Below are 57,671 nucleotides of genomic sequence, written 5' to 3' on the forward strand. Positions count from 1 at the left end.
AATATGCTTAAATATTTAACCATTCTAGCGGGCTAAATAAAGCGCTAACAGCGTTAGTAATTTTTCAAGTAGAACAACTACATGTCAAAATTTCTGCCTTGTTATCACTGTATTTACCTGTCGCTATAAGTGGTCAGTAACTTAAGACGATTGGTATCATATTAAGCGTGATATGTTAAAGCAGATATGAAGTTAAGATCTATTACATTAGTTTTTGTATTTATGTAGTAAAACTCGTGGAATATGACAGTAGTCATCGGGGAAGTGAGTTAAACGGTCTTGATGCTCTATATCGCTTGCTACGTAATTGGTTAAAGGAAGTACTTCGACCACAATTTTAGCAGCATCATCTCGCTTGTTAATATAATCACGTGCTATGGTTAGGTGTGTTGGCTGTTTACTATAAATAGCAGTACGGTACTTAGGTCCAACATCATCCCCTTGCTTGTTAATACTATAGGGATCAATAATTTCAAAGAAATAGCTGATCAACGTATGCAGCTCTACCTTATTGGTATCAAACACCACAAGCACACATTCAGCATAACCATCATAATCGCCCGCTGTCGTGTTGCTTGTCCCATTGGCACGTCCAGCTTCAGTGCTTATTACACCAGGTAAATGCTTAATAAACTCTTGTACACCCCATAAGCAACCACCAGCAAAATATACGGTTTCGAAATCAGTATTATTAACAGTATTCATAGAGTACAACCTAGCAAGTGTTTAGCAGAATTAAGAGTGAACAGCCAAAGAGATACATGATTAGCAAATGCAATTTTTTCTCAATCAGATACAATAACGCCCTATTTTAATCACGTGCTAAGAATGTACTCAATAATAAAATAACTGATGTACCTAACTGCACAACTAGAACAATAGTATAAGCGCAAAGAGATTTTAACGTGATCAAACCTGTACACCTAGCATTACCTACCTTGTTATGTAGTTTTTCAACATTAACATTAGCAGCCGAGCAAAAAAGCAATACCGATGAGATTGAACAAATCGCAGTGCACGCTTCAGCCACGGCCAATCAACTTCCCGTTGGTACATTTGATGCCCCTGTGTCTAACTTAGAATATGATCCGCGAGTTGATTTGCAATCTCGTAATATGGCCGAAGCACAAGCGGATGTGACTATCCGTGGCGGTATTTTTGAAAACACCGGCTTTCGGGTAGGCAGTGCAACTTTATTTGACCCACAATCAGGTCATTATTTTGCTGAGATCCCTATTGCACCGCAAATGCTAGATACCGCAGATATTTTTACTGGTGTCGAAAATGCCCTGTATGGTGTAAATAGTTCAGTTGGTACGGTGTCGTTTGGTTGGACGCCTATTAATACTGGTGGCAGTGTGTCATTAGGTACGGGTAATAACGACTTTAATTTACAAAGCATCAATGCTGGAGTCAATGTGCCACTTTCAGGCAAACCTGATTGGCAGTTAGGTTTTCAAGGTGACTACGCGCACTCGCAAAGTGACGGCACAATAGACAATGGCGATCATGACTTTACCCGTGCATCTGGCCGAGTGCAATTAACTGGCCCGCAATCACAAACAGACTTATTTTATGGCTCGCAGCAAAAGTTTTTTGGCTGGCCAAACTTATATACGCCATTTGGGGTAAACGAAACCGAAGATCTGGATACGCAATTATTTATCCTTAACCATAAGCAAGGCTATGCTAAACAGAGTACGTTTGAAATATCCGCTTATTATCGCAAAAATGATGACCATTATATTTACTCACGTGAAAACCCCAGCGCATTTGAAGCATTTCATCAAACACAGGTAAAATCTCTCGCGCTATCAGGCCGCCATAACAATACTGAGTCATTTGCAATAAATTACTCCGCGCAATATATGGAGGATTCGATTGAATCAACCACGCTTGAAAATAACTTTACCTCGCGTAATTATTATAAACTCAGTGTGTTACCAGAATATCAAACCGCCATTGCAGCTAACCAATTAGTGACTATTCGCTTAGGAGCAGCTTTTGACGACACGAATAGAGATGACTCACAATTTTCACTGCTTGGGGATCTTAATTGGCGTACTCAAAATAATGATGGCACAGAGCGCACAGTGTACTTATCGTTTGCTCAGGCAAGTCAAGTAGCCGGATACACAGCTATTGGTGGCAGTGAATCAGGTGGGTTATTTAGAAGTAATTATAATCTTGAGCGCGAAACCACTCAAAACCTAGAGCTTGGTTTATTACTTGAACAGCAATCTTGGCGCTTAGATTCAGCTATTTTTTACCGCCAAGATGAAAATCTTACTGATTGGACCTACAGCTACAGCTCTACTTCTGCCCGCGCCGCTAACCCAGTTGATATATACACCGCGGGCATTGAGTTTTTAGCAACTAAACAGTTTGATACTATTGAGCTTATTAGCAGTTACACGTATCTGCATAAATCAGAAAATTATGGCGCAGCAGATATCGATGCCAGTTTTTATGCCTTGAATTTTCCTGATCACCGTATCACACTCGGTGCTGTTTGGCAGCCTATGGATGTGCTTGAATTTAGAATTGATAACGAATGGCGTAAACAACATGAAAATGTATTAAGAAACGGTGATGATGAAGCGTTATTTACACATCTCACATTAAAAATAACCCCGCCAACACTTGATAACTTATTTATCACACTATCAGCTGATAACCTATGGGGCGAAGCATTTGAAGAGATCCCCGGCACACCAGGGCGTGGTGAACAATACACGCTGAGCGCAACTTATAGCTGGTAATCAACTAATTGATATTAGTAACAAAATAAGTCGCATTTAAAGTCTATGCTAGCAAACGCTTTTTTAGTTCGTTTTTATTCAACACTGCCTATCCTAAATTTTTTATATAGATTAATTATAGGCAGTTACACAGATTTAATATCAGCCTCAAGCAAAACAGAAAAACTCAACGTGGTAACACTTACCATGAAAAGATATTGAGTCTATAGCTTTTTCGTAGTCTTGCATTGCTCCATATTCACATCATTTATGATAGTTATAACTTGCGATTTTTTTGTTCACTTTTTCATGAAATGAATTTGACAATTCTTGAAGCTTTTTTTCTTCTATATAAAAAACATCTAAGTAGTATATTTTATCAGTAACTTTAAAGCTGGCTTTTTGCGGACCTTCGAACTCTATATTTAAACCTAAACGCTTCAAAGTTAAAGTATCATAACTAAACAGAACAGCGTTTCTTTTAAACTCAGGCATCATATCTAATACCGTTATAACCAAATCAACATCTGTCACAGTGCGAAAATATTCGTATTCTGCTAATTGCCATTCTTTAATTATTTTAGCTAAAGCTTCATTTTCATCAATCCCAAAAATGAAAAACAAAACTTTTATAAAAAAGCTATGGGACTTAGGTTGATAATAAAAATGCTGAAAACCTGAACCATGCCAACCTATAATTGAGTTTTTGGTAACTAAAACATAATGCGATGCTGTTGCTATATAATTAGCGCATGAAGAAGCACACTGCCCTTTTACGACGACCTTTAAATGATATTCCTTAACAAGTTTTCCAATTTCCATACCTGCAAAAACATCACCACCGCCACTGTTGATTTCTAGCGTTTTATAATCCTTAGGGTGTTTTTCTAATAACTCTTTTAACTTTTCTAAGTTGACTTCATTTGTCGAGCCAATGAACTCAATTGTTGAGTCATTAATCGCAACAACAGAAGAACTAATATCATCCTCTAAATTCGCTGTTGAGCCACAACCAAAGATTAACAATATAAAAATTAAGAACGAATATTTCAGATTAAACACCATCGTTTATAGCTGCACCCACACTCATCAGCTACAAAATATACAATTTATATTTACAACTTACAACTTACAACAACTTTAATGGACAAAAAAACATACAAAAACCTCAAAGTTAATGCCTAAATTCGTCTACTTGTCGAAGTAAAAATATATCATGTCATCTGTTCAAGTTCAGTGATCAACTGCAATGCTTGCGCGTTGCTGGTACCACATACATCAATTGTTGCAGTAAAATCACTACACACTTTCGGCCGACTTTCATCACCAAACAACTTACATAAATTATTGTTATCTAACTGAATACAGCGTTCTCCCGCTTTTTTACCCTGTGGCATTCCTGGGATTGGCGAGCTGATACTCGGCGCTATACAACATGCGCCACAACCCAACCGACAAGCCATTGTTGATGTGTTCATAATTCGCCCCTTTTGTGATTTATTTCATCAATATGTTAATTGTGTAATGACTTGTTACATCTTCATACGCCTTGTAAACACTTTCTTCATTATACTCACAACGTCACCAAATTATGAGGAAAGCCCTGTGGCTACTAAAAAACAAATCATGTTACCTATTGCCGTGTTAATCGCGGGTGTAGGTCTCGCGGTTGCGTTTTCAGCAATGAAACAACCGCCTGAAGAAAAACCAGCACAAGATACACGCCCATTGGTCTCTGTTAATCCTGTTCACCTTGATGCAATTTCCTTAGACGTTAAATCGTATGGGGTTGTAAAAGCAAAAGATCACACCCCATTGGTTGCACAAGTGAGTGGCCAAGTAGTGTTTGTCTCTGAACAATTCGTCCAAGGTGGTTTTGTTAAGCAAGGGGATATTCTAGCACGAATAGATCCAAATGATTATGAAGCGGCGTTAATTGAAGCGCAAGCTGGGTTGGCGCAAGCAAGCTCGGACTTAGAGATTGAACGCGCACAAGCACATGTAGCACAGGCTGAATGGGACCGTATAAAAGACGATTCAAACCAAATGATCCCATCACAATTATATTTACGCAAACCGCAGTTAGCAGAAAAACTTGCTCGCTATCGCGCAGCGCAAGCATCCGAAAAACGTGCCAAGCGAAATTTAGAGCGCACTTATATTAAGGCACCGTATGATGCGATTATTTCTGAACGGGCAATTAGTTTAGGTAGTGTTGTTAACCCCGGTAGCCAGTTTGGCGCCTTAAGTTCAACTTTAGTTGCTGAAATTCGTCTGCCAGTGGCTGATAAAGAACTGCAATATTTAACTAACAGCGGTATCGGCGCAAACGTTACGCTCAATGCTGACTACGCTGGCAAGCCAACAACCTGGCAAGCTAAAATTGTGCGCAGTGAAGGCGTTATCGATCAAAAAAGTCGAATGAGTTATTTAGTAGCACAAGTGAATACCCCTTATGCCAGTGAACAGCCACTGCGCTTTGGCTCTTATATCAATGCCACTATTTCAGGGCGTGAACTAGATAATGCGATTATCGTTCCTCATCACTTAGTGAAAAACGGCAAAATCGCAGTAATGAATGATGATTTAACACTTTCGTTTAAACCTCTTAATATTATTAGAGAACAAAATGGCATGGTTATCGCGTCACAAGGTTTAAATGATGGTGAGCAATTGATCACATCTGCTTTAGATTTCCCAACCGAAGGCATGCAAGTCAAACTAAATAATGCTGATAAGCCTGCTGGTGCAACGCAACTTGCGTTGAAAGAGGAATAAGTCATGGGCATTCATAGCGAAAAAGGCTTAATTGCTTGGTTTGCACGTAACCCTGTTGCGGCAAACCTATTGATGATTTTTATTTTAGTTGGCGGCATTTTAACGGCGTTTTCTATTCGTAAACAGATGTTCCCGCAGTTTGAAAATAATTGGATCAGCGTACAAGCGGTCTACCCAGGCGCTGCCCCGCAAGAAGTTGAAGAAGGTATCACCATTAAAGTCGAAGAAGCCCTCGAAGGCTTAGAAGGCATTAAACGGAAAATTACCTACTCCAACCGTGGCTATTCTCAAGCTTGGATCGAAATCGAAGAAAAATACGATACTAAAGAAGTACTCGATGAAATAAAAATGCAAGTTGATGCAATCAATACCTTCCCTGCTGACATGGAACGCCCAATTGTACGCCATGATAAGTTTGAGCAAGAAGTAATGATCCTCGCCCTTTATGGCGACATGAGCAATTATCAACTCAAAGAGCTTGGCAACAATATTAAAGACGAGCTGCAAGCCTTACCGCAAATCAACCTCGTTGAATTTAATGGTGGCCTTGATTACGAAATTAGTATTGAAGTCAGTCCAGATAAACTTCGCGAATACGGTTTAACCTTTAGAGATATTGCCAGCACCGTACGTGCTTTTTCAGCCAACATGTCGGCAGGACAAATTCGTTCTGAAAACGGCTATATTTCGATGCGTGTTGAAAAACAAGCCTATCGCGGTAATGAGTTTGAAAAACTACCACTGATTTTATTACCTGATGGCGCGCAAGTGTATTTAGGTGATGTAGCAACCATTAACGATGGCTTTGCAGAAGGCCTGCAATACTCAAAATATAATGGTAAAAATTCGCTGTCGTTTGAAGTAAATGCCTCAAAAGATCAAGATATTACCAAAGTTGCCAAAGTGCTAAAGCAATACTTAGCTGATAAAGCAGGCCAGCTTCCAGCGGGTGTTAAGCTTGCCCCCATAGTTGACTTAACTTATTACCTTGAAGGTCGTTTAGACATGATGATCGACAACATGGTATGGGGCGGTCTGTTAGTAATGGTGGTGCTTGCGCTATTTTTACCACTGCGCTTAGCGTTTTGGGTGATGATGGGTTTACCTGTGTCATTCCTAGGCGCCTTCTTAATGATGCCAATGGGCTTTTTAGATGTCACCATCAACTTGGCGTCTTTGTTTGCCTTTATCCTCGTACTCGGTATTGTGGTTGACGATGCCATCGTGGTGGGTGAGTCAGCCAGTGCCGAAATTGAAAAACACGGTCACTCACTTGATAACGTTGTACGCGGGGTGAAACGCGTTGCTATGCCTGCCACCTTCGGCGTATTAACGACCATTGCTGCATTTTTGCCGCAAACTTTAGCCAGTGGCCCAGGTGCTGCGTTTTCCAAAGCGATTGGCGGAGTTATTATTCTGTGTTTGATTTTCTCACTAATTGAATCAAAACTTATTTTACCGGCTCACTTAGCGGCAATGAAACACCGTGAACCGAATCCTAAAAACCCCTTACATCGCCTTCGTAAAGTAATGGATAGTGGTTTAAAACGCTTTGTAGATAACTATTACACGCCATTTATTGGTCATTGTATTCACTACCGATATACCGTCATTGTGGGCTTTATTTGCGTACTAATTGTCAGCGGCGGTATGTTTGCTGGTGGTTTAGTTAAATTTGTCGCAAACCCTAAAATTCCTCATGATTTTCCGCGTATTTCTGTTGAAATGAACTTAGCCTCATCAGAGCAAGCCACCTTAGAAACAGCGCAGAAAATCGAGCAAGTTATTTTAAATGTTGATCAACAACTAAAAGAGCAATATGGCACAGCCATGGTACGTGATCTATCAGTTAGTTTACGTGGTCGTACTGAGGCCAGCATTATGGCGGTATTAATTGATCCACAGTTACGCCCTATTGATACCTTTGCTTTGAGCGCCCTGTGGCGCGAACAAATGCCAGCGTTGCCGGGCGTTAAAACCTTAACGATTCAAGACAGTATCATGAATGGTGGTCGAGACGACGGTGATATTAGCTTTCGCCTTGAAGGAAAAGATGCCAAACAGCTAAAAGAAGTAGCGGCAAAGTTAAAAGAGAAACTCAACACCATGGAAGGTGTGGGTGATGTAAATGACTCAATGCAAAGCGCCACCGATGAAGTACAACTTGATTTAAAACCATTGGCGTACAGCATGGGCCTCACCCTTGCTGATGTGGCTTCACAAGTCAGTTTTAGTTACTACGGTATTGAAGCACAACGTATTTTACGTGACGGTGAAGAAGTGAAAGTCATGATCCGCTACCCACAAGAAGCACGTAATTCAATCAGCGATATCGCCAGTGCTCGTATAATCAGCCCCAGTGGTGCAGAAGTACCTTTAGCAGAAATTGCTGATGTAAAACTGGTTGATGGTGTAAACCGTATACGTCGTGAAAACTCAAAACGTACCGTTAACGTATGGGCAGCCGTTGATACCGACCAAGTTGAACCATTTGCAATTGCCAAAGAAATTCGTGATGAATACTTACCTGCACTATTGAAAAGCTACCCTGGTGTACAAAGTAGTGTTGCTGGGCGTATTCAAGAGGAAATGGACAGTGTGGCTGAGCAAGTGCGTGATTTTGCACTATCAATGATGATCATTTTCGCGTTATTAGCGATACCGCTGCGTTCATATTCGCAGCCCTTAATCATTATGTCGGTGATCCCATTTGGTGTGATTGGCGCCATGTTTGGGCACATGATTTTAGGCATGACGATGAGCGGGTTATCGATCTTCGGGATCATTGCTGTAGCCGGTGTTGTTGTGAACGATTCGCTCGTGATGGTTGATTTTGTTAATAAAGGACGCGCTGAAGGTGTCGCAATTAAAGACGCCGTTATGCAAGCTGGTGCTCGTCGCTTTAGAGCAATTATGCTCACTTCGGTCACCACGTTTATTGGTGTTTTACCGATTATAATGGAAACCAGCTTACAAGCTAAAATCGTTATCCCAATGGCTGTATCACTGGCGTTTGGTGTGTTATTTGCCACCGTAATTACGCTGGTCCTGATCCCTTGCCAATATGTCGCACTTGAAGATACCAAACGTTTAATTCGCAAATTGCGCGGCAAAGAAGCGTTACAAGATGGTAAACCGTTTGATGATAACGCGATAGATAAAAAGGTAAGCCCTACTCACTCGTAAAAATTTGATATCCCAACCAACTAGCCCGAGCTGTTAACATCTCGGGCTTTTTTATTACGGCTCTTTAGCTAAGACGCTTGTTGGTGACTTAATTGAATATATTGCACTAAATCTTCAATTGAAACCACCACCATGCTCTGCTTTAAAGCAAATTCACTCACTTGTGGTAAACGTGCCATAGAGCCATCCACATTATTTAACTCACAAATAACACCAAAAGGTTTTAAGCCCGCTAATTGCATCAAATCAATTGATGCTTCGGTGTGGCCACGACGAACAAGTACACCACCGGTTTGCGCGCGCAAGCCAAAGACATGACCAGGTCGAGATAAATCCTCCGGTTTGGCGTTATCTGCGGTTGCCGCTTTGATCGTTGTAACTCTATCCGCGGCCGATACGCCGGTTGTGACACCTACTTTAGCTTCGATGGTAACCGTATAAGCGGTTTGATTTTGGCTGGTATTGTTAACAACCATTTGCGGTAAATCGAGTTGTTTAACGCGATCATCACCCATGCATAAACACACAATACCGCTACCTTCACGGATCATCATCGCCATTTGCTCGGTGGTGAGGTGCTGTGCTGAAAACACAAAGTCACCTTCATTTTCACGGTTTTCATCATCCACTACAAGCACACCTTCACCTCGTTGCAATGCAACAATAGCACGTTCAACACGCTCGAGTGGTTCGCCAAATTGGCTAAGTAAAGAAGACTGAATCATCATTTTTAATACCTATTTAAATATGAAAAGATTCAGGACATTGAAAGGCACAGCAAAAAGACCACCAGCAGGCAGTCAATACTGTTTTATAGATTAACTATATTCTCTTTCATCCGGACTATGACCGTCGGCTCTGGTCTCGCACCAGATCTGCTGACCTTTATAACTAAGTATAGAAATAAAGCGCTCGCGGGCTCATTCTGTCGTGATAAATCACTTAAAATATACCGCCGGTGGGGAATTTCGCCCCGCCCTGAGAATGCACTAATACAGTTTGGTTGTAATAGCGGGGTTATTTTATACTTAAATACTCATTAAGTGCGAGGACTAATTAGTTATCAAGCACGTTGTGTTCAAGTACACCTTTATCAATTAGCTGGCTAAGTGTCTCGCGCGCTTTTTCTCTGCATATATCTCGTAATAAACGCACTGCAGGCGTTATTGATTGGCGACTTGGGCAAATGAGCCACAACTCACCACAGGTATGCTGGTAATCATTCATCACTGTGACAACTCGATCGTTAAGTAAATCATCAGCAATATCCAATGCCGACTTTACTGCAAGCCCTTTGCCTGATACACACCAGCGCCTAACTAGATCACCATCATTAGAGGCACGCTTGCCCTGCATTTTTACTTTGAATTTATTTTTCCCATCGGTGAATTCCCATACGTTATTGATAATATCTTGCAGTTGATAGAATAACCCTTGATGCTGGGCTAAATCATCTGGGTGCTCGGGTTCACCATAGGATTTTATGTATTGTGGTGTGGCACATAGCAATCGCGGAATATTACAAATTTTAAATCCGTAGACATTCGCATCATTTGGCGAACCATAGCGCAGCGCTATATCCACCGAATCGCGATAAAAATCCACGTTACTGTCACTTATATGTGTGCGTAGGCTCACTTTAGGGTAATTATCCATAATTTCATCAATCCACGGGATCACTAAATTACGGCCCAGATCTGACGATAATGCTACCCGCAGCTCGCCTTCAATCTCATCCTGTTCACCTTTGAGGTTTTGCCGAGCTTGCTCAAGTATGGTTATTGCTTGTTCGCACTGTGGAATATAACGCTCTCCTGCAGCCGAAAGCCTTAAGTGACGCGTAGTTCGCACAAATAAATCGACACCTAATGTTGCCTCAACTCGTTTAATAGCAGCACTGGCCGTTGCTGTACGCATGTCAAGTTTTGCTGCTGCAAGGGTGATACTTTTAAACTCTGCGACTTTCAAAATAAGTTTTAAATCGTCAATCTGCATATTATCTAAATATATTTGATAATGATTCAATAATTATGCTGTTTATCAAAAGTAATGCAAGGGCTATCATCTATCTCATTAATCTGCTTTGTTTAAATAAAGCTATTCGCTACAGGAACCACTTATGACACACCCGATTATTACTGACTTAGAAACTCGTTACACAACCAAGAAATATGATGCAACTAAACGTGTATCTGCAGACAATTTAGCTGTTATCTGCCAAGCTATGCGTTTATCTGCGTCATCGATTAACTCGCAGCCATGGAAGTTCATTGTTATTGAGTCTGATCAAGCAAAACAACGCATGCATGATACGTTTGCAAACAAGTTTCAATTTAATCAGCCGCATATTAAAACAGCATCACACATTATTTTGTTTGCTTACAACCCAAAATATAGCCGTGCAGATTATGCAAAAGTGATTGATGCTGATATTGCAAATGGCCGTACGCCTGCAGAAAACCGTGAGCAAGCCTTTGGGGCCTATGCATTTGTTGACTTGAATACTGATGATACTGGTAATAATGGTACATGGAGCAAAGCACAAACCTATTTAGCACTGGGTAATACTATGCATGCTGTTGCGCGCTTAGGTATTGATTCAACACCAATGGAAGGCGTTGATAGCGAGCTAATTAGTGAACTTTTTGCTGATGAGCTAGATGGCTATATTTGTGAAGTAGCACTTGTTATCGGTTATCACGAAACACAAACTGACTATAATGCCAAACTGCCAAAATCACGCTTAAACCAAGAGCAAATTATTCAGGTGATTTAAGTGGCAAATAAATCTATCTCCAGCAGGAGCTAGACAAAATACATTTGTCCTTTAATATCAGTGCCTACAAGTTATATTATTGGCTTAAATTGGCTCACAAAATTTAACTTTATTTGTATAAAGAAAAAGCGAACACGTATCAACCTGTTCGCTTTTAATTTTGCTGTTTAGGTGTGCTCTTTAATTAGAAAAGATCAGCGTTTAACCATAAATGCAGCATGATACTGGCACCATAACCAAGTGCTATGACTGGCATCCACTTTAAATGGCCAAAGAATGTATAGTAGCCTCGAGCTTGCCCCATAAGCGCCACTCCAGCCGCAGAGCCGATTGACAGTAAACTCCCGCCAACCCCTGCTGTTAAGGTGATCAATAACCATTGCCCGTGTGACATATCTGGTTGCATTGATAGCACCGCAAACATCACAGGTATGTTGTCGATAACTGCGGAGATAACCCCTAAGAATATGTTAGCCGTTGTCGCCGACCAATTACCGTAGAGCATCTCTGACATTAAGTTTAAATAACCTAAAAAGCCTAAGCCGCCTACACACATTACAATTCCGTAGAAGAACAATAAGGTATCCCACTCTGCACGCGACACTTTACTAAATACATCAAAAGGCACAACACTACCAAGCTTCGCTAAACGATCATTGTCACCAAGTTGCTCTGCATGCGCTCTTTTTCGAGCAAGTGAGCCTGGCAAAGTCATTCTTAAAAAATAACCGAAAAATTGTAAATAACCTAAGCCCATCATCATGCCAAGTACAGGCGGCAGGTGTAAAAAGCTATGGCTTGCTACGGCGGTGCCTATCGTTAGTAAAAACAATACTAAAATTCGTACAGCCCCACGCTTTAACTCTACATCTTCATAGTGTGCGGTGGGTTGTTTATCAGCGACGTAAAAACTCATTATTGCCGCAGGAACAAGGTAATTTACTAATGATGGTAAAAATAAAACCATAAACTCATTAAAATGAACTAAACCAGCCTGCCAGACCATTAAGGTGGTAATATCACCAAATGGACTAAATGCCCCTCCTGCATTTGCTGCAATCACAATATTAATACAACTAAGATTAATAAACGGTTTATCACCTTCAGCCACCTTCATTACAACTGCGCACATTAATAATGCAGTGGTTAAGTTATCGGCAATCGGGGAAATAAAGAACGCTAAAAAGCCGGTGATCCAAAATAAGTTTTTATAATTAAAGCCTTTGCGGATCATCCAAGCACGCAGCGCATCAAATACCCTGCGCTCTTCTAATGCATTGATATAGGTCATCGCCACTAGTAAGAACAGCATTAGCTCGGCAAATTCGAGTAAGTTATGCCTAAATGCAGCTTCGGTAATGTCAGGCATATCATTGTTTACATAGTAGGCACCAATTAAAATCCAAATTAAGCCTGCTGCAACCAACACTGGTTTGGATTTTCGTAAATGCAGTTTTTCTTCGAGCATAACCACAGCATAGGCAATGCAAAAAATACCAATACAGATCAAGCCAACAGTTGAGTTAGTTAGATTTAATTGGCCTTCAACTGCCCATGTTGGGGAGCTAAAGCACAAAAGCACTAGGGTAAATAGATTGAAACCTCGTAGTAAGTTTTTCACACGGTACGTCCTGTTTTAATTTTAAATTTTGTATTTTTGATGGCTATTTAACATTATTTTTGGTTTTAATTATCTCTGTTAACAAAATGCTATCAAAAAGTTGGCGTAAAGTACCACAATAAGCTCCATACGCTATTATACAGAAGTCTAAATTTTCATAATTAAGTGTTATATCTAATGACAATAGAGCGAATATAAACGGCGTTTCATTGTTTCCTATATGTCTGATCGGCATAGCCAGCTTAGCACCCAACACACTTAATTTTTATTGTGCTTTTAACACTATTAATTAACTTGTATGCTGTAAGCCATTGATATATTGAATCACGCCGAGTGACTGTATACAGTTACGTGTATTAAATAAATTTTTAAGGTTACTTATGCGATTAGGACCAGGCCTACTTGTTACAGCTGCTTTTATCGGACCAGGGACCATCACCAGCGCCAGTATAGCCGGTGCCAACTTTGGCTTTGCGCTGCTCTGGACATTACTATTTTCAGTGATAGCCACGATATTATTGCAATCCATGGCCGCTCGCCTTGGTGTGGTTACAGGTCAAGATCTTGCCCAAGCATTGCGTACTCACATACAGCACCCGTTATTTAAACCCCTAGCCGCCTTTTTAGTGATCAGTGCCATAGGCATTGGCAGTGCCGCCTATGAGGCTGGCAACTTAAGTGGCGCCACAATGGGATTAATTGAAATTTTCCCTCAAGTAGCCACGCAAGTTTGGACGCCATTAATTGCAGTCTTCAGCGCCTTATTGCTATATAGCGGCAAACATAAAGTGGTAGAAAGCGCTCTGATCTTTTTAGTCATTTTGATGAGCTTAGTGTTTATATCTACTTTGCTCATGGCAGCCCCACCCATCACTCAACTACTAGCAGGCTTTATACCAAGTATACCCGAAGGCTCAGCGACAACGGTATTAGCCTTAGTAGGTACTACTATTGTGCCTTACAACCTATTTTTACACTCAGGTATACTCGCTGCAAAACATGACAAACACACAGATCAACGTAAAGTCATTAAGCAAACAAATCTAGATACTGGCATATCAATCACTTTGGGTGGCGTCATCACACTGGCGATTTTATCAACCGCATCAGTTGCTTTTTACGGCTCTGAGGTCGGAAAAATCAGCGCTGCAAATATGGCGATGCAATTAGAACCCTTACTGGGTAATGCCGCCCATTATTTTTTTGCAATTGGCTTATTTGCTGCGGGCTTAACCAGCGCGATCACCGCTCCCCTTGCTGGCGCATACGCCGTATGCGGTATGCTTGGTTGGTCTAATGATATGAACAATAGTCGCTTCAAACTTGTTGCTACAGCTATCTTAGTATTTGGTACTGCGGTGGCGTCACTTGGTTTAGACCCTATTAATGTCATCATCTTTGCTCAAGCCGCCAATGGGTTATTACTGCCGATAGTCACCACATACCTTGTATGGCTGGTCAATCAAAAATCAGTTATGGGGGATTTCACCAATTCAATTAAGGTGAATATGCTCATTTTACCTGTGTTATTGCTGATATTTGGCCTAAGTAGCTACAAACTAATTAGCTTAATTTTGTAGCTTCGCTCATTGGAAATGCAAAAGCAGTTGTTAATTACAAGCAGCTGCTTTTAATTTCGAGAAACAGGAGATTTTTAACGCGTTGCTCTTATCGCTGAATAAACTGCAACTTAGCTGTGCTATTGGTTATATGACTTTAATGCTGCTTGTATCTCATGCGATTAAGTATAATCTAGATAACCGTGTAAAATTTTAGCAACTGAAAATGCTCCTTTGTATTGCTTTACAAACTTAGTGCAAAGGCTTTGCACAAGCTCTCTAGCGTTTTAGTTGCTGTCCTTATAGGAATTTAAAACTTAGCGCCACTTTTGTTGCGCCTGTAAATCAGACGCTTTAAATTCAACCCACTGCGATGTATGACTAAAGTGTTCTTTTTTCCAAAAAGTAGCCTGTGTTTTTAAATAATCCATAATAAATTGCGCCCCATCAAAGGCATTTTGGCGATGCTTCGCAGTCACACCAACAAATACAATTTGCTCGCCCAAAGGTAAATAACCGATTCGATGGTAAATACTAATACGGCCTAATTGCCAACGCTGTTGAGCTTGCTGTGCAATAGTTAGCAGCAGCTGCTCTGTCATTTGTGGATAGTGTTCAAGTTCCAATGCCACCACATTATCGCCGTGGCTAAATTCTCTTACTAAACCAGTAAAGGTAACCACAGCTCCTTGCTGTACGTTACCTATTTGTAGTGCATGATGCAATGCGCCAATATCAAAATCATCATGGCTAATGGTAATTTCAATTGTCATTACATTAGCCCCCTGTTACTGGTGGAAAGAACGCCACTTCATCACCACCTTTCACAATCGCGTGCTGTTGGGCTATTTGCTGATTAACCGCCGCAATCAATAAGTTGTCATTTAATGCCACTTGCCATGTAGGCTCTAAGCTCACTAAATATGCCTTTAGTTGCTCTATAGAAAGCGGGTGTTGAATTTCTATATTATAATTTTCGCACTGTAAGCGCTCTTTAAGTTGCCCAAAAAACAAGAGGTTAACTTGGTTGGTCATTGTGTTCGCTGATTGCTTAATCGCGTTGCCAATCGCCATGTTTGCCTCCAGTTTTTTTGATCACCCGAATTGAATGGATTTCCATCATTGGATCAGCAGCTTTACACATATCAAATAATGTCAGGGCAGCTACTGATACTGCAGTAAGTGCTTCCATTTCAACCCCAGTTTTACCTGCAAGTTTGCATAAGCTGGTTATTTTTATAGTGCTGTTTGGTTCATCTAACTCAAAATCAACAGCCACTTTAGTCAACGCCAGAGGATGACATAGGGGGATCAGATCCGCGCATTTTTTTGCAGCTTGAATTCCTGCAATACGTGCGACCCCGATGACATCACCTTTTTTATTTTCATTGGCAATGACTTCTGAAAATGCCTGCTTAGACATCGAGATCATCCCTTGCGCCATTGCTTCACGAGAACTAACTTGTTTCAGTGAAACATCAACCATGTTTGCTTGGCCGTGCTCATCTATATGACTTAACATGCTTACCCCCTAGTTGCACAGCCTCTGCCACGACTGATATGTGGCACAAAATTACACGGCTTAAAGCTTGAATTTAATTGCTGCGCGATGATACCTGTCCATGCTGTTTTACACGCTCCAGTTGAGCCAGGCATGCAGAAAATAACTGTATTATTTGCAAGCCCCGCAAGCGCTCTAGATTGAATAGTCGAGCTGCCAATTTCACTGTAAGAAATGTGCCTAAATAATTCACCAAAACCATCAACCGTTTTATCAAATAACGGTTGCATCGCCTCCGGTGTTGAATCTCGCTCTGTAAAACCGGTACCACCGGTAACTAAAATTGCGTGAACATTTTCGTCTGCGATCCATTGCGATGCAATTGCGCGCATTTGATAAACATCGTCTTTCACAATTTTTTTATCAATCAATTGATGGCCTGCACCTTGTAATGCCTGGACTAAATACTGCCCTGAGGTATCGCTATCTTCATCACGGGTATCACTGACTGTTAGCACTGCGATATTAACCACACTGTTATCTGCTGTCGTTGTCATAATTTATTTCTTCTTGTTACATTGATTAATTAAATTACTTGATACTGTGTGCTTTACATAATTCATTGTATTGCACAGGAGTATTAATATTACTAAATGCGTTGACTTGCGGGTGTTCCAGCGACGCTCCTTGACATGATTTTATAAATTGCTTAATTGAACAGTTACTATCATTTGTTGTGAGTGTGGCGTGTAAATAACCTTGTGTCACTGGATTGTTTTCAATATAAATTGGTAATGGGGAATGACTGAAATGTGCTACATACATCTTTTTATTGAACACTTTTTGTTGATCATAAAAATTCAGTAAACGTATAACTAGATCGCGATTAAGTAATGGCATATCAATCGCTACCACAAATAGGTCATTTGGTGTTTGTTTAAGCGCGCTGTATATGCCTCCCAGTGGACCTTTATTTGGGTATATATCCACTAGATAATCTGTATTTTCATGGTTTTCGTTACGGCTTATCAACACCTCGCTAAGACCTGCGCTGCGCAATAAATCAACACTTCGTTGTTGCAGAGTTTGCTCACCAAATAGCAGGTCGGCTTTATTCGCTTTCATGCGTGAAGACTTGCCACCCGCTAACACTAATCCTGTCACAGCCATTACGCTACCCCCCTAACATCGCTAAATGCTTAGTTGCTCCGGTAAAACGCTTATCAAGCTCGTGACTAATGGTTTTATTACTCATTGCGCTGCGCAGCAGTTTAACCGTTTGCTCTACGGCTTGCTCTGGCGTGCCACAATTTAATGCACTACGTAAGTCGATGCCTTGATCAGCAAATAAGCACAAATGTAATTTCCCCAGTGCTGAAACGCGTAAACGATTACAGCTTTGACAGAAGTTTTTGCTGTAAGGCATGATCAAACCTATCCGGCCTTGATAATCTGGATGCCAAAATTCTTGCGCAGGGCCATTCAGCGTCCCCTTCACAACTTGTAACCAACCCGCTGCCAGCAAACTCTCTTTCACGCCTTGACCACTTAAATGGTTTTGCTCAAAAAATTGCGTGCCATTACCGGTTTCCATCAACTCAATAAACCGCACCGTAACTGCTTGATGTTTTATCCAAGCTAGGTAATCTTTAAGCTGATTATGATTAAATGCTTTGGCTAATACAGCATTGACTTTGATACGCTTAATGCCTATCTGTTGTGCCCGTGCAATTCCTTTTAATATGTGTTGTAGCTTGTCATGCCCTGTGATCAGTTTAAACATATTCGGATCTAAACTATCAATACTGACATTAATAGCATCAAGCCCCGCAGCCTTATATTCATCGATATTGTCAAATAGGTTAAAGCCATTTGTGGTGAGTGCTACTTCAGTAATTCCGCTCGTCGCCTTACAGCGCTCGATAATTGCAGGCAGGTCTTTACGCAGGCATGGCTCACCGCCCGTTATACGAATTTTTTTAGTACCAAGTTTGGCAAAAGCACTCACTACATTCGTAATTTCTGTTTGTGTTAAAAATGTCCGTGGCGTATCACATTGGTAGCCGTTAGGTAAACAATAGCTACAGCTAAAATTACATACATCAGTGATAGAAAGTCTTAAATAATTAAAACGTCGGCCAAATTTATCTACAAGTTCATGTTTGTCTTCAAGCATAAAGTCGTCTACTTATTGTTTTTATATACATCAGCTGTGACATAACAACTACACCGTGATCAGCACATCAATTTGCTGTCCTTTAGCCAGTGCATGACGTTTAATAAGCTGACTTAACTCTGTTTTACACGAGCCACAATTGGTCCCACACTTTAATTGTTGGCCTAATTCATCAACTCGGTGAGTTCCCGCTTTAATTGCATCGATAATTGGCTTCTCTCTGACTTTGAAGCAACTGCAAATTTGCCGCCCCTGGCTAAATTCTTCATCAGGTGTCGCGGTTAATAATGATTGTAGTTGTGTAAAGTTCAATGCTGGTTCACTAAATAAGTGATTAATCCACTCAATCGATGTGGTAACTTGTGTATCGCTGATCATTGCAACAAACACTAAGCGTCCATTGGCAATACATTGAATACGCTGAGTCGTACCTTCATAAAAACCAGACCACTGCCCTTTTATGCCACTTATCTGTTGGCACCAATGCAGTATATCTGGCACAGCGTCATTAAAAGCAAGTTGATATTGACTGCAATTACTGGCATTGACTTTTAGCCAATAGTCACTGTGCGAGGTGACGTTTGCATGGCAGCTACATTGCTTGGCAACAAATACATTCATATATTGGCTGAATGTTACAGGGAGCAGCTTTATGGCTGTAAATTTAGTCTCTGGCTGACCAGAAATAGGATCTGCTATCGTTGCATACAATTTACCGACATTAGCAGATGATGCAAATTGCTGATTCCAATGGATCGGCATAAAGCATTCACCCGCTCTTAATGAGTCAGTCACTTTGGCATTCGCTATTACGTCACCCACCTTAGAGATGGCTTGTACTAAGTCATCATTGTTGATCCCAAGTTGACTTGCATCTTGAGGGTGAATTTCAATGTAGGGGCGGGTAATATGGCTTGAAAGTGTGGCCGACTTTCCTGTACGAGTCATAGTGTGCCATTGATCGCGAATACGCCCAGAGTTCATTACCAATGGGTATTCTGTTGAAGTAACTTGCTTCGGTAGCTGTGGCGTGATGGGGATAAACCGCGCTTTTTTATTTGCTGTGCTAAATTGGTTTTGGCTAAACACTTGCCCATACTGGTAGCTATCGTTGGCAATACACGGCCATTGAATTGGCCTTAATGCATTATATTCTCGTGTGCTCATACCCACAAGGGCAGACAAATTAAGTTGCCGTGTACCGTTATTTTCAAAGCTTGTTAAACGCGCCCACTCATCAAAAATTTCACTGGGCTGAGTGAAGTCAAAGCCATTGAAACCCATTTTTTTAGCGACATCACAAAGTATTTGCCAATCGTTTTTTGCCTCAGCGAACGGCGCTATAATCGCCCTTTGACGAGAAATACGGCGCTCTGAATTTGTTACTGTGCCTTCTTTTTCTCCCCAGCCGGTGCTAGGTAATTTAACGTGGGCATACTCAAGTGTATCGTTACTAGCCACACAATCTGATACCACAACTAACTCACACGCCGTAAGTGCTTTTGCGATCTCATGAGTATTCGGTAGGCTAACCATCGGGTTGGTTCCCATGATCCACACTGCTTTTATTTTGCCATCGCGGATCGCATCAAACATATCAAGTGCTTTAGCCCCTTCTTGCGTAGCGATTGTCGGAGATTGCCAAAAGCGCTTTACTAACGATTGATGTTGTACATTATTTATTTCTAAATGCGCTGCAAGTTGATTTGCCAACCCACCGACTTCACGTCCGCCCATGGCATTAGGTTGCCCGGTAATAGAAAATGGTCCTGAGCCTTTTTTTAGTAATTTCCCTGACGCTAAATGAGCATTAATGATCGCATTGCATTTATCAACCCCTGAGGTTGATTGGTTAATGCCCATTGAGTAAAAGCTTATTGCTGAGGCACTGTTAGCAAACTCGCTATAGAATTGACTAAGCAAGTGTGTATCCAGCTCACAATAGCGAGCTACTGCAGCTATTGTCCAAGGCTGTACTGCAGCTAATGCGGATGCAAAGTCATCACAATGTTGTTCAATAAAATCATTATCAAGCTGTTGATTATCCGCTAAATAACGCAACAAACCGTTATACAATGCGGCGTCTGTGCCTGGCTTTATTTGTAAAAATCTATCAGCCAGCTCTGCGCTATCTGTGCGTCTAGGATCAATAACCACCACTTTCATATTCGGATTCATGCGCTTGGCTCGCGCAATGCGCTGGTATAAAACTGGATGCGTCCACGCCGCATTAGAGCCAATTAAAATAAGCAGTTCGGTGTGCTCTAAGTCTTCATAATCACAAGGGACTACATCTTCACCAAAAGCACGTTTGTAACCTGCCACCGCAGAAGACATACATAATCGTGAGTTCGTATCTATATTGGCCGAACCGATATAACCTTTCATGAGTTTATTGGCAATATAATAGTCTTCGGTTAACAACTGTCCAGAAACATAAAAAGCCACCGCATCAGGGCCGTGCTCAGCAATTATTTTACCAAATTCACTCGCCACGTAGTGACTCGCCTCAGACCAGCTTACTTGTTTGTTATTGATCTCAGGTGCTGTAAGGCGATTATCATTACTTATTGTATCTAGTAAATGGGTGCCCTTTACGCATAATCGCCCATAGTTTGCAGGATGCTCTGGCATCCCCTCAAGCAGGCTGGGTTGGTTATCTGTTAAGGCAACGTCCACTCCACAGCCGACTCCACAATACGCGCATGTTGTTTGAATTAAGCTCTCTTTTAACGTGGTCATGGCGCTCTCTTTATGCAAGTTCAGTTACAGGGATTAATACTTCATCACTAAGCTGCTGCGGCTGTGCTTTAGTAATGGCTAAGCTATGCTCAATAATGCAATTCACGCGGTTTTCACAGCTACCACAACCGGTACAGGCTTTAGTTATTGCTTGCACGTCAACCAAATCATTAGCGCCGCTCAATACTGCTTGTTCAATAGTGTGTTTGGTAACTTGGTGACAGCTACAAATAACAGCATCCGCCGGTAAATCAGTTATTGAAACTGTATCTGGCGGTGGGGCAAGCGGAAAAATAAGGGACTCTGGGGCGGCATTCAGCGCTAAGTCGTTTAAGTGATATTGCAATAAGTTATCATAGTCACTGGTATCACCAACCAGTACAGCACCAATTAAACGAGTACCAGCTTGGTTGGTCACTACTTTTTTGTAGACTCCGGCAAGTTGATCATCAAACACATAACTACGCGCTCCCGGTGCCCGTGCATGAGCGTCACCGATAGAGCCAACTTCAACCCCCATCAGTTTTAATTTAGTGCTCATATCTGCACCAAAAAATGCATCGTCACTGTTGTTAAATAAAATGTGTTTCGCGGCAATTTTAGCCATGGCGTAACCCGGTGCAACTAAGCCAAATATAAAGTTATTCCACAGCGCACATTCGCCAATAGCGTAAATATTTTGATCTGACGTTTGGCAATGATTATTGATCACTATGCCGCCACGCTCACCAACGGCTAAATCAAACTCACGCGCTAAATTATCATAAGGGCGGATCCCTGCTGAAAATAAAATGAGGTCCGTTTCCAGTGTTTTACCACCTTTAAAACACATTTTATAACGACAGCGATCTCCATCGACAATTTCTTCAGTCGCCATCGAGGTATGGACCTGTACTCCTAATGCCGTTATTTTATCTTTCAGTAATCGCCCCCCGCCATTATCGACTTGCACCCCCATAAGTTGCGGCGCAAACTCAACCACATGAGTTTCCAAACCTAACTGTTTTAAAGCATTAGCAGCCTCTAAACCAAGTAACCCTCCGCCAATCACAACTCCTACTTTACTGCTGCTGGCGGAATGCTTGATTGCATCCAAATCAGTTATGGTACGATACACGAGGCAATGCTCGCGATCTTTCCCCGGAATGGGTGGTACAAAAGGAAATGAGCCGGTAGCGAGTACCAGTTTGTCGTAATCAAAAGTCACGCCCCCACTCGTAGTGACTTGCTGCTTTACTCGGTTTATGTCAGTGACTTTTGCATTGGTGAAAAAGCGTACTTGCCAATCTGTATATATTTGCTCATTAGTGAGTGCAAGATCATTGGCTGTTTTGCCAGTAAAAAACTCAGATAAGTGTACTCTATCGTATGCTAAGCGCTCCTCACCGCTGAGTACCGTTACTTCAACACCTATATTAGGTTTTATAAGGCTGGTAATTTGCTCTACGAAATGATGCCCAACCATTCCATTACCGACGACGACAACTCGTTGTTTGCGGCTCATCAGTTCACCCTACTTGCAATTGTATTTATTGTTGTTATTAATTAAAGCAAAGGCCATACCAAACATTTAAATCAAACAAATACAATAACTTATATTTTCTTTACTTATTAAAGTCTAGGTACAGCACCACGACGATCCATCATTTGCACCACTGTGATACTAGGCAGTGTTACGCAGTTAAGGTTTATACTTATTCAAGTTAGGGTTTTTTCATCGAAGTGCAGACAATCTGATTTCATGCATTAACTAACAATGAGCAAATCCCTCGCCATTAGCACCGCTTATATAGCTGTGGTGTATGATCGACTAATAAGTAACCGCACGACGAAGGGCTGTCTATTTGGGGAGGTTAAATTTACTGTTGTATGTTTGGCTTTTAAACTCGGCTATGCCGACTTCAAAAGTCAAACACACGGGTAAGCTTAACGAGGCAGAATAAGCACTGTAAGTAGGCACAGGAATAAACCGATAGCGATCACTTGCCACACCATTACGGGGTTACGCTGATAAAACGACGGCTTATCAATCACTGTCATATTAAGCTGCGAGTTAGGTGTATTAAGGTCATTGATGAACTCAGAAAATGAGCTATAGCGATGCTCAGGCTTTACTGCGGTAGCTTTCATTAATGTTTGGTCAAACCAAAATGGGATATCATTACGGTAGTCGCGAATACTACGATAATGCCAAAAAGTGCTGCTTGACGATGTCGATTGGTTAGAAGATAACGACTTATACGGTAAGTGTCCAGATAGTAGTTCGTAAACGATGACAGCGAGTGAAAATAAATCACTCTTAAAGTCGGCGTTCAAGGTCTGTAATGTTTCTGGGGCTGTGTAACCTAGTGTGCCTTGCGGACATTCATCGGTTATTTGATGAATGTCATCATGTATAGAAGCAATTTTCACGGTGCCGTAATCAATCAAAGTTACTTTGCCGTGCGCATCTATCATAACATTATCTGGCTTCAAATCACGATGGACCATGTCAAGACGCTGAAAAGCTCGCAGTGCTTGAACTATTTGCAACGCAATGTTTCGCACTTGGCTTATTTGTGGCTTAGGGTTGTCTGCCTGCCATTGCCTTAAGGTTTGACCATCCATGTATTCACAAATATGATACAAAAATGCACTGTCGTCGGCGGTGCTAAGTACTTTCATCACATTAGGGTGGTCAATACGCTGGCCAACCCAACCTTCACGCATAAACCCTTGCAAGTAATGCAGATCCTCCGCAAAGTTTACTGAAGGTGTTTTTAATACCACAGGGGCCGTATACTCATCACTTTGCACTAAATAAATGTGTGAACGAGTACTTGCGTATATCTGCCTTAGCACTTTGTATTGATCAAGCTGCTGGCCGACTTGCAATACGCTGGGAATTTTGCGTTTAGTGAGATCCCGATAACGTTCATCTAAGCACTTTTTGGGGAGCTGTTGTACTTTTACAAGTAAACAACTGACATTGTCGTCACTGCCCTGTGCAATCGCAAGTTGTGTTATCGCTTTCGCTGCCGCTTCCAAATCTTGTTCACTATTAATGCACTCAATAATCTGTGTTTTACTCAGAAAATCGTGTACACCATCACAGCTCAAGACATAAATATCATGTTGTTTTAGTTCAAACTGATAGACATCAACTTCTTGGTGTAGCTCTGCGCCTAATGCCTTAGTTAAATGCTGATTAACTTTATGGTCACGAGTTAGTTGAGTCAGTTCACCATCACGAAATTGCGCAACACGGGTATCACCCAAATGAAAAATAAAGCCGCTGGTTGATTTTAATATCAACGCACTAAATGTTGTCATCCAATGCGCTTGACGGTGAGTCTGTTGGCTATTAGTAGGGGTTTGCGAATAAAGCCATAAGTTTAAACTAGCCAGCACTTTTGAGACTGATTTTTTTACCGACCAACTTGGCTCAGTCGCTAAGTATTCATTAATAAAATGACTAACTGATAAATTAGCCGCTTCTTTGGCGAATTTTGCACTTGAGCAACCATCTGCAATACAGGCCACAATGCCTTTGTGATCACGCTCATGACCTTGCGTATTCAGTGCGGCAAAGGCATCTTGGTTATCTGCTTTGATGCCTGATGCTGAGTGACCGCCAAATGACACTCGTAGCTCATTGACAACATGCGCTGCAGCGATGCGTTTATTCACATTACGATTCGCTTTGACGGTTTCAGCTATCATCTAATTTCTCCTTATGTAACAGAGATTAATTCAACAGAGCCGTCTTCATTTACTTCAGTAATGTGGCCTTTTGGTTCTTGCATAAACATTAACGCTACCAGTCCCACTAATGCACTGCCTGCGATGACAAAAAAGAAAGTTTGATACTCAACAATTGATAATACTGTTAAATATACTACCGCCCCTACATTGCCATAAGCACCTGTCATACCAGCAATTTGCCCTGTTAAACGACGCTTAATCAGTGGTACTGCCGCGAACACAGCGCCTTCACCAGCTTGCACAAAGAACGAACATGCCATTGCGGCTATAACAGCTAACCACAGCGGCCAGCTTGCATCAACCAAGCCCATAACAAAATAACCAACAGCTAAACCCATCGTCAGCACAATCAAGGTTATTCTGCGTCCAAGTTTATCTGAGATCCACCCACCGCCAGGGCGCGATGCAAGGTTCATAAACGCGTAGGCAGAGGCAAGCAACCCAGCATAAACCATATCGAGACCAAACACTTCACTAAAGAATAACGGCAACATTGAAATAACTGCAAGCTCTGAACCAAAGGTTGTAAAGTATAAAATATTTAACACCGCAACTTGTTTAAACTCATAGCGTTGTGACTCAGGAACTGGTTGTTTAAAAATGCCTTTATTAATGTCATACGTTTTATATACCTCATAAATATAAAGTAAAATTAGAACACTATAGACACCTAATACAAAATTCGCGGAAATAAGATTGGCACCACTTGGTGACAGTTTCCAACTTAAAAGTGCCAGTGCCGCATACATTGGGATTTTCATGATCAACAGTAATACAAAGTCACCTTTACTGGTTACTTCCATTGCGCCTATTTTTTTAGGTTTAAAATAGGTTGCCCCTTTTGGCGTATCGGTAACATTAAAAAACCAAATCAAGCCAAATAAAATACTGATAACCCCAGTCACAGCAATTGCATAACGCCAGCCATCTTCCCCACCAAATAGCAATGCAATTACAGGTAACGACATCGCTGCAGCTGCGGAGCCAAAGTTGCCCCATCCGCCATAAATCCCTTCTGCTATACCAAGCTCATTCGCAGGAAACCACTCACTCACCATACGAATACCAACCACAAAACCTGCCCCAATAAATCCCAGCGCAAAGCGGGCAATGGCTGCTTGCTCAAACGTTGTGGCTGCAGCAAACATAAAACATGGAATACTACAGACTATAAGTAACGCAGAATAAACAATCCGTGGGCCGTATTTATCAGTAAGCATACCCACCACTACCCGCGCAGGTATGGTTAATGCAACATTTAAAATCAGTAACGTTTTTACTTCAGCCATACTGATCCCAAGTGAGGTGGCTATAGCTCCTAGCATGGGTGCATGATTAAACCAGACAAAAAATGATACGAAAAAAACCATCCAACTAAGATGAAGCACTTTCATCTTGCCCCGAAATGAGAATAAATTGAATCCTGTACTTTGCTGCATACGGCACGCTCCTGACGCTATTTTTTATTAGAATAAAATCTTAAAATACTTTTAATACTCTTTTTTTGTTCTAAGTAAGTTAAAAGCGAGTAGGAACGAGCAAATTATGAGCCATAAAATTATTTTCTATAATTTCAAAGCGTTATATTTTTAAAGTTATATAAAGTGCTGTGGTTGCACTATTTGAGGAATATAAATGTGCTGTATCGGTGCAAAATAGTAAACTAAATAGCGTGCAGGTGCGCATAAAGCGTCTGCCCTGTCGTAACACCCAACTGCTGCCATGCCAATGGGTTTAAACTGCATAGCAAGCTTTGCCCATCGACATCCAGAAACAGCAGTACTTCGTATTGCTGTCGTTGAAAACTAACCAAAATGCATTGTAATGTATTTATGCAGCTGCTATTTCGTTCAAGCTTTAGACTGACACTGATATCGTTTGCATTTACACAAATTTTATAACTACTTTTTTCATCAAATTGATTGATATACAGTACTTGCTGACTATCAATAAGTGATACTTTAGTTAAGTTATGCTCAGATAATCGGCGCGGTTGCTGAAAGTTAAGAAAGCTAAAATGTGTGGTGCCCTGTTCATTATTAATTTGCTGACTGATGATCTCTGTATCGCCAAATCGAGTCATTTTACCTTGCTTTAATTGCAACATTTTATCAGCACAATAACTGAGCTCTTTAAGTGAGTGACTCACCATAATAAAGGTAATATTTTTATTCTTTGCTAAATATTTTATTGCCCAAAGCAGGCGCTGTTTCTTCACCCAGTCGAGAGCTGAAAAAGGTTCATCTAACAAAATAATATTTTGTCCAAGTAGTAAAGTTCTTGCAAAAACAATTCGCTGCTGCTCCCCTCCAGATAAACTGCTAACCTCACGATTTAATAAATCTGAAATCCCTAATAAAGAAACCGTCTCATTAAGAGCGAGTTGATTGTTGTTCTTAGGCCGATGCTTACAGGCAAAACTTAAATTTCCAAGTACATCTAAGTGAGGAAATAATGGACAGGCTTGTAATTGTAAACTCATCCCACGTTTATCCGGTGCGAGGTTTGCTATATTTTGCTGGCGATTCGTAACAGACTGACCAGCACTGACACCACTGATCGCAGCTAATAAACTTGACTTACCTGCGCCTGAAGGACCAAAAACCCCGACAATTATACCCTGTTCAACTGCAAACTGGACGTCCAAAACAAAGTGTTTAAGCGCAAGGTTAATATTAATTTGAAGCATTCTTCCCTCTAAAACCTAGGTTTGATCGATTAAACTTAAACAGTAAAACTAAGCAGATAAATGAAATTGCAAATAAAATCAGTGAAAGCTCATGTGCCGCCTGATAGTTAAGCGCTTCAACATGATCGTATAAAGCGATTGACACTACCTGGGTTTCACCTGGAATGTTGCCACCGATCATTAACACTAATCCAAACTCACCAAGCGTATGAGCGAAACCGAGTGAAAAAGCACTTAAAATTGTACTTTTAAGTAATGGAATTAATAAAAAGAAAAATCGCTTCGACGTACTAAAACCCAGCGCGATTGCAGCATTATTATATTGGCTATTTACTTGGTTAAACCCCACCAGTAAAGGTTGCATCACAAATGGCAATGAGTAAATCAGCGAACCTAGAATAATCCCAGAAAAACTGAAGGCAAGCTGGTGTCCCGTCAAATTGTGCCAAACCTCACCTAGTAGCGTATTAGGAGAAAAAGCCACTAATAAATAAAAACCAAGTAAGGTTGGCGGTAAAACCAGGGGAAGTGCAATAATCGCTTCAAAATATGGCTTAAACCGACCTTTATAGTTTGCTAATAGCCACGCGATTGGAAAACAAATAATGACTAGGAGTACTGAGGTGATAATCGCAAGTTTTACTGTTAACAATAATGCCGTAAAGTCTGTTTCTAGCATTGGCTACACACCTTTAGATAGCCTAATTCTGCGATCTCACTTTGTACTGAAGGAGAGAGTATATAGCTCAGTACTTTATTAGCACTTGCTAAATTGTTAGTAGATTTTAACACCACGACTTGTTGCGTAATCGCTGGGTGTTGATCCGCAGGGATCACTTTATAAGCTAAGTATTTAGCATCAGCTTGTTGCTGGTACGCTGCTTTTAAACTAGCTAACGCGACAATACCTTGTCCCGCATTTGCGCTGTCTACAAACTGAAATGCCTGCGTAATATTATGCGCTAACACAAATGATAAATCGGTTTTAAGGGTGTGCTCATTGTAATATTTAGCCGCTTCACCATAGGGTGAAGAACGAGGGTTAGCAATGGCAATATAATTATTTTTCGAGTCTAATTCTGGTTGCCAAAACGCTAAGACTCCCGTTGCATAAGTATGAATACTCCCCTTAATAATTAATTCTTTTTGTTTTAATAATGCGGGTCTTTTAGCATCCGCTGAGAAAAACATATCAAAAGGCGCACCATGAATTATTTGCGAGTACAATACCCCACTTGCACCAGCTGATAAGGTTATTTCAATATCATCAACAAAAGGGGCTTCACTTAAGAGTTGCTCTAAAGGCGCTTTAAAGTTACTGGCAACAGCAATATGCAGATTTTCTTTTGCCGATACACTACTAATAGTGAGTAAAAGAACAAACCAAAAATAGTAACTGACTCTATTGTAAAGCATTGACATTATGAGTATTGTTTTAATTATCGAATGAATATGATGAATCAATATATATGAATGACTGCTTTAATGCATCCGGTTTATTATCGGTTGAATCCGCGATTGAAAATATCTTATCGACAATAAAACCTGTTGAGCAACATGAACAGATCAGCCTTTTCGATTCTTTAGATAGGGTTTTAGCCAAGGAGCTGATCTCTGACATAAACGTGCCTATTCATGATAACTCCGCAATGGATGGCTACGCAATTTGTTACCAATCATCATCTAACACCTATAAACAAGTTGGAAGTGTGCTTGCTGGAGAATATTTTGAGCCAGAATTAAACCCAGGTGAGTGCGTAAGGATCATGACAGGAGCCCTAGTACCTAAAGGCTGTGATGCGGTTATAATGCAAGAAAATGCAACTAAAACCGGCAACTCTGTCACTATAAATCAAAAAATAAAAATGGCTGACAACATACGCCGGGCTGGTGAGGACATACCTAAAGGAGCAACGGTTTTAACTCAAGGCCATAAGCTAACCCCAGTTGATCTTGGCTTACTGGCCTCGCTGGGCATCAATCAACTAACTGTCTACAAAAAGTTAACAGTTGCAGTATTTTCAACCGGCGATGAATTAACCCTCCCGGGGCAACCATTAAAAACCGGTGCAATATATGAAAGTAATCGCGCGGTACTTATTGCATCACTACAAAAACTTGCTTTTGATGTGATTGATTTAGGGATAGTTAAAGATACTAAAACCGCCATAAAAGACGCATTTTTAACAGCTGATTTAGCTGCAGATGTTGTGATAAGTTCTGGCGGTGTGTCTGTTGGTGATGCCGATTATACTAAAGAGGTACTCAATGAGATTGGTGAAATCGGTTTTTGGAAAATTGCGATGAAACCAGGGAAGCCTTTTGCATTTGGTAAACTACCAAACAGTTACTTTTTTGGTTTACCTGGCAACCCGGTGTCTGCAATAGTGACATTTATGCAACTAGTGTGTCCTGCTCTTAATTACCTTTCAGCCCAAGCAAAAATAAAGAAAACAAATAAGCTTAGTGCTATTACCACAACTGCAATAAAAAAACGCCCAGGGCGCACCGATTTTCAGCGAGCAATTGCCACGATTGATAATAACGGCTTTTACACTGTAAGTGCCTTACCTTATCAAGGCTCTGGCGTGCTAACATCGATGAGTAAAGCCAACTGTTTTATTATCCTCCCAGCAGACTGTGCTGGCGTTGCTAAGGGTGCTCAAGTGGATATAGAAATGTTTAAATAAATCATACAGTAGCCTATTAAGCTGCGTTAATAGGCTACTTTTACACTAAAACAATGACTCAAAAGTACCGTCAGGAAATAAAATACCAGGTACACCTCTAACCGCAGTTACATCTGCAATTTGTGTATCACCAAAGTAGAGTCCACCACTGTAATTACGACCTTTTTGCTTAACATCTAGCCAACGTCCTTGGGCACCTTTTATCACTGCGTTGATATTATTTCCTACAGTGCGCAGGTTTATTTCAAGCGCCCTATTTTTTAATCGTAACGCAATATTTGCATTGGTAATTTCAGTTAAACGAGCCAAGCTACCGACATATGCAAACTGCAAATCATTTGCTCCATTTAATGGCAGTTCTAATTGTACTGCAAACACGATGTTCGTTGATGCTTCATCAATAAATGGTGTTGCTTCTATAGCTTGTAAACTAAACGGAGTTATCTGATTTTCGCTAACCAGTTGGCCTTTAAAATCAAAGCCCGACAGTACTGTCACAAGCTCTTCAAAAGGGGTAACAAAGCGATTGGCAGCTAGACTTATATCACCATTTAATGTGCTAATTTCATTTTTCAATGTGACGTTTGTGGCAATGGTAAGCTGCCCCGTAGTTTCACTTTGATCATTTGCAAATGGATCGTCAGTGCCATCAAAAGACAATACTAAGTCACTCACATCGACACTTAATTGTGTATCTGTCCCAATCACTTTGGCATTCATTACACCACTTACTTGATTACCTAATAAGCCACTGATACGCCATTGTGGAATATTTAAATCCAGTTGCACCTCATGGTTATCATACTGGCCACTGATCACCCACGAGTATGGTGATTCTTGGTAATTTATCGTTAAGCCTTGTAAGGTATAAATACCCGCTTCGGTATCATTTAGCGGTGAAAAATTATAGATCACGTCATAAAGTACATTAGCCAAAACGATAAGCGTCTGTTGCGACTCGTTATCAGCTATATCAACGAATTCAGTTAGCTTTTGGCTGAGTTCATCACTGTATTTTTGTTCTTGTAACCGCGCGACACCTAATATATTACGTACATCTTCTAGTAATTCTTTAGAATGTAATTGCTGCTCTGTGAGGGTACGTTGTTTTATGTTTTGTGCCTCACCAATACTTGCAAGTTTTTGTTTAACTTCACCAACAACTGATTGTAATAACTGATTACCTTTCACGTTTAGTAGGTTTTCCGATACATAACGATCGGCATAAGTACGGTAAAGTTGCAGGCTTTCTAACTTTGCTTGTTGTTCAACGACTGCACTGCTGCTTGTTGTTAGACTTAACTCAATATCAGCAGCTCTTTTTAAAATAACGCCAAAGGTCAATGCATTAGTAAGCAGTTCTGCTTCAAGATTATCGTTTAACTGGCTATGCGTCAGATGATAAAAAGGGGTTGCGCTTACACTCTGTAGAGTAATATCTAAATTATCATCACTAATTAACGAACTGACTGGCGATAAATACAGTTTATTCTCACCTGGCGCCGCCAAAAAGTCAGCTCGATAACTCAGTGTCATATCCATCTGCTCTTGATAATCAATACGACGGTTACTGTTCTCATCATACGGGTTATCTCTAAATGTTCGACCACAACCTGCAAAGCTGGGGCACGGGAGTGTTGCTCCATCTGAGACAAATTCAACACGATGGAAGTTTAATGTCCCTGCCGGTAACGTCACACTATTAATATTTGCAACATCAATATTTTCAATGTTGCCTGTATTATCATTAACCAGTGTTAAAGTGCCTGATTGAGCTTGCCAAGGGGCAATATAAAAGCTCACTGATGAAGTGGTCTCTTCAACCGTTACTGACGTTGAGCTGGTTTGTTTATCATCTGATGTGCCACCACAACCGACAAGTGACACAAGTAAACTAACTGATATAAGTTTTTTAAACATCACAAGTCCTTAAAACGCTAACTTCACATACCAATTCACATTGGCATAATAGGCTTTATCGATATCAATATTATCGGTTTGTATATTTAAGCCAAAATAATCATTTTCGATACCAAGCAAAAAGGCTTCGCTATTTGTTTCATAACCACCGATCATCGCCCAATGGTCCCAAAAATGCATGCGTCCTTTTAATTGTGAAAAGGTATCTTGATCAAACCGCTTCACCATCAGCTCTGTTGAGAATAAATCATTGATACGATAATCCGCATAGACTTTAATTCGTACTGGCATGTCGAACTTATGCGTGACTTCATTGCCATATTCGGAGGTTGCTAAACGAATTGTAGGCTCTGTGACGATATCCCCTGCGTCATTTTCGGTAAACGGTACTTCAGTGGTGTAACCTGTCACGAAACCACTTTGCTCATACTCTGCTTCGTAAAATAAATCTTGTGCGAGTACACCGAAAATTAGATCTTGATTTACTTTCCATTGTGCTGCGAGATCAAAGCTGTAGCCTAACCCCGATGGGTTTTCATCTGGGGTAAATCGTTTAAATAAGATGTCTTTTGAGAAGTAATAATCAACCGTTAATGCTCCTTGGATTTCATCACTGAATACTTGCCCTTTCACATTAGCGTCCTGATAGTGTGTACTGGCAAAAACACTTAATTTCGGTGTTATGGTCAACGCATCTGATTGTAAAAACTTAAAATCATAAGAGAAAAACACCCCATTACTGGTTGCTTGCTTACCATCTAAATCATAGGTGTAATGCCTATCTTCAAAAGGCAAATCATTTTTTTCAGTATGCAGATATAAAGCAGTATCAGGATCAAAATTTAAAACATAGTCAAAGCGACTTTGAAACCCGAGCTTAAAATTACCGTAACCAACGCCTAGCTCAAATATATTATAAGTAAATGCGCTATCCCCTGATGTAAGTGGCGCATCAAAGTCATCAATAAATGCAGTTACAGGCTGTGCTTCAGTATAAACTTCGGAGTCAAACGTGGTAAAGATCTGAAATTGGTCTTGTGCGTGAATAGCTGGGGTTATTAATAATGTGGACAATCCTACCGTGAGAATTTTTTTTTTCATACTTTTTTCACTTGTTATTATTTAAGAGGGAGAGTGATCCTCTCCCTCTTATTTTTACGTTACTTAGATGAATCTAAGAAAGTAATATCTGTATATTCGATAACTTCACCATCGATATATTCAACAGAAATACCATTGGTAATTTCTGTAACAGTACCAAATTTCATCATAGCACCTGCAAAATTAGCATCTACGCTACCCATGAAGTCTTCGCCTTCTTCAGCCATTAATGACAACTTGTAACCAGTGCCGTTATGCAGCTCTACATCGACAGCATAAATGTCGTCTTCGTTAGCCCAATTTAGTGATAAATTAGCTGTAAAGTCAACTTCGCTGGTAACCCCTTTTGCTGTAATTGTCGCAAGCTCAGTAATATCTGCACCCGTGATGCTCAATGTACCAATAAAACCAGAATCACCGTCAACAATTTCTACACGACTCCAACCGTCTACCGATAGCACTTTACCGTCAATTGCAGTGTCCGCTGTGATTTTATCTTCAAAGTTAATGACTAAACATGAGTCAGACGCATCTTTGTTTATTTGGCCATTATTAGCTTCAACACAGTTATCTAATGCAAGCTCCATATCAGCTAAAGTTTCAATGTGAACTTTCGCACCATCAACAGTTTCAATCATGCCACCAAACGCAAATACAAGCGCTTTATTGTTAGCCGAGCCACTGACAGTGATCATTTCATTTGTTTGGGTATTAACAAGATCCAATACTAATTCGTTTTTATCAAAACTGTATGTCCAATCTGGGTAACGAGTAGAAACAACATCTGTACCTTCCTCGCCTAGATCCCAAGCTTCTGTCAGTACATCATAAATAATTTCTGCTGTATCAAATAATGCTTGACCACCAGTCTTCGTTACTAATGTTGCATTTTCAACCGTTGAAGTGCCAGCTTTAACCTCAACTAATAGCTCATATTTTTCAATCGTTGATTGCGCGCTTGCTTTTAGAGTAGCAGCTGTATTTAAAGCGCTTGCTGCTTCTGTGGTTACAGTTTCAGCAAAGTTGGTATTATCTGTTGCAGAAGTCAGTAAGTTATTTGCTAAGTCTTTATCTGCTTGTTCAGAAGCGATAGCTAGCAACGCGTTTGCAGCTAATGTTGCTTGATTGGCAGCAAGTGTTAACGTTTCTGCACTTGCAACAGCCATATTTGCAGCTGTGATGGCCTCTTCTGCAGAGTTTAATGCAAGCTCAGCATTTTCTTTCGTGTCTACCATAGCAGCTTCAACTGCAATTAAAGCGACTTCTAAGCTAGACTGCGTTACAGACACTGCATCTTTTGCAGAAACTAACTCCTCTGTCGCGGTAGTTACATTATTCTTCGCCACTTCAATAGCTAAACCTAAAGCAGCAACCGCCTCATCTGAGCGAGTTTCTTCAGCTTCAATACCTGTAATAAGTGTATTTACTGCATCAACTTGTGTTTGAATAGCTGTTTGTAACGCTGCAGCATCGCTCTTAAGTTGACTGTAATCTTCATCATTTAGCGCAGCGGCAGAAGCAACAATTGCTTGTGCAGTTACTGTCGCAGTAGCTAGTTCAGTTTTTAATGTGGTTAAGGCCGCCTTTGTACCCGCAAGAGCAAATACATTTTCACTATAAGTAAGTACTTGATCAGTGGTGTCTAGACCTAAGTCACCTAACGCTTTAACCCTAGCCACTTTATCTACACCGATAGATATCGTTTCATTATTTTGTACAAGTGCATTATTAAAAGTAACTATTTGTGCATTTAGCTCTGCCGCTAATTTAGCTTCAAGATCCTCGCCGTCACCGTCACCGTCACCGTCACAATCTGTCTCACATGGAACTAAAGTGTCAACTACCTCTTTTGCAACTTCGCCTAAATCTTCGTCAATACCTGCATCTTCAGCTTGCTTTTTAAGTTCTTCAACAGCCTTAGTTGCTTTTTCTTTTAATTTAGCTATTGCTTCAGGATCATCAGCAATACCAAGGTTCTCTGCAACTTGTGCAAATGCTTCATCAATGCCTTCGCCGGTAATAATCGCAGCAAAAATAAGGCTTGTATTCTCTACAGCTTTAGTAAGTTCAGTTGCAATATTTTTAATTATTTCATCATCACTGTCAGTGAGTGTACCGTCCTGAACTGCTGCTGATAGATTACTGATAATTTCAGCTAAAGAGCCATTAGTGCCAGAACCTGAAATGAACTGTAATGAAACCGCCGTTTGCACTAACAACATTGTTGCAGTATCCAGGGAGTCGCCTTCACCTAAATCGCTAAAATCGACTGCACCACCAAGTGAAATATCACCCGTTAACGCCGCTACTTTTATCGCAGCATCCTCACCTAATATTTGTACAAGTGTTTTTAAGCTTGCTGCGGCAATTGCTTCATCTGAGACTGCTGAGCCATCTTTAGCTCCATCTAACAGCATTTTTGCAGCAATACTGGTGTAAAGAGTCACATTGGCAAAGTAGTGCTTAACACCTGTGCCATCTCCATCAGCAAAACTTGGCCCACGCAAATTGCTAGCAGCCGCTGTTGTTGGTGCTTTGATAAACTTAACAACTTGTAACTCAAGATCGTCTTTATACCACTCGCCGAAATCAATGCTACTATCGCCATTGTTAACCATACCAGCCACATCAGACATTTCAGGGGCGCTATCATAATCACCACACCCTGTGAATGAATCGCACTTCACCATACTGTCATCACCTTCTTTAGAAGTGCTAACCGTAATATAAAGTGGTCCTGTAAAATCGTCTTCAAGATAAATGCTATACCCGCCTGAGGCTGAGGTCATAGCATCTGCTGGATTCTCAGCAGTTAGCATTGCGAGTGCTTTAGCATCTGCATCTGCTTGTGAAGTCGTCGACTCAGCAGAATAATTGGCATCGGTTGTGGCTTCTAAACGAAATGCAACCGGTACAGATTCACCAGCATCATTTAACGTTGACACTGACACGACTGCATTTTTCAACGAACCTTTAACGGCTTTGCCTGATATTTGAGTATTGAAGTCAGTACTTACCTCTCCTTTATAGACAGTAACTGGATCAGGTGTGTATTTATTATTATCATTATCTGAACCACAACCAGTTAAGCCGAGTGTCAATGCAACCGAAGCCGCAATTGGGGTAAACTTTATTATTCTTTTCGCCATGAAAATCTCCTTGGGTGCTTGTTAGCAAGTATCATTACTAAAACGTAGCCTACATTATTATCAACAGTCATTTAAGTTAAAATTATGTATCAGTCTGTATCAAAACCACCTAGTAAACTACATTTGTTATTACATGTTATCAACTTACCACCAATATATGACAATAAATGGAAAAATGTAATTTTAATTATCCGCAGGTAAGTTTAACGAGATAAATGCATCACATCGTCACGAATAAAAACAAAATACTTAACAAACAAATGGTTAGGAATTAATTTTGAATTATTCTGGTGTAGAGTGAGCAGACAGATCAGTGAATTGTTAACCGATTGATACAAATACATACAATACCGTTTACATTTTTTCACACAAAGATAGGGACAAAAGTGGCTTGACAGCCACTTTCTAATTTATTTATCGCTTAATTAACCGCTGGCACCCGAACAACCCCTTCCATAAGTACCCGTGCGCTTCGGCTCATGCTGGCTTTTGTTACTTGCCAATTACCTTCAATTAACTCAGCTTTAGCGCCAACTTTTAAAGTGCCTGAAGGGTGACCAAAGTTCACTTCATTGATTTGACCACCACCAGCGGCCGCATTCACTAACGTGCCATTTATTGCAGCCGCCGCACCAATTGCCACGGCTGCAGTCCCCATCATGGCATGATGCAGCTTGCCCATTGACATTGCGCGCACGACTAAATCAATAGTATCGTGGTGAATTTCTTTCCCACTTGAGGCAACATAAGTCTTGGCTTTGTTCACAAATGCCACCTTAGGTGTATGCTGACGAGCAGCGGCTTCACTAATATGCTTGATCAACCCCATTTTCACCGCCCCATGGGCACGGATAGATTCAAGTTTAGCCAAAGCCTGCGGATCATTGTTTATATCATCTTGCAACTCTGTCCCGGTATAGCCAATATCTTGTGCATTAACAAATATGGTCGGAATACCTGCATTGATCATGGTCGCCTTTAGTACGCCAAATTCAGGGACTTCAAGTTCATCAACCAGATTACCGGTAGGAAATAACGCACCATCACCATCGGCAGGATCCATAAACTCAAGTTTTACTTCTGCGGCGGGAAATGTCACACCATCAAGTTCAAAATCACCCGTTTCTTGCACTTCGCCATTGCTTATAGGCACATGCACTAAAATTGATTTTTTAATATTCGCTTGCCACACTCTTACGACAGCAATACCATTTTTTGGAATGCGCGCACTATCAACAAGGCCATTGCTAATTGCAAAAGCTCCCACTGCTGAGGTTAAATTACCGCAGTTACCGCTGAAATCTACAAAAGGTTTATCAATGGCCACTTGGCCGAATAAGTAATCTACATCGTGCTCAGGCTGCTCACTTTTACTTAAAATGACCGTTTTGCTGGTGCTTGATGTGGCGCCGCCCATACCGTCCGTTTGTTTACCATACGGATCTGGACTGCCAATTACCCGAAGTAACAAGTTATCCCGCGCTGAGCCTGCCACTTGGGCGGCCTCTGGCAAATCAGTTAAATTAAAAAACACCCCTTTACTGGTGCCGCCGCGCATATAGGTTGCCGGCACTTTAATTTGTGGTTTAAATGTCATAACTGTTCCTTATGCGCTTTGCGTGGCTTCTAAAAAATCTTGTGCAAAGCGTTGTAAAACACCGCCTGCAGCATAAATAGATAGCTCTTCTTGAGTATCTATACGGCATTTTGTTGGCACTGTAAGTACTTCACCATCTACGCGAGTGATAATTAAATTAACACTTCCACCTGGGGTGAGTTCCCCTGCTACGTCATAGCTTTCACTGCCATCGAGTTTTAATGTTTTACGTGTTGTGCCCGCTTTAAACTCAAGGGGTAAAACTCCCATGCCAATTAAATTCGTACGGTGGATACGTTCAAACCCTTCCGCAGCAATGACTTCAACACCTGCTAAACGTACGCCTTTGGCCGCCCAGTCTCGAGATGAACCTTGACCGTAATCTGCACCAGCAATAATAATTAACGGTTGTTTACGCTGCATATAGGTTTCAATTGCTTCCCACATTCGCGTAACTGTACCTTCAGGTTCAATACGTGCATAAGAGCCTTGTTTAACTTCACCGTTTTCCATAACCATTTCATTGAGTAATTTCGGATTAGCAAAGGTTGCCCGTTGTGCGGTTAAATGATCGCCGCGGTGGGTTGCATATGAGTTAAAGTCTTCTTCTGGCACACCCATGTGGGTTAAGTATTCACCCGCAGCGCTACTTGCCATAATCGCGTTTGATGGAGATAAATGATCCGTGGTTATGTTATCGCCAAGTACTGCAAGTGCGCGCATGCCTTTCATGGTGCGCTCACCAGCAAGCGCCCCTTCCCAATAAGGAGGGCGACGAATATACGTACTTTGCGGGCGCCAATCGTAAAGTGGATCGTTATCTTCCCCGTAATCTACAGTTAGATTAAACATCGGCTCGTACACTTTTTTAAACTGCTCGGGTTTTACGCTTTGCTTAATAACCGCATCAATTTCTTCATCCGACGGCCAAATGTCTTTTAAGGTTACATCGTTGCCTTGCTGATCTTTACCCAGTATGTCTTTTTCTATATCAAAACGGATCGTGCCCGCTATGGCATAGGCAACAACCAAAGGGGGCGATGCTAAAAACGCTTGTTTAGCATAAGGGTGAATGCGGCCATCAAAATTACGATTACCAGATAAAACCGCTGTTGCGTATAAATCACGGCTGATGACCTCTTGTTGAATAACAGGGTCAAGTGAGCCGCTCATGCCATTACAAGTGGTGCATGCAAAGCCGACAATCCCAAAACCAAGCTGTTCCAGCTCAGGTAATAACTTGGCATCTTCAAGATACGATTGCACAGCCTTTGAACCTGGCGCTAAAGAGGTTTTAACCCATGGCTTGCGCGTTAATCCCTTAGCGTTTGCATTGCGGGCGATAAGACCTGCGGCGATCACATTACGCGGGTTACTGGTATTAGTACAACTGGTAATGGCTGCAATAATACACGCGCCATCAGGCATTAGGCCCTGTTCGTTCTCAACCACACCAGAAATCCCCGTCTTGGCTAAATCAGCGGTTGCCACACGACGATGGGGATTAGAAGGCCCCGCGATATTGCGCCCAACACTTGATAAGTCAAATTTTAATACACGATCATACTGAGCTGTTTTTAAGCTATCGCTCCACAGGCCGGTGGTTTTTGCGTAGTTTTCAACAAGGGCTATTTGCTCTTCATCACGCCCTGTCAGGCGTAAATAGTCAATGGTCATTTGGTCGATATAAAACATCGCAGCCGTGGCACCAAATTCTGGCGTCATATTTGAGATAGTTGCGCGATCGCCTAATGTAAGCGCATCAGCGCCTTCGCCGTAAAACTCTAAATAGGTCGAAACAACACGTTGCTCACGTAAAAACTCAGTGATCGCAAGCACGATATCTGTGGCGGTAATACCTGGTTGACGTTTGCCGGTGAGTTCAACACCCACAATATCAGGTAAGCGCATATATGATGCGCGCCCCAGCATGACACTTTCTGCTTCCAAACCGCCAACACCAACAGCAATCACCCCTAGTGCATCAACATGGGGCGTGTGACTGTCAGTACCCACTAAAGTATCTGGGAAGGCAATGCCATCGCGGTTTTGGATCACCGGCGACATTTTTTCAAGGTTGATTTGATGCATAATGCCATTACCCGGCGGGATCACATCTATATTTTTAAAGGCGGTTTTAGTCCAATTAATAAAATGGAAACGGTCGTCGTTACGTCTGTCTTCAATGGCACGGTTTTTTGCAAAGGCATCAGGATCAAAACCGGCGTGCTCTACGGCTAATGAATGATCAACAATTAGTTGGGTTGGCACTACTGGATTTACTTTGGCCGGATCGCCGCCTTTTGCGGCAATGGCATCGCGCAGGCCAGCTAAATCAACTAACGCAGTTTGGCCCAAAATATCATGGCAGACGACCCTTGCTGGGTACCATGGAAAATCTAAGTCCTGCTTGCGCTCTATAATCTGTTTCAGTGCATCATCTAACATAGATGGCTCGCAGCGACGCACTAAGTTCTCTGCTAAAACACGGGATGTATAAGGCAATGTTGCGTATGCGCCCGGTTTAATAGCATCCACTGCGGCTTGCGTGTCAAAGTAATCAACATTGCTATTTGGTAACGGTTTTCGATATTGAGTGTTATTAATAATGGTCATGGTAAGACTCGCTAAATTGGGTGACGGTGGCTGCACACAGGTAGCGTGTTTAAGGAAAGTTCGAGAAAAACTGTCAGCTCAAGGCTATGTGCAAAAAAGGTGGGCTCATATCATATGCGCCCACCCGATGTCTTAACGTGATTCAATCGGCGTATAGCTACGTGCTTCTGGCCCTGTATAATCTGCACTTGGACGAATAATACGATTATTAGCACGTTGCTCTTTTACATGTGCTGTCCAACCGGTAACACGGCTCATTACAAAAATTGGCGTAAATAATTTCGTTGGGATCCCCATAAAGTGATAAGCAGAGGCATGGAAAAAATCAGCATTACAAAATAACTTTTTCTCACGCCACATTACCTCTTCACAGCGCACGGACACAGGGTAAAGTACATCGTCACCCACTTCTGCAGCTAACTTTTCAGACCATTTTTTAATGATCACATTACGTGGATCCGACTCACGGTAAATAGCATGACCAAAGCCCATAATTTTGTCTTTACGCTCAAGCATGCCCATAATTTCTTGCTCGGCGTGATCAGCATCTTTAAAACCTTCTATCATATCCATGGCGGCTTCATTGGCGCCGCCATGTAATGGCCCACGTAAAGTACCAATTGCACCGGTTACACAGGAGTGGATATCAGACAAGGTTGACGCACACACACGACCAGTAAAGGTAGAGGCATTAAACTCATGCTCTGCATATAAAATCAGTGACACATTCATCACTTGCGCAAATAATTCAGACGGCGCTTTATCATGTAGCAAAGTTAAAAAGTGCGCGCCCACTGAATCATCATCAGTTTGCGTTTCAATGCGCACGCCATCATGAGTGAAGCGATACCAATAACAAATAATACTAGGGAATAGCGCAATCATACGATCAATGGCATCATTTGCTTGGCTAAAATCATGTTCCATTTCAAGGTTACCCAACATAGAGCAACCGGTACGCATCACATCCATTGGATGTGCATCTTTTGGAATATTCTCAAGCACAGTTTTAAGTGCTGTAGGCAAACCACGTAAACTTTTTAATTTAGCTTTGTACTCGGCAAGCTCTGTTGCGGTTGGTAATTCACCCCGAGAGAGTAAAAATGACACTTCTTCAAACTGCGCTTTTTCTGCAAGCTCGCTAATATCATAACCACAATAAGTTAAACCAGAACCTGTTTGCCCTACTGTACATAATGCTGTTTGACCTGCTACTTGACCACGTAAACCTGCGCCACCTAATGCTTTATCGACCATGTGTGTTCTCCTAAATGTTGTTCTTCTAATTGGAATTATTTATTTGCTGAAAAAAGACTATCAAGGGTGTTTTCATACGTGTGGTAGTCTAAAAAGTCGTACAGTTCAGCACGTGTTTGCATGTTGTCAATTTGGCTTTGTTGTGAGCCTTCATTCAAAATAGCGCTGTACACGTTTAGTGCCGCTTTATTCATCGCTCTAAATGCACTTAATGGGTATAACACCATTTGCACACCAACATCACTTAACTGCTCTTTTGTATAGATTGGCGTTTGACCAAACTCAGTGATATTAGCCAAAATAGGCACATTCAGCGCATTAGTAAAGGCTTGATAATCCGCAAGGTCGTGAACAGCCTCAGCAAAAATTGCATCAGCGCCAGCTTCAACACAGGCCGCAGCACGGTCAATTGCTGCATTCAAGCCTTCTTTTTGAAACGCATCAGTACGGGCCATAATGTAAAAGTCACTGTCAGTTTTGGCATCAACCGCCGCTTTAATGCGGTCAACCATTTCCGCTTGTGAGACGATCTCTTTATTTGGGCGATGACCACAACGCTTTTGCGCCACTTGATCTTCAATATGAAAACCAGCCGCTCCTGCTTTGGTCATCTCTTTTACGGTACGAGCGATATTAAACGCCCCACCCCAACCAGTATCAGCATCAACTAATAACGGAAGGTCGCTGGCACCGGTAATGCGGCGAATATCTTCAAGTACATTATCAAGACTGGTCATACCTAAATCTGGCATACCGTATGAGGCATTGGCCACACCTGCTCCAGATAAGTAAATTGCTTGATGACCCATTTTTTCGGCCATCATCGCAGTATATGCGTTGATAGTCCCCACCACTTGCAATGGCTGGTTATTGGCAATCGCCTGTTTGAACTTTGATCCTGCTGACATTGCTGTCTCCTTTGAACGGTAGCTGCTCGAGGCAGACTCTATTTTTAAATTTTAACTATGACACTTTTACTGTCTTTAATTACTGCGCAACCTTCTTTTGCGTAACTAGCAAATTGAATTTTGCTTGAATATTAGCTTGTGAGGCACTGATATGCCGCTTCATTAGCAGCTCGGCTAGTTCACCATCATGATTTTCAATTGCATTAATAATCGCTAAATGCTCATCAAACGCTTTTGATACCCGAGGGCCGACCATGCCCATTTGCACCCGATACATGCGAATTAGCTGGTACAAACCATTACTTAATAAATGAATGAGGTGCTCGTTCTTACTGGCTTTGATAATGCGATAGTGAAAATCTAAATCCCCAGCCTCTTGATAGTAAGATTCACCTTCTTTTACTCGTTGCGTTTGTAAATGTTGGTTAAGCAATTGCTTTAAGCTTTGCACTTCATCAGGTGCCATATTGTCGGCAGCTAAGCGACACGCTAAGCCTTCAAGGGCGCTGCGTACTTGATAAACTTCTATTAACCGCTCAGCAGTCAGGGCAACAACCCGACACCCTACATTGGCTTTACGCTCAACTAAATAACAACTCTCAAGCCGATTTAACGCTTCGCGCAATGTCGCACGACTTACTCCATAACGTTTTGCAAGCTCTGGCTCTGATATTTTACTGCCTTGTTCAATGCTGCCTTCTACTATCTCACGGCGCATATCTACAAACACTTGATCTGAAGCTGTGGTAATAAGTGTTTCGCTAAAAGCATCTTGGGTCATTGAGCCCTTCTTTAAGATTGTCGACAATTTATATTGACACTATGGGAGTTCATTAGAACAGAGTCAAGTCTAAATCAGTATAAAAAACATAAAAACCCCATTATTGTCGACATAAGTATAGATTATAATGGTCTAACTGCTCATTTAAGCATCAAGCAAGGTAAAGTGTCGACACGCCAAGTTTTGTAAAATCTCTATTAAGGCGCTGCTCTTGAGGTATAAAAATGCTAATATACGGTTTTATTTCTTCACTGTGAGCCTAGTCTTGGACGCCAATACATATATTCCCCAGCACTTTATTGATGACGTAAAGACCTATTTACCTGAACATTTAAAGCTTGATGATTTTCTCAGTGCTTGTCGAAGGCCCTTGCGTAAATCAATTCGCGTTAATACCTTGAAGATGTCTGTTGCCCAATTTAGACGTATTGCGGAACAAAAAGGTTGGCTGTTAACACCTGTGCCTTGGTGTGAAGAAGGTTTTTGGCTAGAGCGACCTATAGATGAAGAACACGCGCTGGCACTGGGTAATACCGATCTCCACCTAAGTGGCGCTATATATGTGCAAGAAGCCAGCTCCATGTTGCCACCTATGGCACTGAAAGAATCACTCTCAGAAGCACAGCATGTACTCGATATGGCCTCAGCGCCAGGCTCTAAAACCTCACAGCTTGCGGCATTAATGGATAACCAAGGCGTATTAGTGGCGAATGAATTATCGTCATCTCGTTTAAAAGTACTCAGCGCTACTTTAAAACGCATGGGGGTGGGTAATTGCGCCCTGTCACATTTTGATGGGGTGATTTTTGGTGATTATATGTTTGAGTGCTTTGACAGTATTTTACTCGACGCGCCATGCTCTGGTGAAGGCACTGTGCGCAAAGACGCAGATGCGTTAAAAAATTGGTCGATTGAGTCGAATATTGATATTGCCAAAGTACAAAAAGATTTAATCAAAAGTGCCTTCTACGCTTTAAAGCCCGGGGGGACATTAGTCTATTCAACTTGCACCCTCACACCGCTTGAAAACCAACATGTGTGTGAATTTCTGTTAAATGAGTTTCCTAACCAGCTAACTATCGAACCCTTAGATACTTTATTTTCAGGTGCTGAATGCGCGACAACAGCTGAGGGCTATTTGCATGTTTGGCCACAAACATTTGACAGCGAAGGTTTTTTTATTGCTAAGTTTAAAAAGCTTGCCAGCACTGACAACCCGAATCAAAAAGTAAAAAAAGGCGCATTTCCATTTCAATCGTTTGACAAAAAACCCAGCCAAGCTTTTTACGCTGAATTAAAAAAGCAATTTGGCATTACAACACTAAGCGGTTCATTAATGCAACGGGATAAAGAGCTGTGGTTGTTTCCAGAGGAATTTTCTGCCATTGAAAATAAAATAAAGTATGCACGCCTAGGTATTCACCTTGGTATGATCCATAAAAATGGCGTACGTCTAAATCATGAATTTGCCACTGTATTTGGCACTCAATGTAAAAGTAATACCTTCGCGTTAAGCGATCAGCAAGCAAGTGATTATTTTCAAGGCAAAGATATTCGCTTAGATAAGCCCACTAATACCCTAGGTGAAGTCGTTTTAACCTTGTGTGGTTGCCCTATCGGGCTTGGGAAATGGCAAAAAAATAAAATTAAGAACTCACTGCCACGTGATCTGGTACAAAACAATCAATTAATAAGCTGGTGAGAATAAGCTGTGCATAAGCTGACAACAAGTAATGGATAAATTTCATACTCAACGGTTGTTTTTTATGCAAATAGTTGTTTTATAAGTAGTATAAAATTTCATCATTTATTGGGGTTTTTTACGTATGTTAACTACACTTAATAATACTTTCTACTTCTCCCTTAACGAAATTTAGAAGGTGTTTTTAAAGTTAGCGCAGGCTCACTAGAGCCATCCCCTAAGCCCAGAACAATGCGGATTCGTTCTGGGCATTTTTTTGCTCCGCGTTATTATCTATACCCAAATCATAGCAACCGTGTTAATTTTTTGATAATCGATTGCTTTTACTGTAATTTGTTGTTTCTATAATGAATAAAAAATAACGATGATCGACCATGTTAAAACGACTATCAATAATAACAATGGCTGCACTATTAACCAGCCAATCAAGCTTTGCAGTAGAATCTGATCTCTACCTCGGTTTCCAGTATCCAGGTAAAGCACAAAATGCCATTAGCATTACGTTTGATGATGCCCGCCACAGTCAAGTTGATATCGGCACGGCAATATTAAACAAACACCAAGCCAAAGCCACTTTTTATGTATCTCCTTTCAACGCCAAAGAGCGCCTAACTAAATGGCAAGATGCGGTAAAATCAGGCCATGAAATTGGGAACCATACTAGTAGTCATGTCTGTACTGGGAATTTTGAATGGTTACGAAAGCAAAATTTGTCACTGGAAGAAACCACTCTAGCTTGGCTTGAAAATGATATTCTCAGCGCGCAAGCATACATAAAAGAGCAACTCGGCGTTACGCCACGCGCTTTCGCCTATCCTTGCGGTAACACCTTTGTTGGCCGTGGCGTTAATACCAAAAGTTATGTGCCAATTATTGCAAAACATTTTGATAGTGGCCGTACTTGGTTAGATGAGTCAGCTAACAATCCAAATTTTACCGATTTTGCACAGCTTACGGGGCTTCGCATTGACGGGTTGAGTTTTGCTGAAATCATCACTATGTTGGAACAACTTCGCGAAAATAACGCATGGCTTATTTTGGCTGGCCATGAAATTGGCAAAGGCGATCAATACACCACAGATGCTAAAGTGCTCGAGCAGTTGCTTGTGTATTTACAAGACCCTGACAATGGCTACTGGCTTGATACGGTCAGTAACGTGGGTGATTACGTTAAAACCCAACGTGAAAAGTAGATGAGATTAAGCCGCTTAATTATCGTTTAAATCAAATTCGGTGGTGCGGCTATCAGCATGGATCAGTTGATAGCGCGCCAGCTTACCTTGTTTGAGCTCTATCAAACTGATCGCTGCATCGCTCACTAAATATTTTTGGCCATCCCCCTTGGTTTGATGTTTATCAACTTCCATGTGCCAACGCTTAGTAAAAAAGTTAAGCGGGCTTTTCGGGGCGTATAAAATCGAGTCGAGCTTATCGAGTATATTGATTAATTTTCGGGGAAACTCATTTTTAATACCACTGGCAGTGAGTTGCCAAATGCGGTTTGGGTGCTTGCCAAAGCGCTTTTGCACGGAAAAGCAAAACGAGTAATGTACATCTCCTGATAAAATCAGTGTTTCTTTGGGGGTATCATCGCGACGGAAAGTATCGAGTAATTTTTTTGCTGAGCCTTCATGGGCCATCCAGTTCTCTACATCAACCAATAAAGGCTGTCCACACATATTAAATAACGCTTGAATAGCTTCTATTGATTTCACCCCAAACACTGGCGCAGGCGAGACTATAATTACTTGCTCATGCGTTAATAAACTATTTTCAAGTTCTGTAAGGCGCTCCCAATCAAGTAATCCGGAGGGCTCATTAAAGTTTTGCTCATTACGCCAGCGGTGAGTACGAGTATCAAGCACCACCACTTTTGGTACCGTATTAAGTTCATAATGCCAATGGTTAAACTCTAATATTGTTTTATCGAACGCCTTGAATTGCCATTGCTTTTGCTTGCTTAAACTGGTTTTAAACTCATCGATTAATGCCCCTGTTTTCATTCCAGCATCATTGCCAAAACCTTGCATTAGCCAATAACTGATCAAACCATTATTAACAATACGGCGGCTCACTGGGTGCTGATAAATCACTTGCTCCCAACCTGCAGTTAAATTCCAATCATCGGTGACATCATGATCATCAAACATCATAAGGGTTGAAACATTAGCAAATAATCGCTGTACCTCGTGTAGTCCTTGACTAAACTCAGCTAACGCCTGTTTTTCATTATCGAAAAGTTGTTGGCACTTAGCTGTTTTAGCTTGATAACTAATTGACTCAAAATCAAGTAACGACCACACAACAGGACTAAAATTAAGCAAGTACAACGCAATAAATTCTTCAAAAGAAACTAAATGATTAGCGGCTTTTAAACTAGAAAAGTGCGGCTCATCTTTTTTTAACCAATAACCCACGCCAATTTTACTACGTTGTTGCCACGGCACTTTAGGCAAAAATAGATGACGTTGATACAGCTGCTCTGAAAGTTGCGCTGGCAATGCAATATCCAATGGTTGCTCTTTATAAATACCCAATAACTCAATTAACCGGTAGATTGCGATTAACATGGCGCCGGCAACATCATCGGCATACACCTGATCACCCGATAGCAATAAAATATCAGCACCGGCTTTACCTTGTGTGCGCTGCTGAGCTTGCCATCGTTGTGCGGCAACGAGGCTATCTTGGGCTGGGTGATGCGGGTTACGGCACGAGCCATGAAATATTTGCTCAAGTGTTAGCGGGATCACAAACTCTGGAGTGGCTTTGCCATCATAACAAAAATCACTGAGATCTATTTGTTGCTCGTCGTTAAAAAGGCGATAACCAAGTAATACGTCGGCAGGTAAGTCTGCATTAATTGATTTTAATACGATGAAATGCAAAAACAGTTGCTTGCCCAGCGCAATACTGTGATGTTCACTGTACGTGTCAACATTATCCAGTTCAATACGGTATTGTGAAGGGGTGCTAGTGGCAAATTGAAAACACACCCCTTTAGCATCAGCACGGCGCACCATAGGCCCCATTAATAACTCAGGGAGTGATGCTGTGCTCATCAACGAATTAACCTTTATCTGCTAAATTAAATAATGAATAAAAGTTAGCAGTGGTTGCCTCGGCCAGCTCTTTGTAACTAACACCTTTTAAATCTGCAATGTAATATGCCACATCCTGGACATAGGCTGGCTGATTGGTTTTACCACGATAAGGCACCGGTGCTAAATACGGAGAATCGGTTTCAATTAACAAGCGATCAAGAGGGATTTGCTTAACGACGTCTTTAAGTTCCACGGCATTTTTAAATGTCACGATACCTGAAATCGAAATATAAAACCCTAAATCGATGGCTTTTTTCGCCATATCCCAATTTTCTGTAAAACAGTGTAATACCCCACCACAGTTTTCAGCGTTATGTTCACGCATTAAATTAATGGTATCTTCGCGGGCATCACGGGTATGAATGATCAGCGGTTTTTGTAATTCATTCGCCACTTCAATATGACCGACAAAACTGGCTTGTTGCACGGCATGTGTGTCTTTTGCGTAATAGTAATCAAGGCCAGTTTCACCAATGGCCACCACTTTATCGTGGCTCGCTAAATCGATTAAACGCTGCTTATCTAATGCGTCTTTTTGATCAAGGGGATGAACACCGCACGACGCAGATACATCATGGTAACCTTGAATTTTTTCCAGCATGCTAGGAAATTGATCAAGCGTTACGCTTACACATAAAAAGTGCTCTACTTGTTTTGCTCTTGCGTTATCAAGTACTTGGTCTAAGTTTAAATCGAGTTTATCAAAATCGAGGCGGTCTAAATGGCAATGAGAATCTACAATCACGGTACTGCTTACTACATGGTATAAGTTGGATTACCAGAGTTTAACATAGTCCCTAGTAGTTTTTCGATCTTCGCATTCAGGTTTGTTTTATCATCGATAAAACTAATCCCAATTCCCGGTGGATTTGAGCTTTGTGCACCTTGCGGTGTGATCCATGCAACTTTGCCAGTGATCACATCATCCTCTAGTGCATCAGGTAAGGTAACTTTAAGTGCTAAAGAATGGCCCATTTCATAACGCATATTAGTGCGCACAAATAAACCACCGGTTTTTAAATACGGCATATAACAGCGGTATAACTCGTCTAAATCATCTATATCGACTAATAATTCTTGCACAATCAATCCTATTTATGGCTGTTACGTAAACGATACGCTAAACGCGAAACTGCTAATGGCAAATTCAATCCGAGTATCTGGGTACTGTTTTGCACAAACTCCGCCAAGGCGTTTTGTGCATTTTGGTACGAGTCAAAGTCCATTCCAGTGATCAGTTGTTGTTTTAATTGCTCGCTTAAAAATAAACTAAATACACGAATACGTTCGTTATCTTTACTAATAATATCAACTAACGCACTGAAATTATGGCCTTGTTTTAACTCAGTTGCAAATTTATAAAGTTGATCAATCACTTCAAGCTGTTCATCCTGCTGCCAGCGCGCGACCAGCAATGGTTGCTGAGTAAACAATTTTAACCATGGATACGCAGGGACGTTTAATTGTGCGATCCACTGCATTGCCACTTCAGTATTATGAACTTTAACTTCACTGAGCGCACAACGGCTTAAAATTGTCGCAGGCAATTGTGCTGTCGCATTGGTGGTTAGCAATAAAAATCGCTGAGGACTTGGCTCTTCTAAGGTTTTTAACAGTGCATTTGCAGCAGCTGTGGTCATTTTGTGGCAATCATTGATCACCACCACTTTATTGGCATTTTGCGCTGCTGATTGCTGCATAAAATCACTCACGCTGCGTATATCGTCAACACCAATACTTTGCCCATCGGTTTGCACTGTATATTTATCTGGATGAGTCACTGCTTGGTTTAAGTGACAGCTTTTACAATGTCCACACGCGACTAGATTTTGCGGCGCGCTACACAATAAAGCATTGGCTAATTCCTCAACTAAGGCGTGCTTACCAACACCTTGCTGGCCATTAAACAACTGCCCATGATGAAAACGCCCAGCATTAAAACTGGCGGTGAGCTGCTGATGAACATCGTTAAGCCAAGGATAAATCATGTTATGGATTACTTTTTACAAATTGCTCAAGCACCGTAACGATATCTTGATGAACTAGCTCCATACTCTGCGCGGCATTAACTGTTTTAATGCGTTCATCACTATTGGCAAGTTCTAAATAGCGCGCTCGGGTACGTTCAAAAAAGCTCAGAGCTTGCTGCTCAATTCTATCTAGCTCACCACGGCCTTTGGCACGGGTAAGCCCCACGGCAGGGTCGATGTCTAAATAAATAGTAAGATCTGGCTTTAAGCCTTGTAGCACAATATCGCCAAGCGAAGCTAAAGTGCTTGTTGCAATTTCTCGACCGCCACCTTGATAAGCTTGTGACGAAAGGTCGTGACGATCCCCTAACACCCATTGGCCTTTTGCAAGCGCTGGGCGAATAACATTATGTAATAACTGTGATCGAGCTGCATACATTAGCAATAACTCAGTTTCACTGGCAATCTCTTCATCGTGATTGTCTTTCACTATAGTGCGCAGCGCCTCAGCAATCGGGGTGCCGCCAGGCTCTCGCACATTAACAAAGTCAATATTGTGTTGAGCTAAAAACTGTTGGCAAATAGCAATTGCCGTTGATTTTCCAGCACCTTCAAGGCCTTCAATCACAATAAATTTTGCTGCTGTCATGATCTCTCTTTTTTGTTGTAAATTTTAAAGCTAGTTCGCTAACTGTTTTTGATAACGTAAATAATCTTGCACGGCTTTATTGTGCTCTTTTAACGTTTTAGAAAACTGATGACTGCCATCTCCCTTTGCTACAAAGTACACATACTCAGATTCTGGTGGGTTAACGGCCGCTAAAATTGCCGCTTTTGATGGCATGGCAATGGGTGTTGGCGGTAAGCCATTTATTTTGTATGTGTTATACGGCGTATAAGTGGTTAAATCTTTACGCTTAATATCACCATCAAAATCCACACCTAAACCATAAATTACCGTAGGATCGGTTTGCAAACGCATTTTGGAGTTTAAACGATTATTAAACACTGACGCAATCAATGGCCGCTCACTAGCAAGACCAGTTTCTTTTTCAATAATTGACGCTAAGATCAACGCTTGGTATTGGTTTTCATAAGGTAGGCTATCCGCTCTTTGTAACCACGCAGTATCAAGTACCGTCTGCATTTTTAAATAAGCACGCCTTAACACGCTACTGGCCGTGTCATTTGCATGATAATGGTAGGTTTCCGGAAACAACCACCCTTCTAGATGCTGTTCATTGCCAGTGATTTGCAAACCCAGTTCGTTTGCTTTTAAATCTTGCTGTAGGTGAGGAGCTACTGCAATCTTTGCCAATACATCCCGCAGCATTTGCCCTTCAATAATTGTAAAACTAAAGCTTACTTGCTGACCTTGATTTATTCGACGAATATTATCCAGTACGGTGCTTTCATCAAGTTGGTATAGGCCTGCTTTTAAATCGGTAAGTGTTGGATCCAGCTTGGCGAGTATTTGATAACGAAGACAACTCTCAAGCCATTTTTTAGCTTGCCACTGTTGGCATAGCTGATTAAACCCGGTGCCTTTTTTAACTTCAAATAAGGTATTAGCAGGCACAGTTAATGTACTATTGATAGTGCTTTGTAATTGCTGATAGCCAATACCCGTGACCAACAATGCCAACAACACAATAGAGATAATCACTCTTAACACGCAGACTCCTTGGCTAACAAACCATGCAGTAGTTTTAAACTAGTCGTTAAATCAAAGCCAGTATCCGCAATAGCAATAACAGGAACGATGGCCATTAAACTGTTACACAAGTACACCGCATCCATTTGCAGTAACTCAGGCAATGTAATATCAATAAATTCAATCTCTAACTTATCACACAGTGATTGCAGATAAACCCCTTTGATACCACAGTTTTGTAATTGTGGGCTAACAACGCGGCCATTGTGAATAGCAAATATATTCGCAGCAGAAGCTTCAATCACATTGTTGTGATAATCACAGACTAAAACATCATCACATACTTGTGCATCCATCGCGCGTTTGATCATCACTTGCTCTAATCGGTTTAAGGTTTTTAAACCCGCAAGTAATGGTTGTGAAGCAAGCTTTATAGGGCTTACTGCAAGTTTAATACCCTGCTGCGCTTGTTGTTCATAATGTACAGGAAACGCTAATTGCGACAACAAAATAGTGGTTTGTGGCTGCTCAGGTAATGCATACCCTCGCCCACCTTCACCTCGAGTAACAACTATTTTTAATACACCTAGCGGCACACTTTGAATATAACTGTTAACAGCCTGCGTTAGCGCGGCGATATCAAGCGCATCGAAACCCAATCGTGCAGCACACTCTTCAAGGCGCGCACAATGCAATGGCCAATGTTCAACTTCACAATTATGCACTTTTGCGGTAGTAAAAAACCCATCGCCATAATTTAGGCCGCGGTCTTTATTACTCACTGTGCTTGTTGCATCTGTAAATATTATTTTTTGCATTGGTTGTTATTTTTTTGCATATAAAAAAGCCCAGTTACAACTGGGCTCTTATTTTGTCTCGTTGTTAAAAATGATTATACCTTTTTAAATAGCAACGAGCCATTAGTACCGCCAAAACCAAACGAGTTACATAATGCGTAGTCTAGTTTTGCATCACGAGCTGTATGCGGAACATAATCTAGATCACAGCCTTCGTCAGGGTTATCAAGGTTAATTGTTGGTGTTACTTTTTGCTCTTGTAATGACAAAATAGTAATAATGGATTCAACCGAGCCTGCAGCACCGAGTAAATGGCCCATCATAGATTTAGATGAGCTCACCATCACATCTTTTGCTGCACTGCCAAAGATTGATTTAACCGCGGAGGTCTCAGCTTTATCACCTGCGTTAGTCGACGTGCCGTGCGCGTTGATATAGCCCACTTGATCTGCATTTACACCAGCATCATTTAATGCATTTTCCATCGCAAGGGCTGCACCTGCACCGTCTTCTGGAGGTGATGTCATGTGATATGCATCGCCACTCATACCAAAGCCTACTAGCTCAGCGTAGATTTTAGCACCGCGGGCTTTTGCGTGTTCATATTCTTCAAGTACGATAACACCCGCACCATCTGCAAGTACAAAACCGTCACGGTCTTTATCCCATGGACGAGAAGCCGCTTGTGGGTCATCATTACGAGTAGACAGCGCACGCGCAGCATTAAAACCACCCATACCAATCGGAGTCGATGCTTTCTCTGCACCACCCGCTACCATAGCATCGGCATCACCATAGGCAATCATACGCGCCGCATGGCCGATATTATGTAAGCCAGTAGTACACGCTGTCACAATTGAAATATTTGGACCACGAAGACCGTGCATAATCGATAAATGACCTGAGATCATATTGATAATGGTCGACGGCACGTAAAAAGGAGAAAGCTTACGTGGGCCACTGTTTAATAATTTGATGTGGTTTTCTTCAATTAGTGTTAAACCACCAATGCCTGACCCTACAGCAACACCCACACGTTGTGCGTTTTGCTCTGTGATCTCAAGGCCAGAATCTTGTAGTGCCTGCACACCCGCTGCTATGCCATATTGGATAAACAAATCCATTTTTTTAGCATCTTTAGGTGACATATAGTTAGATGCATCAAAATCATTCAGCAAGCCTGCGAATTTGGTGCCAAAACTTGAAGTATCGAAATGTGTGATAGTTTGAATACCACTTTTGCCATTTAACAAGCCTTGCCAGGTTGATTCAACATCGTTACCTAGCGGTGTCAACATTCCTAAGCCAGTTACGACGACTCGACGTTTAGCCACGGGTTGCCTCCAATAAGGGAATTATTATTTTAGGTGGGTGTGTACTAAATTAATTAGTATCATATTATGGATAGATTAAGGGCAGCGAATGCTGCCCTTAATTTGCGATTGATTACTCAGCGTGAGCTGTTACGTAATCGATTGCAGCTTGTACTGTAGTGATCTTTTCAGCTTCTTCATCTGGGATCTCAGTGTCAAACTCTTCTTCAAGAGCCATTACTAATTCAACAGTATCAAGTGAATCTGCGCCTAAGTCATCAACGAAAGAAGCTTCATGCTTTACTTCTTCTTCTTTAACACCTAGTTGCTCAATGATGATTTTCTTTACGCGTTCTTGGATGTCGCTCATTCTTCTTTCCTTTATTAAAAACGCCAATGCGTTATTTTCAGATTGCGGCGTAGTTTACGGCGCATAATTCTGTGATTCAAGGATTTGCTGATAAATATTTATCTGGTCAAACCTCTTGAGGGTTATTTGTGTCTTTTATCGCTTATTTTCAATGCGAATTCAAGTATGTTTAAAGCAAGATCACAAAAAATTCAACATTTTTCGATAAACTTACTGAAATCAAAAAAGGAACAAAGTTCCTATACCATATACATAGCACCGTTTACATGCAGGGTTTCACCTGATACATACGCTGCTGCATCTGATGCTAAATAGCACACCGCTGCGGCAATTTCATCTGGTTGACCTAATCGACCAGCTGGTACATTAGCAAGGGTAGCTGCTTTTTGCTCATCTGTAAGCTCATCAGTCATATCCGTTTGAATAAAACCTGGTGCAATTACATTGACTGTAATACCACGCGAGGCAACTTCACGAGCAAGTGACTTAGAAAAACCAATAACGCCCGCTTTCGCTGCAGCATAATTAGCTTGACCCGCATTACCCATAGTGCCTACAACCGAACCAATATTGATGATTCGACCATTTTTCTTTTTCATCATCGGGCGTAAAACAGCCTTAGATAAACGGAAAATAGAGCTTAAGTTCGTATCAATGATATCGTCCCACTCAGCGTCTTTCATGCGCATAAGAAGATTATCGCGGGTGATACCGGCATTATTTACTAATACATCAATATCACCTAAATCTGCTTTTATTGCCGCAAGTGTCGACTCAATCGAAGCAGGATCAGTTACGTTAAGTGCATAACCTTTACCATTCTCACCTAGGTACTCACTAATATTGGCAGCACCTGATTCACTGGTTGCTGTACCCGCTACTTTGGCACCTTGTGCAACTAAGGTTGTCGCGATTGCTTTACCAATACCACGGCTAGCGCCTGTGATTAGGACAACTTTGCCCTCTAACGAAAATAAATTTGCCATTGTTTCCTACTCTTATTTTGCTGCATCAATGCTGGCTTGATCGTTTATCGAGCCACACACCATTGCTTTATCAATACGTTTAGCAAGGCCTGTCAGGACTTTACCTGGGCCAAACTCATAGCTTTGTGTAATACCTTGCGCCACGAGTGCTTGCACTGTTTCAGTCCAACGTACTGGGCTATATAGTTGACGTACTAAGGCATCTTTAATTGCATCTGCCGAGTTTTCAGCACTTACATCAACATTATTAATTACATCACACTTAGGTGTATTAAATGTTAAAGCAGCTAAATCAGCAGCTAATTTTTCAGCCGCAGGCTTCATTAACTCACAATGTGAAGGCACACTCACTGATAAAGGCAGTGCACGTTTTGCGCCCGCTTCTTTACATGCTTCTGAAGCACGCTCTACAGCAGCTTTATGCCCTGCAATCACCACTTGACCTGGAGAGTTATAATTCACAGGTGCAACAACTTCATTTTGTGCTGAAGCTTCACACGCTGTTTTGATTTCATCATCACCCAAACCAATAATAGCAGCCATAGAACCCACGCCTGCAGGCACCGCTTCTTGCATATATAAACCACGGTTTTCGACTAGTTTAACCGCTTCAGCCAAGCTTAGTACATCGGCACATACTAGCGCTGAATACTCACCTAAACTATGACCGGCCATAGTAACCTCTGCGTCTGGGTTTGCAGCTAACCATTGACGGTAAATCGCCACTGATGCTGTTAATAGTGCCGGTTGGGTACGATGGGTTTGATTGAGTTCTTGTTCTGGACCATTGAGTACTAACGCCGCCAAATCATAACCAAGTGCTTGTGATGCTTCAGCAAATGTTGCTTGAACTACGTCAGATTGCGCTAAAAGCTCACTTAACATACCCACAGATTGTGAGCCTTGACCTGGAAAAACAAGTGCAATTTTTTGTGCCATACTTTGCTCTTTTAATTAAACAAATAAATAAGTGTCTAAGTACACATCTGACAAATAATTAATCGTCAGTTGCGACTTTTTTAGTTGCATGTGTTTGCTCGAAAATAGCTGCTATTTTCTCAGGAAGTTGACGCTCAACCTCTCTGACAGCTTCATCGATAGCAGCATGAAATGCTTTATCTGAGGCATTCCCATGGCTTTTTACGACAATACCGCGCAATCCTACCAGAGAAGCACCGTTATACTGGTCGGGGTTCACTCGTTTATAGAGTTTTTTTATTACCGGCTGTAACATAAACGCCAAGCATTTATAGAAAAAATGCTTTTGCAAGGCTTTAGTCAACTTAAACATAATGAGTTTTGCAATGCCTTCACAGGTCTTTAGCGCTACGTTACCGACAAACCCTTCACAAACGATTACATCTGACTTACCAGTGAAAATATCGCTCCCCTCACTGTAACCTATGTAGTTAAGGTAGTCACACTGCTGCATTAATTGCGCAGCTTGTTTGATGTCTTCATGGCCCTTGATGTCTTCAGAGCCTATATTTAACAAACTTACTTTTGGATTGTCGCAACCAAGTGCCTGCCCAGCAACCACAGAACCCATAATACCAAACTGGTACAAGGTTTGTGCATCACAATGTACGTTTGCTCCTAAATCGAGTAAGTAAACAGGGTTTTTCCGCTCGGTGGGCACCGCAGAGATTAATGCTGGACGCTTTACGCCGGGCAACATTTTTAACACATAGTGGGCCATGAATAACAGCGCGCCAGTATTGCCAGAGCTAACACACGCTTGCGCTTCGCCTGATTTAACTAAATCGAGGGCAACACGCATTGAAGAATCTTTTTTTGATCGCACCGCAGAAGATGGTTCACAGCTATTGGTGACAACTTCACTACAGTGGCGAATAATTAGGCGAGGATGAGAAAGAGAATCGAGGGATTCGAGTTCTTTAGATATTACTTTTTCGTTACCACATAAGATTAATCTTAAGTTGGCATTGGCATTTACCGCGTTAACGGCTGCGGGGATAGATGAACGGGGGCCATAATCGCCCCCCATCATATCTAACGCAATGGTTAGATTGGTCAGCATAAAAGCAATCTCTTATTTAGAAATTACTTGAACGCCTTTGTAGTAACCATCTGCAGTCACGTGGTGACGACGGTGAGTCTCACCAGATGTTTGGTCTACAGTTAAAGTTGGACCACTGATCGCATCGTGTGAACGGCGCATGCCGCGTCTTGCACGAGACTTCTTGCTCTTTTGTACAGCCATAGTCTTCTCCTAAGAATCT

Annotated in this window: 49 protein-coding genes and 1 riboswitch (1 of these 50 running past the window's edge); of the genes, 8 read left to right on the forward strand and 41 right to left on the reverse strand. The window is 41.4% G+C overall.

The genetic code is table 11. From position 1 onward, the window contains the following. Nucleotides 1-207: 207 nt before the first annotated feature. Entirely contained in the window at nt 208-705 is a 498-nt protein-coding gene (locus CWB85_RS16235) for a peptide-methionine (S)-S-oxide reductase (protein ID WP_138555444.1), read from the reverse strand. A 200-nt stretch (nt 706-905) separates the two neighbouring features. On the opposite strand from CWB85_RS16235, the gene CWB85_RS16240 reads away from it, so the two are divergent. Continuing rightward, nucleotides 906-2,762: a TonB-dependent receptor plug domain-containing protein gene (locus CWB85_RS16240; protein ID WP_138555445.1), complete on the forward strand. Its 1,857-nt coding sequence runs from the start codon at nt 906-908 to the stop codon at nt 2,760-2,762. A gap of 243 nt (nt 2,763-3,005) precedes the next feature. On the opposite strand, the gene CWB85_RS16245 is transcribed toward CWB85_RS16240, so the two are convergent. Both CWB85_RS16245 and CWB85_RS16250 read right to left on the reverse strand, forming a co-directional pair. Next, nucleotides 3,006-3,767, reverse strand: a complete 762-nt coding sequence (locus tag CWB85_RS16245; protein ID WP_138555446.1) for a Clp protease/crotonase-like domain-containing protein — start codon at nt 3,765-3,767, stop codon at nt 3,006-3,008. 188 nt (nt 3,768-3,955) lie between these two features. Continuing rightward, nucleotides 3,956-4,219: a YkgJ family cysteine cluster protein gene (locus tag CWB85_RS16250; RefSeq protein WP_016707400.1), complete on the reverse strand. Its 264-nt coding sequence runs from the start codon at nt 4,217-4,219 to the stop codon at nt 3,956-3,958. A gap of 127 nt (nt 4,220-4,346) precedes the next feature. Between CWB85_RS16250 and CWB85_RS16255 the strand changes: the two genes are divergently transcribed. Further along, a complete protein-coding gene (locus CWB85_RS16255) occupies nt 4,347-5,519 on the forward strand; it encodes an efflux RND transporter periplasmic adaptor subunit (protein ID WP_016707401.1) in 1,173 nt (390 codons plus the stop codon). Nucleotides 5,520-5,522: 3 nt separating this feature from the next. Beyond that, entirely contained in the window at nt 5,523-8,705 is a 3,183-nt protein-coding gene (locus CWB85_RS16260; RefSeq protein ID WP_138555447.1) for an efflux RND transporter permease subunit, read from the forward strand. A gap of 68 nt (nt 8,706-8,773) precedes the next feature. Here CWB85_RS16260 and ribB read toward each other — a convergent pair whose 3' ends face one another. Both ribB and CWB85_RS16270 read right to left on the reverse strand, forming a co-directional pair. After that, nucleotides 8,774-9,427 carry a 3,4-dihydroxy-2-butanone-4-phosphate synthase gene (gene ribB / locus CWB85_RS16265; RefSeq protein WP_138555474.1) on the reverse strand — a complete coding sequence of 218 codons (654 nt, stop codon included), beginning with the start codon at nt 9,425-9,427 and terminating at the stop codon, nt 8,774-8,776. 100 nt (nt 9,428-9,527) lie between these two features. Continuing rightward, nucleotides 9,528-9,695: riboswitch (FMN riboswitch) on the reverse strand. 66 nt (nt 9,696-9,761) lie between these two features. Continuing rightward, nucleotides 9,762-10,700: a LysR family transcriptional regulator gene (locus tag CWB85_RS16270; protein ID WP_138555475.1), complete on the reverse strand. Its 939-nt coding sequence runs from the start codon at nt 10,698-10,700 to the stop codon at nt 9,762-9,764. A 124-nt stretch (nt 10,701-10,824) separates the two neighbouring features. Here CWB85_RS16270 and CWB85_RS16275 point away from each other — a divergent pair, with 124 nt between their 5' ends. Further along, the gene (locus tag CWB85_RS16275) at nt 10,825-11,481 is read left to right on the forward strand and encodes a nitroreductase family protein (RefSeq protein WP_138555448.1); all 657 of its coding nucleotides are present in this window, start codon (nt 10,825-10,827) and stop codon (nt 11,479-11,481) included. A gap of 184 nt (nt 11,482-11,665) precedes the next feature. Here CWB85_RS16275 and nhaD read toward each other — a convergent pair whose 3' ends face one another. Next, entirely contained in the window at nt 11,666-13,102 is a 1,437-nt protein-coding gene (gene nhaD / locus CWB85_RS16280; RefSeq protein WP_171039029.1) for a sodium:proton antiporter NhaD, read from the reverse strand. A 380-nt stretch (nt 13,103-13,482) separates the two neighbouring features. Here nhaD and CWB85_RS16285 point away from each other — a divergent pair, with 380 nt between their 5' ends. After that, nucleotides 13,483-14,682 carry an Nramp family divalent metal transporter gene (locus CWB85_RS16285; RefSeq protein ID WP_138555449.1) on the forward strand — a complete coding sequence of 400 codons (1,200 nt, stop codon included), beginning with the start codon at nt 13,483-13,485 and terminating at the stop codon, nt 14,680-14,682. A 296-nt stretch (nt 14,683-14,978) separates the two neighbouring features. Here CWB85_RS16285 and moaE read toward each other — a convergent pair whose 3' ends face one another. The 13 genes from moaE to modA all read right to left on the reverse strand — a co-directional run bounded on the left by moaE (nt 14,979) and on the right by modA (nt 28,935). Continuing rightward, nucleotides 14,979-15,434 (reverse strand): molybdopterin synthase catalytic subunit MoaE, encoded by a 456-nt coding sequence (gene moaE, locus CWB85_RS16290; protein WP_138555450.1) that lies wholly within the window; start codon nt 15,432-15,434, stop codon nt 14,979-14,981. Nucleotides 15,435-15,438: 4 nt separating this feature from the next. After that, the gene (locus CWB85_RS16295; protein ID WP_016707409.1) at nt 15,439-15,735 is read right to left on the reverse strand and encodes a MoaD/ThiS family protein; all 297 of its coding nucleotides are present in this window, start codon (nt 15,733-15,735) and stop codon (nt 15,439-15,441) included. Beyond that, complete coding sequence (gene moaC / locus CWB85_RS16300) at nt 15,713-16,183, reverse strand: cyclic pyranopterin monophosphate synthase MoaC (RefSeq protein WP_138555451.1); 471 nt, start codon at nt 16,181-16,183, stop codon at nt 15,713-15,715. Before moaC ends, CWB85_RS16295 begins: the two co-directional genes overlap by 23 nt. A gap of 2 nt (nt 16,184-16,185) precedes the next feature. After that, nucleotides 16,186-16,719, reverse strand: coding sequence for a molybdenum cofactor biosynthesis protein B (moaB, locus tag CWB85_RS16305; RefSeq protein ID WP_138555452.1), 534 nt, complete (start codon nt 16,717-16,719; stop codon nt 16,186-16,188). 34 nt (nt 16,720-16,753) lie between these two features. Then, a complete protein-coding gene (gene mobA, locus CWB85_RS16310) occupies nt 16,754-17,332 on the reverse strand; it encodes a molybdenum cofactor guanylyltransferase (RefSeq protein ID WP_016707412.1) in 579 nt (192 codons plus the stop codon). A gap of 4 nt (nt 17,333-17,336) precedes the next feature. After that, complete coding sequence (moaA, locus tag CWB85_RS16315; RefSeq protein ID WP_016707413.1) at nt 17,337-18,338, reverse strand: GTP 3',8-cyclase MoaA; 1,002 nt, start codon at nt 18,336-18,338, stop codon at nt 17,337-17,339. A gap of 48 nt (nt 18,339-18,386) precedes the next feature. Continuing rightward, entirely contained in the window at nt 18,387-21,080 is a 2,694-nt protein-coding gene (locus CWB85_RS16320) for a nitrate reductase (protein WP_138555453.1), read from the reverse strand. A 10-nt stretch (nt 21,081-21,090) separates the two neighbouring features. Further along, on the reverse strand, nt 21,091-22,584 hold the full coding sequence (locus tag CWB85_RS16325; RefSeq protein WP_138555454.1) for an FAD-dependent oxidoreductase: 1,494 nt from the start codon (nt 22,582-22,584) through the stop codon (nt 21,091-21,093). A gap of 422 nt (nt 22,585-23,006) precedes the next feature. After that, the gene (locus CWB85_RS16330; protein ID WP_016707416.1) at nt 23,007-24,782 is read right to left on the reverse strand and encodes a bifunctional protein-serine/threonine kinase/phosphatase; all 1,776 of its coding nucleotides are present in this window, start codon (nt 24,780-24,782) and stop codon (nt 23,007-23,009) included. 11 nt (nt 24,783-24,793) lie between these two features. After that, complete coding sequence (locus CWB85_RS16335; RefSeq protein ID WP_029216037.1) at nt 24,794-26,263, reverse strand: NarK family nitrate/nitrite MFS transporter; 1,470 nt, start codon at nt 26,261-26,263, stop codon at nt 24,794-24,796. A 224-nt stretch (nt 26,264-26,487) separates the two neighbouring features. After that, nucleotides 26,488-27,513: an ATP-binding cassette domain-containing protein gene (locus tag CWB85_RS16340; RefSeq protein ID WP_138555455.1), complete on the reverse strand. Its 1,026-nt coding sequence runs from the start codon at nt 27,511-27,513 to the stop codon at nt 26,488-26,490. Further along, nucleotides 27,500-28,192, reverse strand: a complete 693-nt coding sequence (gene modB / locus CWB85_RS16345; protein WP_016707419.1) for a molybdate ABC transporter permease subunit — start codon at nt 28,190-28,192, stop codon at nt 27,500-27,502. The genes CWB85_RS16340 and modB overlap by 14 nt, the downstream gene beginning before the upstream one ends. Then, complete coding sequence (modA, locus tag CWB85_RS16350; protein ID WP_016707420.1) at nt 28,186-28,935, reverse strand: molybdate ABC transporter substrate-binding protein; 750 nt, start codon at nt 28,933-28,935, stop codon at nt 28,186-28,188. The genes modB and modA overlap by 7 nt, the downstream gene beginning before the upstream one ends. Before the next feature lie 47 nt (nt 28,936-28,982). Here modA and moeA point away from each other — a divergent pair, with 47 nt between their 5' ends. After that, complete coding sequence (gene moeA, locus CWB85_RS16355; RefSeq protein WP_138555456.1) at nt 28,983-30,203, forward strand: molybdopterin molybdotransferase MoeA; 1,221 nt, start codon at nt 28,983-28,985, stop codon at nt 30,201-30,203. A 45-nt stretch (nt 30,204-30,248) separates the two neighbouring features. Here the strand turns inward: moeA and CWB85_RS16360 are convergent, their stop codons facing one another. From CWB85_RS16360 to CWB85_RS16395, 8 genes are all read right to left on the reverse strand, one after another. Next, nucleotides 30,249-32,123 (reverse strand): hypothetical protein, encoded by a 1,875-nt coding sequence (locus tag CWB85_RS16360; RefSeq protein WP_138555457.1) that lies wholly within the window; start codon nt 32,121-32,123, stop codon nt 30,249-30,251. 9 nt (nt 32,124-32,132) lie between these two features. Further along, entirely contained in the window at nt 32,133-33,224 is a 1,092-nt protein-coding gene (locus CWB85_RS16365) for a hypothetical protein (protein WP_138555458.1), read from the reverse strand. A gap of 59 nt (nt 33,225-33,283) precedes the next feature. Further along, nucleotides 33,284-36,373: a hypothetical protein gene (locus CWB85_RS16370; protein ID WP_138555459.1), complete on the reverse strand. Its 3,090-nt coding sequence runs from the start codon at nt 36,371-36,373 to the stop codon at nt 33,284-33,286. 421 nt (nt 36,374-36,794) lie between these two features. After that, nucleotides 36,795-37,970 (reverse strand): 2-methylaconitate cis-trans isomerase PrpF, encoded by a 1,176-nt coding sequence (prpF, locus tag CWB85_RS16375; protein WP_138555460.1) that lies wholly within the window; start codon nt 37,968-37,970, stop codon nt 36,795-36,797. A 9-nt stretch (nt 37,971-37,979) separates the two neighbouring features. After that, nucleotides 37,980-40,586, reverse strand: a complete 2,607-nt coding sequence (gene acnD, locus CWB85_RS16380) for a Fe/S-dependent 2-methylisocitrate dehydratase AcnD (protein ID WP_138555461.1) — start codon at nt 40,584-40,586, stop codon at nt 37,980-37,982. Between the two features lie 132 nt (nt 40,587-40,718). Then, nucleotides 40,719-41,843: a bifunctional 2-methylcitrate synthase/citrate synthase gene (gene prpC / locus CWB85_RS16385; protein ID WP_138555462.1), complete on the reverse strand. Its 1,125-nt coding sequence runs from the start codon at nt 41,841-41,843 to the stop codon at nt 40,719-40,721. Between the two features lie 35 nt (nt 41,844-41,878). Continuing rightward, nucleotides 41,879-42,751 carry a methylisocitrate lyase gene (gene prpB / locus CWB85_RS16390; RefSeq protein WP_138555463.1) on the reverse strand — a complete coding sequence of 291 codons (873 nt, stop codon included), beginning with the start codon at nt 42,749-42,751 and terminating at the stop codon, nt 41,879-41,881. Between the two features lie 79 nt (nt 42,752-42,830). Beyond that, the gene (locus tag CWB85_RS16395; protein WP_138555464.1) at nt 42,831-43,532 is read right to left on the reverse strand and encodes a GntR family transcriptional regulator; all 702 of its coding nucleotides are present in this window, start codon (nt 43,530-43,532) and stop codon (nt 42,831-42,833) included. Nucleotides 43,533-43,797: 265 nt separating this feature from the next. Between CWB85_RS16395 and rsmF the strand changes: the two genes are divergently transcribed. Continuing rightward, entirely contained in the window at nt 43,798-45,234 is a 1,437-nt protein-coding gene (gene rsmF / locus CWB85_RS16400; protein WP_138555477.1) for a 16S rRNA (cytosine(1407)-C(5))-methyltransferase RsmF, read from the forward strand. 374 nt (nt 45,235-45,608) lie between these two features. Continuing rightward, a complete protein-coding gene (locus tag CWB85_RS16405; protein ID WP_029216038.1) occupies nt 45,609-46,427 on the forward strand; it encodes a polysaccharide deacetylase family protein in 819 nt (272 codons plus the stop codon). A 15-nt stretch (nt 46,428-46,442) separates the two neighbouring features. Here the strand turns inward: CWB85_RS16405 and CWB85_RS16410 are convergent, their stop codons facing one another. From CWB85_RS16410 to yceD, 14 genes are all read right to left on the reverse strand, one after another. Then, nucleotides 46,443-48,296 carry a metallophosphoesterase family protein gene (locus CWB85_RS16410; RefSeq protein WP_138555465.1) on the reverse strand — a complete coding sequence of 618 codons (1,854 nt, stop codon included), beginning with the start codon at nt 48,294-48,296 and terminating at the stop codon, nt 46,443-46,445. A 7-nt stretch (nt 48,297-48,303) separates the two neighbouring features. After that, a complete protein-coding gene (locus CWB85_RS16415; RefSeq protein WP_138555466.1) occupies nt 48,304-49,083 on the reverse strand; it encodes a TatD family hydrolase in 780 nt (259 codons plus the stop codon). An 11-nt stretch (nt 49,084-49,094) separates the two neighbouring features. Then, entirely contained in the window at nt 49,095-49,421 is a 327-nt protein-coding gene (locus tag CWB85_RS16420; protein ID WP_016707434.1) for a PilZ domain-containing protein, read from the reverse strand. An 8-nt stretch (nt 49,422-49,429) separates the two neighbouring features. Beyond that, nucleotides 49,430-50,326, reverse strand: coding sequence for a DNA polymerase III subunit delta' (gene holB, locus CWB85_RS16425; RefSeq protein ID WP_138555467.1), 897 nt, complete (start codon nt 50,324-50,326; stop codon nt 49,430-49,432). 1 nt (nt 50,327) lies between these two features. Further along, nucleotides 50,328-50,957: a dTMP kinase gene (gene tmk, locus CWB85_RS16430; RefSeq protein ID WP_138555468.1), complete on the reverse strand. Its 630-nt coding sequence runs from the start codon at nt 50,955-50,957 to the stop codon at nt 50,328-50,330. Between the two features lie 30 nt (nt 50,958-50,987). Further along, a complete protein-coding gene (gene mltG / locus CWB85_RS16435; protein ID WP_138555469.1) occupies nt 50,988-51,983 on the reverse strand; it encodes an endolytic transglycosylase MltG in 996 nt (331 codons plus the stop codon). Then, nucleotides 51,977-52,780, reverse strand: a complete 804-nt coding sequence (gene pabC / locus CWB85_RS16440; RefSeq protein ID WP_016707438.1) for an aminodeoxychorismate lyase — start codon at nt 52,778-52,780, stop codon at nt 51,977-51,979. Before pabC ends, mltG begins: the two co-directional genes overlap by 7 nt. A 74-nt stretch (nt 52,781-52,854) precedes the next feature. Then, entirely contained in the window at nt 52,855-54,093 is a 1,239-nt protein-coding gene (gene fabF / locus CWB85_RS16445; RefSeq protein WP_138555470.1) for a beta-ketoacyl-ACP synthase II, read from the reverse strand. A gap of 112 nt (nt 54,094-54,205) precedes the next feature. Next, complete coding sequence (acpP, locus tag CWB85_RS16450; RefSeq protein WP_016707440.1) at nt 54,206-54,442, reverse strand: acyl carrier protein; 237 nt, start codon at nt 54,440-54,442, stop codon at nt 54,206-54,208. A gap of 239 nt (nt 54,443-54,681) precedes the next feature. Then, nucleotides 54,682-55,428: a 3-oxoacyl-ACP reductase FabG gene (fabG, locus tag CWB85_RS16455; RefSeq protein WP_016707441.1), complete on the reverse strand. Its 747-nt coding sequence runs from the start codon at nt 55,426-55,428 to the stop codon at nt 54,682-54,684. Nucleotides 55,429-55,440: 12 nt separating this feature from the next. After that, nucleotides 55,441-56,367: an ACP S-malonyltransferase gene (fabD, locus tag CWB85_RS16460; protein WP_138555471.1), complete on the reverse strand. Its 927-nt coding sequence runs from the start codon at nt 56,365-56,367 to the stop codon at nt 55,441-55,443. A 58-nt stretch (nt 56,368-56,425) separates the two neighbouring features. After that, nucleotides 56,426-57,469 carry a phosphate acyltransferase PlsX gene (gene plsX, locus CWB85_RS16465; protein ID WP_016707443.1) on the reverse strand — a complete coding sequence of 348 codons (1,044 nt, stop codon included), beginning with the start codon at nt 57,467-57,469 and terminating at the stop codon, nt 56,426-56,428. A 12-nt stretch (nt 57,470-57,481) separates the two neighbouring features. Further along, complete coding sequence (rpmF, locus tag CWB85_RS16470) at nt 57,482-57,652, reverse strand: 50S ribosomal protein L32 (protein ID WP_002962381.1); 171 nt, start codon at nt 57,650-57,652, stop codon at nt 57,482-57,484. Between the two features lie 9 nt (nt 57,653-57,661). Then, on the reverse strand, nt 57,662-57,671 hold the end of the coding sequence (gene yceD / locus CWB85_RS16475) for a 23S rRNA accumulation protein YceD (protein ID WP_016707444.1). It continues 515 nt past the right edge of the window; the window shows 10 of its 525 coding nt (coding positions 516-525); its start codon lies off the right edge, out of view; the stop codon is at nt 57,662-57,664.

It is taken from the genome of Pseudoalteromonas sp. S1727 (genome assembly GCF_005886375.1).
GTDB classification, from domain to species: Bacteria; Pseudomonadota; Gammaproteobacteria; order Enterobacterales; family Alteromonadaceae; genus Pseudoalteromonas; species Pseudoalteromonas haloplanktis.

Coding starts and splice junctions, on each gene's coding strand:
- CWB85_RS16235 (WP_138555444.1), bottom strand. CDS start 705: ATGAATACTGTTAATAATACTGATTTCGAAACCGTATATTTTGCTGGT.
- CWB85_RS16250 (WP_016707400.1), bottom strand. CDS start 4,219: ATGAACACATCAACAATGGCTTGTCGGTTGGGTTGTGGCGCATGTTGT.
- CWB85_RS16260 (WP_138555447.1), top strand. CDS start 5,523: ATGGGCATTCATAGCGAAAAAGGCTTAATTGCTTGGTTTGCACGTAAC.
- CWB85_RS16270 (WP_138555475.1), bottom strand. CDS start 10,700: ATGCAGATTGACGATTTAAAACTTATTTTGAAAGTCGCAGAGTTTAAA.
- CWB85_RS16275 (WP_138555448.1), top strand. CDS start 10,825: ATGACACACCCGATTATTACTGACTTAGAAACTCGTTACACAACCAAG.
- CWB85_RS16285 (WP_138555449.1), top strand. CDS start 13,483: ATGCGATTAGGACCAGGCCTACTTGTTACAGCTGCTTTTATCGGACCA.
- moaE (WP_138555450.1), bottom strand. CDS start 15,434: ATGACAATTGAAATTACCATTAGCCATGATGATTTTGATATTGGCGCA.
- CWB85_RS16295 (WP_016707409.1), bottom strand. CDS start 15,735: ATGGCGATTGGCAACGCGATTAAGCAATCAGCGAACACAATGACCAAC.
- moaC (WP_138555451.1), bottom strand. CDS start 16,183: ATGTTAAGTCATATAGATGAGCACGGCCAAGCAAACATGGTTGATGTT.
- moaB (WP_138555452.1), bottom strand. CDS start 16,719: ATGACAACGACAGCAGATAACAGTGTGGTTAATATCGCAGTGCTAACA.
- mobA (WP_016707412.1), bottom strand. CDS start 17,332: ATGGCTGTGACAGGATTAGTGTTAGCGGGTGGCAAGTCTTCACGCATG.
- moaA (WP_016707413.1), bottom strand. CDS start 18,338: ATGCTTGAAGACAAACATGAACTTGTAGATAAATTTGGCCGACGTTTT.
- CWB85_RS16320 (WP_138555453.1), bottom strand. CDS start 21,080: ATGACCACGTTAAAAGAGAGCTTAATTCAAACAACATGCGCGTATTGT.
- CWB85_RS16325 (WP_138555454.1), bottom strand. CDS start 22,584: ATGAGCCGCAAACAACGAGTTGTCGTCGTCGGTAATGGAATGGTTGGG.
- CWB85_RS16330 (WP_016707416.1), bottom strand. CDS start 24,782: ATGATAGCTGAAACCGTCAAAGCGAATCGTAATGTGAATAAACGCATC.
- CWB85_RS16335 (WP_029216037.1), bottom strand. CDS start 26,263: ATGCAGCAAAGTACAGGATTCAATTTATTCTCATTTCGGGGCAAGATG.
- CWB85_RS16340 (WP_138555455.1), bottom strand. CDS start 27,513: ATGCTTCAAATTAATATTAACCTTGCGCTTAAACACTTTGTTTTGGAC.
- modB (WP_016707419.1), bottom strand. CDS start 28,192: ATGCTAGAAACAGACTTTACGGCATTATTGTTAACAGTAAAACTTGCG.
- modA (WP_016707420.1), bottom strand. CDS start 28,935: ATGTCAATGCTTTACAATAGAGTCAGTTACTATTTTTGGTTTGTTCTT.
- moeA (WP_138555456.1), top strand. CDS start 28,983: ATGAATGACTGCTTTAATGCATCCGGTTTATTATCGGTTGAATCCGCG.
- CWB85_RS16360 (WP_138555457.1), bottom strand. CDS start 32,123: ATGTTTAAAAAACTTATATCAGTTAGTTTACTTGTGTCACTTGTCGGT.
- CWB85_RS16365 (WP_138555458.1), bottom strand. CDS start 33,224: ATGAAAAAAAAAATTCTCACGGTAGGATTGTCCACATTATTAATAACC.
- CWB85_RS16370 (WP_138555459.1), bottom strand. CDS start 36,373: ATGGCGAAAAGAATAATAAAGTTTACCCCAATTGCGGCTTCGGTTGCA.
- prpF (WP_138555460.1), bottom strand. CDS start 37,970: ATGACATTTAAACCACAAATTAAAGTGCCGGCAACCTATATGCGCGGC.
- acnD (WP_138555461.1), bottom strand. CDS start 40,586: ATGACCATTATTAATAACACTCAATATCGAAAACCGTTACCAAATAGC.
- prpC (WP_138555462.1), bottom strand. CDS start 41,843: ATGGTCGATAAAGCATTAGGTGGCGCAGGTTTACGTGGTCAAGTAGCA.
- prpB (WP_138555463.1), bottom strand. CDS start 42,751: ATGTCAGCAGGATCAAAGTTCAAACAGGCGATTGCCAATAACCAGCCA.
- CWB85_RS16395 (WP_138555464.1), bottom strand. CDS start 43,532: ATGACCCAAGATGCTTTTAGCGAAACACTTATTACCACAGCTTCAGAT.
- CWB85_RS16405 (WP_029216038.1), top strand. CDS start 45,609: ATGTTAAAACGACTATCAATAATAACAATGGCTGCACTATTAACCAGC.
- CWB85_RS16410 (WP_138555465.1), bottom strand. CDS start 48,296: ATGAGCACAGCATCACTCCCTGAGTTATTAATGGGGCCTATGGTGCGC.
- holB (WP_138555467.1), bottom strand. CDS start 50,326: ATGATTTATCCTTGGCTTAACGATGTTCATCAGCAGCTCACCGCCAGT.
- tmk (WP_138555468.1), bottom strand. CDS start 50,957: ATGACAGCAGCAAAATTTATTGTGATTGAAGGCCTTGAAGGTGCTGGA.
- pabC (WP_016707438.1), bottom strand. CDS start 52,780: ATGCAAAAAATAATATTTACAGATGCAACAAGCACAGTGAGTAATAAA.
- acpP (WP_016707440.1), bottom strand. CDS start 54,442: ATGAGCGACATCCAAGAACGCGTAAAGAAAATCATCATTGAGCAACTA.
- fabG (WP_016707441.1), bottom strand. CDS start 55,428: ATGGCAAATTTATTTTCGTTAGAGGGCAAAGTTGTCCTAATCACAGGC.
- fabD (WP_138555471.1), bottom strand. CDS start 56,367: ATGGCACAAAAAATTGCACTTGTTTTTCCAGGTCAAGGCTCACAATCT.
- plsX (WP_016707443.1), bottom strand. CDS start 57,469: ATGCTGACCAATCTAACCATTGCGTTAGATATGATGGGGGGCGATTAT.
- rpmF (WP_002962381.1), bottom strand. CDS start 57,652: ATGGCTGTACAAAAGAGCAAGAAGTCTCGTGCAAGACGCGGCATGCGC.